Annotated in this window: 46 protein-coding genes and 2 pseudogenes (1 of these 48 running past the window's edge); 21 read left to right on the plus strand and 27 right to left on the minus strand. The window is 69.4% G+C overall.

Features of this window, described 5'->3' with window-relative positions; translation table 11 throughout:
- The 3 genes in view from AB0P29_RS03290 to AB0P29_RS03300 are tightly spaced (at most 20 nt apart) and all read right to left on the minus strand, a layout consistent with a single transcriptional unit that may run on beyond the window.
- Window positions 1-80, minus strand: partial view of an SRPBCC family protein gene (locus tag AB0P29_RS03290; protein WP_253034093.1) — the 5' portion only. 436 nt of this gene lie to the left of the window's left edge; only the first 80 of its 516 coding nucleotides appear in the window; it begins with the start codon at window positions 78-80; its stop codon lies off the left edge, out of view.
- 20 nt (window positions 81-100) lie between these two features.
- Entirely contained in the window at window positions 101-763 is a 663-nt protein-coding gene (locus tag AB0P29_RS03295) for a response regulator (protein WP_363378442.1), read from the minus strand.
- Entirely contained in the window at window positions 760-2,331 is a 1,572-nt protein-coding gene (locus tag AB0P29_RS03300) for an ATP-binding protein (RefSeq protein ID WP_363378444.1), read from the minus strand. Before AB0P29_RS03300 ends, AB0P29_RS03295 begins: the two co-directional genes overlap by 4 nt.
- A gap of 172 nt (window positions 2,332-2,503) precedes the next feature.
- Between AB0P29_RS03300 and AB0P29_RS03305 the strand changes: the two genes are divergently transcribed.
- The 4 genes from AB0P29_RS03305 to AB0P29_RS03320 all read left to right on the plus strand — a co-directional run bounded on the left by AB0P29_RS03305 (window position 2,504) and on the right by AB0P29_RS03320 (window position 7,215).
- Complete coding sequence (locus tag AB0P29_RS03305) at window positions 2,504-3,523, plus strand: tripartite tricarboxylate transporter substrate binding protein (RefSeq protein ID WP_363378447.1); 1,020 nt, start codon at window positions 2,504-2,506, stop codon at window positions 3,521-3,523.
- Window positions 3,520-4,077: a tripartite tricarboxylate transporter TctB family protein gene (locus tag AB0P29_RS03310; RefSeq protein WP_253034097.1), complete on the plus strand. Its 558-nt coding sequence runs from the start codon at window positions 3,520-3,522 to the stop codon at window positions 4,075-4,077. Before AB0P29_RS03305 ends, AB0P29_RS03310 begins: the two co-directional genes overlap by 4 nt.
- A 12-nt stretch (window positions 4,078-4,089) precedes the next feature.
- Window positions 4,090-5,784, plus strand: coding sequence for a tripartite tricarboxylate transporter permease (locus AB0P29_RS03315; protein ID WP_363378450.1), 1,695 nt, complete (start codon window positions 4,090-4,092; stop codon window positions 5,782-5,784).
- 87 nt (window positions 5,785-5,871) lie between these two features.
- Window positions 5,872-7,215 (plus strand): hypothetical protein, encoded by a 1,344-nt coding sequence (locus AB0P29_RS03320; protein ID WP_363378542.1) that lies wholly within the window; start codon window positions 5,872-5,874, stop codon window positions 7,213-7,215.
- Between the two features lie 398 nt (window positions 7,216-7,613).
- On the opposite strand, the gene AB0P29_RS03325 is transcribed toward AB0P29_RS03320, so the two are convergent.
- Both AB0P29_RS03325 and AB0P29_RS03330 read right to left on the minus strand, forming a co-directional pair.
- Entirely contained in the window at window positions 7,614-8,165 is a 552-nt protein-coding gene (locus tag AB0P29_RS03325) for a hypothetical protein (RefSeq protein WP_363378452.1), read from the minus strand.
- Complete coding sequence (locus AB0P29_RS03330) at window positions 8,162-8,845, minus strand: hypothetical protein (RefSeq protein ID WP_363378454.1); 684 nt, start codon at window positions 8,843-8,845, stop codon at window positions 8,162-8,164. The genes AB0P29_RS03325 and AB0P29_RS03330 overlap by 4 nt, the downstream gene beginning before the upstream one ends.
- A 148-nt stretch (window positions 8,846-8,993) precedes the next feature.
- Between AB0P29_RS03330 and AB0P29_RS03335 the strand changes: the two genes are divergently transcribed.
- From AB0P29_RS03335 to AB0P29_RS03350, 4 genes are all read left to right on the plus strand, one after another.
- Window positions 8,994-9,365, plus strand: coding sequence for a response regulator transcription factor (locus AB0P29_RS03335; protein ID WP_363378456.1), 372 nt, complete (start codon window positions 8,994-8,996; stop codon window positions 9,363-9,365).
- Window positions 9,366-9,439: 74 nt separating this feature from the next.
- Entirely contained in the window at window positions 9,440-11,167 is a 1,728-nt protein-coding gene (locus AB0P29_RS03340; RefSeq protein WP_363378458.1) for an ABC transporter ATP-binding protein, read from the plus strand.
- Window positions 11,164-13,218 (plus strand): ABC transporter ATP-binding protein, encoded by a 2,055-nt coding sequence (locus AB0P29_RS03345; RefSeq protein WP_363378460.1) that lies wholly within the window; start codon window positions 11,164-11,166, stop codon window positions 13,216-13,218. The genes AB0P29_RS03340 and AB0P29_RS03345 overlap by 4 nt, the downstream gene beginning before the upstream one ends.
- A 28-nt stretch (window positions 13,219-13,246) precedes the next feature.
- A complete protein-coding gene (locus tag AB0P29_RS03350; RefSeq protein WP_363378462.1) occupies window positions 13,247-14,335 on the plus strand; it encodes an alkene reductase in 1,089 nt (362 codons plus the stop codon).
- 16 nt (window positions 14,336-14,351) lie between these two features.
- Here AB0P29_RS03350 and AB0P29_RS03355 read toward each other — a convergent pair whose 3' ends face one another.
- Complete coding sequence (locus tag AB0P29_RS03355) at window positions 14,352-14,651, minus strand: Dabb family protein (protein ID WP_363378464.1); 300 nt, start codon at window positions 14,649-14,651, stop codon at window positions 14,352-14,354.
- Between the two features lie 25 nt (window positions 14,652-14,676).
- Window positions 14,677-15,693 carry a Gfo/Idh/MocA family oxidoreductase gene (locus AB0P29_RS03360; protein WP_363378466.1) on the minus strand — a complete coding sequence of 339 codons (1,017 nt, stop codon included), beginning with the start codon at window positions 15,691-15,693 and terminating at the stop codon, window positions 14,677-14,679.
- 120 nt (window positions 15,694-15,813) lie between these two features.
- Between AB0P29_RS03360 and AB0P29_RS03365 the strand changes: the two genes are divergently transcribed.
- Window positions 15,814-17,538, plus strand: coding sequence for a hypothetical protein (locus AB0P29_RS03365; protein WP_363378468.1), 1,725 nt, complete (start codon window positions 15,814-15,816; stop codon window positions 17,536-17,538).
- Between the two features lie 27 nt (window positions 17,539-17,565).
- Here AB0P29_RS03365 and AB0P29_RS03370 read toward each other — a convergent pair whose 3' ends face one another.
- The 4 genes from AB0P29_RS03370 to AB0P29_RS03385 all read right to left on the minus strand — a co-directional run bounded on the left by AB0P29_RS03370 (window position 17,566) and on the right by AB0P29_RS03385 (window position 19,560).
- Window positions 17,566-18,549 (minus strand): NAD(P)-dependent alcohol dehydrogenase, encoded by a 984-nt coding sequence (locus AB0P29_RS03370; protein ID WP_363378470.1) that lies wholly within the window; start codon window positions 18,547-18,549, stop codon window positions 17,566-17,568.
- Between the two features lie 3 nt (window positions 18,550-18,552).
- Window positions 18,553-18,768 (minus strand): helix-turn-helix transcriptional regulator, encoded by a 216-nt coding sequence (locus AB0P29_RS03375; protein ID WP_184216259.1) that lies wholly within the window; start codon window positions 18,766-18,768, stop codon window positions 18,553-18,555.
- On the minus strand, window positions 18,768-19,202 hold the full coding sequence (locus AB0P29_RS03380) for a hypothetical protein (RefSeq protein WP_363378472.1): 435 nt from the start codon (window positions 19,200-19,202) through the stop codon (window positions 18,768-18,770). Before AB0P29_RS03380 ends, AB0P29_RS03375 begins: the two co-directional genes overlap by 1 nt.
- A gap of 73 nt (window positions 19,203-19,275) precedes the next feature.
- On the minus strand, window positions 19,276-19,560 hold the full coding sequence (locus tag AB0P29_RS03385; RefSeq protein WP_254632365.1) for a hypothetical protein: 285 nt from the start codon (window positions 19,558-19,560) through the stop codon (window positions 19,276-19,278).
- A 140-nt stretch (window positions 19,561-19,700) separates the two neighbouring features.
- On the opposite strand from AB0P29_RS03385, the gene AB0P29_RS03390 reads away from it, so the two are divergent.
- The gene (locus AB0P29_RS03390) at window positions 19,701-20,204 is read left to right on the plus strand and encodes a hypothetical protein (protein WP_363378474.1); all 504 of its coding nucleotides are present in this window, start codon (window positions 19,701-19,703) and stop codon (window positions 20,202-20,204) included.
- Here the strand turns inward: AB0P29_RS03390 and AB0P29_RS03395 are convergent.
- From AB0P29_RS03395 to AB0P29_RS03425, 7 genes are all read right to left on the minus strand, one after another.
- Window positions 20,142-20,561: an MOSC domain-containing protein gene (locus AB0P29_RS03395; protein WP_363378476.1), complete on the minus strand. Its 420-nt coding sequence runs from the start codon at window positions 20,559-20,561 to the stop codon at window positions 20,142-20,144. The genes AB0P29_RS03390 and AB0P29_RS03395 overlap by 63 nt on opposite strands.
- Window positions 20,562-20,679: 118 nt before the next feature.
- Window positions 20,680-20,940 (minus strand): hypothetical protein, encoded by a 261-nt coding sequence (locus tag AB0P29_RS03400; RefSeq protein WP_363378478.1) that lies wholly within the window; start codon window positions 20,938-20,940, stop codon window positions 20,680-20,682.
- 37 nt (window positions 20,941-20,977) lie between these two features.
- The gene (locus AB0P29_RS03405) at window positions 20,978-21,142 is read right to left on the minus strand and encodes a hypothetical protein (protein WP_217532526.1); all 165 of its coding nucleotides are present in this window, start codon (window positions 21,140-21,142) and stop codon (window positions 20,978-20,980) included.
- Window positions 21,143-21,182: 40 nt separating this feature from the next.
- Complete coding sequence (locus tag AB0P29_RS03410; protein WP_363378480.1) at window positions 21,183-21,503, minus strand: hypothetical protein; 321 nt, start codon at window positions 21,501-21,503, stop codon at window positions 21,183-21,185.
- 40 nt (window positions 21,504-21,543) lie between these two features.
- Window positions 21,544-22,413 carry an aldo/keto reductase gene (locus AB0P29_RS03415; RefSeq protein WP_217532528.1) on the minus strand — a complete coding sequence of 290 codons (870 nt, stop codon included), beginning with the start codon at window positions 22,411-22,413 and terminating at the stop codon, window positions 21,544-21,546.
- A gap of 40 nt (window positions 22,414-22,453) precedes the next feature.
- On the minus strand, window positions 22,454-23,086 hold the full coding sequence (locus AB0P29_RS03420; RefSeq protein ID WP_363378482.1) for a LysE family translocator: 633 nt from the start codon (window positions 23,084-23,086) through the stop codon (window positions 22,454-22,456).
- The gene (locus tag AB0P29_RS03425; protein ID WP_363378485.1) at window positions 23,083-24,015 is read right to left on the minus strand and encodes a hypothetical protein; all 933 of its coding nucleotides are present in this window, start codon (window positions 24,013-24,015) and stop codon (window positions 23,083-23,085) included. Before AB0P29_RS03425 ends, AB0P29_RS03420 begins: the two co-directional genes overlap by 4 nt.
- Before the next feature lie 65 nt (window positions 24,016-24,080).
- On the opposite strand from AB0P29_RS03425, the gene AB0P29_RS03430 reads away from it, so the two are divergent.
- From AB0P29_RS03430 to AB0P29_RS03445, 4 genes are read left to right on the plus strand one after another with little or no spacing between them, the layout of a single operon-like run.
- Window positions 24,081-24,377: a rhodanese-like domain-containing protein gene (locus tag AB0P29_RS03430; protein WP_217532533.1), complete on the plus strand. Its 297-nt coding sequence runs from the start codon at window positions 24,081-24,083 to the stop codon at window positions 24,375-24,377.
- A gap of 51 nt (window positions 24,378-24,428) precedes the next feature.
- Window positions 24,429-25,568, plus strand: coding sequence for a 3-oxoacyl-[acyl-carrier-protein] synthase III C-terminal domain-containing protein (locus AB0P29_RS03435; RefSeq protein WP_363378487.1), 1,140 nt, complete (start codon window positions 24,429-24,431; stop codon window positions 25,566-25,568).
- Window positions 25,565-26,245 (plus strand): iron-containing redox enzyme family protein, encoded by a 681-nt coding sequence (locus AB0P29_RS03440; RefSeq protein WP_363378489.1) that lies wholly within the window; start codon window positions 25,565-25,567, stop codon window positions 26,243-26,245. Before AB0P29_RS03435 ends, AB0P29_RS03440 begins: the two co-directional genes overlap by 4 nt.
- A 1-nt stretch (window position 26,246) precedes the next feature.
- Window positions 26,247-27,125 (plus strand): hypothetical protein, encoded by an 879-nt coding sequence (locus AB0P29_RS03445; protein WP_363378491.1) that lies wholly within the window; start codon window positions 26,247-26,249, stop codon window positions 27,123-27,125.
- A gap of 3 nt (window positions 27,126-27,128) precedes the next feature.
- Here AB0P29_RS03445 and AB0P29_RS03450 read toward each other — a convergent pair whose 3' ends face one another.
- Complete coding sequence (locus AB0P29_RS03450) at window positions 27,129-27,386, minus strand: hypothetical protein (protein WP_363378493.1); 258 nt, start codon at window positions 27,384-27,386, stop codon at window positions 27,129-27,131.
- 86 nt (window positions 27,387-27,472) lie between these two features.
- Here AB0P29_RS03450 and AB0P29_RS03455 point away from each other — a divergent pair, with 86 nt between their 5' ends.
- Window positions 27,473-27,742 (plus strand): hypothetical protein, encoded by a 270-nt coding sequence (locus AB0P29_RS03455; protein ID WP_253034117.1) that lies wholly within the window; start codon window positions 27,473-27,475, stop codon window positions 27,740-27,742.
- Between the two features lie 39 nt (window positions 27,743-27,781).
- Complete coding sequence (locus tag AB0P29_RS03460; RefSeq protein WP_253034118.1) at window positions 27,782-28,171, plus strand: DUF2510 domain-containing protein; 390 nt, start codon at window positions 27,782-27,784, stop codon at window positions 28,169-28,171.
- Between the two features lie 8 nt (window positions 28,172-28,179).
- Here the strand turns inward: AB0P29_RS03460 and AB0P29_RS03465 are convergent, their stop codons facing one another.
- Window positions 28,180-29,079, minus strand: coding sequence for an oxygenase MpaB family protein (locus tag AB0P29_RS03465; protein ID WP_363378495.1), 900 nt, complete (start codon window positions 29,077-29,079; stop codon window positions 28,180-28,182).
- Between the two features lie 81 nt (window positions 29,080-29,160).
- Here AB0P29_RS03465 and AB0P29_RS03470 point away from each other — a divergent pair, with 81 nt between their 5' ends.
- Window positions 29,161-29,364, plus strand: coding sequence for an SDR family NAD(P)-dependent oxidoreductase (locus AB0P29_RS03470; RefSeq protein ID WP_363378497.1), 204 nt, complete (start codon window positions 29,161-29,163; stop codon window positions 29,362-29,364).
- Here AB0P29_RS03470 and AB0P29_RS03475 read toward each other — a convergent pair whose 3' ends face one another.
- From AB0P29_RS03475 to AB0P29_RS03495, 5 genes are all read right to left on the minus strand, one after another.
- Window positions 29,365-30,678, minus strand: a complete 1,314-nt coding sequence (locus AB0P29_RS03475; RefSeq protein WP_363378499.1) for a DUF222 domain-containing protein — start codon at window positions 30,676-30,678, stop codon at window positions 29,365-29,367.
- 83 nt (window positions 30,679-30,761) lie between these two features.
- Window positions 30,762-33,122, minus strand: coding sequence for a glycosyl hydrolase family 65 protein (locus AB0P29_RS03480; RefSeq protein WP_363378501.1), 2,361 nt, complete (start codon window positions 33,120-33,122; stop codon window positions 30,762-30,764).
- Between the two features lie 91 nt (window positions 33,123-33,213).
- On the minus strand, window positions 33,214-33,927 hold the full coding sequence (gene yidC, locus AB0P29_RS03485) for a membrane protein insertase YidC (RefSeq protein WP_363378503.1): 714 nt from the start codon (window positions 33,925-33,927) through the stop codon (window positions 33,214-33,216).
- Between the two features lie 85 nt (window positions 33,928-34,012).
- On the minus strand, window positions 34,013-34,288 hold the full coding sequence (locus tag AB0P29_RS03490; RefSeq protein WP_363378505.1) for a DUF6412 domain-containing protein: 276 nt from the start codon (window positions 34,286-34,288) through the stop codon (window positions 34,013-34,015).
- A gap of 42 nt (window positions 34,289-34,330) precedes the next feature.
- Entirely contained in the window at window positions 34,331-35,152 is an 822-nt protein-coding gene (locus AB0P29_RS03495; RefSeq protein WP_363378507.1) for an SDR family NAD(P)-dependent oxidoreductase, read from the minus strand.
- Window positions 35,153-35,285: 133 nt separating this feature from the next.
- Between AB0P29_RS03495 and AB0P29_RS03500 the strand changes: the two are divergent.
- The 4 genes and pseudogenes from AB0P29_RS03500 to AB0P29_RS03515 form a co-directional block, all read left to right on the plus strand.
- A pseudogene (locus tag AB0P29_RS03500) lies at window positions 35,286-35,882 on the plus strand (SDR family oxidoreductase); the annotation flags it as partial.
- A 400-nt stretch (window positions 35,883-36,282) separates the two neighbouring features.
- The gene (locus tag AB0P29_RS03505) at window positions 36,283-37,749 is read left to right on the plus strand and encodes a class I SAM-dependent DNA methyltransferase (protein ID WP_363378510.1); all 1,467 of its coding nucleotides are present in this window, start codon (window positions 36,283-36,285) and stop codon (window positions 37,747-37,749) included.
- Window positions 37,746-39,011, plus strand: coding sequence for a restriction endonuclease subunit S (locus AB0P29_RS03510; protein ID WP_363378512.1), 1,266 nt, complete (start codon window positions 37,746-37,748; stop codon window positions 39,009-39,011). Before AB0P29_RS03505 ends, AB0P29_RS03510 begins: the two co-directional genes overlap by 4 nt.
- A gap of 23 nt (window positions 39,012-39,034) precedes the next feature.
- Window positions 39,035-42,352, plus strand: coding sequence for a type I restriction endonuclease subunit R (locus AB0P29_RS03515; protein WP_363378514.1), 3,318 nt, complete (start codon window positions 39,035-39,037; stop codon window positions 42,350-42,352).
- A 151-nt stretch (window positions 42,353-42,503) separates the two neighbouring features.
- Here AB0P29_RS03515 and AB0P29_RS03520 read toward each other — a convergent pair whose 3' ends face one another.
- Both AB0P29_RS03520 and AB0P29_RS03525 read right to left on the minus strand, forming a co-directional pair.
- Entirely contained in the window at window positions 42,504-43,517 is a 1,014-nt protein-coding gene (locus AB0P29_RS03520) for an ImmA/IrrE family metallo-endopeptidase (protein ID WP_363378516.1), read from the minus strand.
- Window positions 43,487-43,582 (minus strand): annotated as a pseudogene (locus tag AB0P29_RS03525) (IS5/IS1182 family transposase); the annotation flags it as partial. The pseudogene AB0P29_RS03525 and the gene AB0P29_RS03520, both read right to left, overlap by 31 nt.

Below are 43,582 nucleotides of genomic sequence, written 5' to 3' on the forward strand. Positions count from 1 at the left end.
GCGTCGATCGACAGCGAGAGGTCGAACAGCACCTCCGGCGCGCAGCGCACACGCGTGACCTCGGTGAAGGTGGTCGTCATCCCGTCAGGCTATCCACCGCTCACACGACGTATCGCGTGCTCGGCCGCCCGGCGGTCGCGTAGTCCATCGTGCGGCGGGCGGCGCCCTCGTCGGCGAGGTGCTCGAGGTAGCGCCGGCAGCTCACCCGCGAGAGGCCGAGCTCCGCGGCGAGGTCGGCGGCAGTCCCGCCGCCGAGGCGGCGCAGCGCGTCGTGCACGAGCTCGAGCGTCTCGCGTGTGAGCCCCTTCGGCAGCGAGCGCCGGGCAGAGGGCCGCATGACGGCATCGATCCGGGTCTGGTCGAGGGTGCCGCCGGATGCCGCGGCTCCCCGCTCGGCGATGACGTCGTCGATCCGCTGGTGCAGGTCGTGGGCGGTGAACGGCTTCACGATGTAGTGCCGCACGCCCATGAGCCGCGCGTCGCGGACGGTCTCGACGTCGCGGGCCGCGGTGACGGCGACGACTTCGGGCTGGCGGACGGCGGCATCCGCTCTTACCGCGCGGAGCGCCTCGATACCCGAGAAGCCGGGCAGGTGCACGTCGAGCAGCACGAGGTCGGGTTCGAGGGAGCGGATGGCGGCGACGGCATCGGGGCCGGATGCCGCCGTGCCGACGAGTTCGCACTGCGGATGGGCGTCGACGAAGCGGCCGTGCAGCTGGGCGACGGCGGGGGCGTCGTCGACGACCAGCACGCGGAGGCTCACGAGACCCTCGCGGGGACGGGGAGGACGACGGCGAAGCGCGCCCCGCCGAGGGCGGACCGGCTGAGGACGACGTCGCCCGAGTGGCGGCGGGCGATGCGGCGGACGAGGGCGAGGCCGACGCCGCGGGTGCGGGCGCTCGGATCCTTCGTGCTGACGCCCTCGTCGAAGACCCGGTCGGCGAGCGCGGGATCGACTCCGGGACCGCTGTCCTCGACGATGACGCTGACGCCCTCGGCGCCGGCGTGCACGGCGAGCGCGAGCGTGTCGCCGGCGCGGCACGCGTCGAACGCGTTGTCGACGAGGTTGCCGACCACCGTGACGAGGTCCCCGGTCACAGCAGCGGGGACCATGCCCTCGGCGTCGATGGAGAAGGTGATGCCGAGTTCGCGCGAGCGCGCGAGCTTCGCCGAGAGGAGAGCCGCGAGCTCGGGCCCCAGCTGCTCGCTGGCGGCGCCGATGTCGAGCGAGCCGCCCGGCTGCATCCGCGCGATGAAGTCGCGTGCGTCGTCCCAGGCGCCGAGTTCGAGGAGCCCCGACACGACGTGCATCGAATTGGCGAACTCGTGCGCCTGCGCGCGCAGTCCGTCGGTGAGCGACTGCTGGCCATCCATCTCGCGGACCGCCTGGTGCAGTTCGGTGTGGTCGCGCAGCAGCAGGGTGCCGCCGACCGGCTTGCCGTCGTCGTCGTACAGACCCGTCGCCCGGGCGATGAGCGGACGCTCCCCGGCGAGGACGAGGCGCCCCTCGCGCTCCCCGTTGACGAGGACCTCGTGGATCGGTCCCTCGAGCACGTCCGAGGCTCGCTCGCCGATGAGCGGTCCCGCCCCGAGCAGGCGCACGGCGGCGTCGTTCGCGCTCGCGACGACCCCGTCGCGGTCCACGCGGACCACCCCCTCCGACAGACGGTGCAGCATCGTCTCGCGCTCGGCCACGAGCTCGGCGATCTGCTCCGGCTCGAGGCCCAGGATGCGACGACGGATGAGGGTAGCGACCCCGGCTGCACCGAACACGCCGACGACGGCCGAGCCGCCGAGCGCGAGGAGCAGCCACGGCAGCCGCGACTGCACGTCGGCGGCGAGCTCCGATTCGAGCACGCCGACCGAGACGGATCCGATGACCTCGCCCGAGACGGCGCCGCCGGCGTACAGCGGCACCTTCACGCGATACGACTCGCCGAGGGTCCCGGTCTCGGTACCCGACCACACCTGGCCCGACAGCGGCGCGGACGGGTCGGTCGACACAGCCTCGCCGATGCGGTCCTCGTTCGGATGCGAGTAGCGGATGCCGGCGGCATCCGTCACGACGACGTAGGTGAGATCGGATGCCTCGCGGATGACCTCGGCGAGCGGCTGGATCGTGGCGCTCGGGTCGGGGTCGTCGAACGCCTCGGCGATGGAGGGGAGCCTGCTGATCGAGAGGGCCACCCCCACCATCCGCTCCCGGTAGGACTCTCGGATGGAGCGCTCCTGCAGGGAGATCGCGACGACCCCGGCGATCACGATGACGACGCAGACGATGAAGGCTTGCAGCAGCAGCAGCTGCCATCTCAGCGACATCGCTCGGGGCACGCGCTCATTCTCCCCCGGAGCGCCCCGTCGCGCCCACCCCGGACGGGACCAATACTTTCCGAACTCGCTCTTAGTTGCGCAAGCGCGACACCGACGACGCCGCTGCCTAGCGTCTGTGCGAACGGACGTCGGGGCGAGGATGCCTCGACGGAACTCGAAGAGGAGTCCCCCCATGCGCAAGTCCCTCGCGATCATCGCCCTCGCGGGCGTCGCCGCCCTCACCCTGTCCGGCTGCAACCCCCGCGGCGCTGCCGTCGGCGGCGGCGGCGCGGAGTCCGAGGAGGCGGCTGCCCAGGTCGACGACGTCAGCATCATCGTCCCCGCCGACCCCGGCGGCGGCTGGGACCAGACCGGCCGCGCCGTCTCGGCGGTGCTCACCGACGAGGACCTCGTCGGCACGGCCGCGGTCACCAACATCGGCGGCGCCGGCGGCACCGTCGGCCTCGCGAGCCTCGCGAACGAGAAGGACCCGTACACCCTCATGGTGACCGGCCTTGTGATGGTCGGCGCGGTCGAGACGAACGCCGCTGAGAACCGCATCGAGGACACCACCCCGATCGCGCGCCTCACCGAGGAGCCCCTCGTCGTCGTCGTTCCGGCCGACAGCGAGTACCAGACCCTGCAGGACCTCGTCGATGCGGTCGTCGCGGACGGTCAGTCGGTCACGATCACCGGCGGCTCCGCCGGTGGCGCCGACCACATCCTCGCGGGCCTCCTGCTCGAGGAGGCCGGCCTCGACGGCGCCGGCATCACCGAGAAGCTCAATTACATCCCGAACGCCGGTGGCGGCGAGGCGGTCTCGCTGCTGCTCGGCAACAACGCGGCGGCGGGCATCTCGGGTGTCGGCGAGTTCGCCGAGTACGTCGAGTCCGGCGACCTGCGCGCCCTCGCCGTCTCGAGCGACGAGCCGGCCCGGCTGCTGCCCGACACCCCGACGATGATCGACGAGGGCTTCGACATCACGTACACGAACTGGCGCGGCCTGCTGGCCCCCGGCGGCATCAGCGACGCGGATGCCGAGGGCCTTGTGAACCTCGTCACCGAGATGCACGAGTCGGCCGCCTGGCAGGAGGCGCTCGAGACCAACGGCTGGACCGACGCCTTCCTCACCGGCGACGAGTTCTCGACCTTCGTCGACGAGAACGTCACCGACGTGACGAGCACCCTGAAGAACATCGGTCTCGTGTCATGAGCGAGAGCACTCTGGACCGGGGTGCGCAGGAGACTGCGCGCCCCGGCTGGGGGGCGGACCGCATCGGCAACCTGATCTTCGCCGGCGTGATCGTCGCCCTGGGCGTGTTCGCCCTGGTCGGCGCGTTCTCGATCCGCGTTCCCGCCGGCGGGGTGATCGGCCCGCAGGTGTTCCCGTTCCTCGTCTCGGCGATCCTCCTCGCCTCGGGTGCCTTCCTGGTCGTCGCCGCCGTGCGCGGCAAGGTCGCCGCCCCCGAGGACGGCGAGGACATCGACCCGAACGCGGCGACCGACTGGTGGACGATCCTCAAGCTCGTGGGACTCGTCGTCGGCGTCATCGTCCTGCTCGAGATCCTCGGCTGGTGGATGGTCGCCGCGCTCCTGTTCGGCGGAGCGGCCTGGACCCTCGGCGCCAAGCGCCCGTGGGTCGCCTTCCTCGCCGGGCTCGTGCTCGGCGTCGGCACCCAACTGCTGTTCGGCGAGGGCCTCGGCCTGTCGCTTCCCCGCGGCATGGCCTTCGACTGGTGGTACGGCCCCGGTCCCCTGTTCGGCTGATCGGAAGAGATCATGGACGCACTGAACTCCCTCATGGAGGGCTTCGCGACGGCGCTGCAGCCCGAGTACCTCCTCTTCGCCTTCATCGGCGTGATCGTCGGCACCGCTGTCGGCGTCCTCCCCGGCATCGGTCCCGCGATGACCGTGGCGCTGCTGCTGCCGCTGACCTACTCGCTCTCCCCCACGGCGGCGATCATCACGTTCGCCGGCATCTACTACGGCGGCATGTACGGCGGCTCGACCACCAGCATCCTGCTCAACACCCCGGGCGAATCGGCGTCGGTCATCACCGCCATCGAAGGCAACAAGATGGCCAAGCTCGGCCGGGGCGCCGCGGCGCTCGCGACCGCAGCGATCGGCTCGTTCGTCGCCGGGACGATCGCGACGGCGCTGCTGACGCTGTTCGCCCCGATCATCGCGCGCTTCGCGGTGAACCTCGCGCCGGCGGACTTCGTCGCGCTCATCGTCGTCGCCTTCATCACCGTCGGCGCGCTGCTCGGCTCGTCGCCGGCGCGCGGTCTCGCCTCGCTCGGCATCGGCCTGCTCATCGGGCTCATCGGCACCGAGGTGACCACGGGGCAGGCGCGCTACACCCTCGGTGTCCTCGCGCTGTCGGACGGCATCAGCGTCGTGCTCGTCGCGGTCGGCCTGTTCGCGATCGGCGAGGCGTTCTACGTCGCCGCCCGTCTGCGGCACGGACCGATCCCGGTGATCCCCGTCACCCGCGGCTGGCGCAACTGGATGACCCGCGAGGACTGGAAGCGCTCGTGGAAACCGTGGCTGCGCGGCACGTTCATCGGCTTCCCCGTCGGGACGATCCCCGCCGGCGGCGCGGACGTCGCGACCTTCCTCTCGTACGCGAGCGAGAAGGGCCTGTCGAAGAACAAGAGCCAGTTCGGTCGCGGTGCGATCGAGGGCGTCGCCGGTCCGGAGGCCGCGAACAACGCCGCTGCGGCCGGTGTGCTCGTGCCGCTGCTGACGCTCGGACTGCCGACGACGGCGACCGCGGCGATCATCATCACGGCGTTCCAGTCGTACGGCATCCAGCCCGGTCCGCAGCTGTTCCAGAACCAGGGCGACCTGGTGTGGGCGCTCATCGCGAGCCTCTACATCGGCAACGTGCTGCTCATCATCCTGAACCTGCCGCTGGCGGGCATCTGGGTGAAGCTGCTGCAGATCCCGCGGCCCTACCTGTACGCGGGCATCATCACGTTCGCCGTTCTCGGGGCGTACGCCGTCAGCTTCTCGACGCTCGACATCGCGATCCTGCTGGTCGTCGGCGCGCTCGGGTACTTCATGCGCCGGTTCGGATTCCCGATCGCGCCGCTCATCGTCGGACTCATCCTGGGCCCGATGGGCGAGCAGCAGCTGCGCAAGGCGCTGCAGCTGAGCCAGGGCGACCTCGCCGACCTCGTGCTGCACCCGTTCGCCGCCGTCGCGTACTCGGTGCTGGCGGTCATGCTCGTCGCGGGTCTGTGGCTCAAGCGCCGGCAGAGCCGGTACGAACGCGCGCTCGAGGCGTCGCTCGCCGCCGAAGAGGGACACCCGCAGGCGGCCGTGGACCGGATGTGGGATGCCGGTGACCGCCCGACCGACGTCCGCACCGACACGATCCGGGCCGAGCTCGCCGCGGCCGCCGCGACGCGCGAGGCGCGCGAGCGTCGGGGCCGCCGGGGCACCGGCGACTCGGGCGGCGGCGCGGGCTGAGCCGCGGCATCCGCCGACGCCCGTCCGATCCCCGTGGTCGGGCGGGCGTCGCCGCGTCGGTGCCACTACGGTGAGACCGTGCGAACCATGCTCGGCCTCACGTGGCGCCTCCTCGTGCGCCACTGGCCGGCGCTGCTCGCGTGGTACCTGGCCGGGACGCTCGGCCGGTACGTCGGCCTCGAGGTCGCCGGGTACGTCGGCGGGTACACCGCGCTCGGCGGCATCCTGCTGCTGCCGTTGGCGATCCTCGCGAAGCTCATCAGCCTCGTCGCGATGTTCCTCGTGCTCCGCGACGGGATGGTGCGGCTCGGTGCGATCGCACCGCCGCCGACGGAGCGGCGCGCCCGACGGGCGGCATTCCGCGACGCGATGCTCTCCTCGACTCTGCCCTTCATGGCGATCTACGCGGCCCTCGGCTTCCTGAAGGAGGACTTCGCCGTCTACGTCGACACGGCCATCCAGGTGAAGCTCGGGCGCGGCTTGACCGGAGTGGTCTCGGGCGTGGAGGTCGACACCTCGGGAACCGTGACGGCGCTCACCTGGGAGCCGTGGACGATCGCCGTCGTCGTGGCCGCGTTCGTCGGCCGGTGGGCCTGGGGACGGTGGAACGGACGTCTGCCCCGCTGGACGGGGCTCGCCGCGACATACCTCGAGGGCCTCTGGGTCTTCCTGACGGTCCTGTTCGTCAGCGACCTGTTCGGTCATGTCACGTCCTGGGTGCAGTCCCGCCGCGCGATCGAATGGCTCGGCGACCTGCGCGAGACGGTCGGAACGTGGTTCGATCCGCTGGGATGGGCGTGGGATGGTGTGGCCCTCGTCGTCGGCGAGGCGGTGGGGCTGATCGCCGTGCCGCTGGCGTGGCTGACCGTCGCCGGTGTCGTCTACGGCCAGGCCGTCGCTCCGCAGGGCGTCCAGTGGCGCGGCGACCTCGTGCGCCGCGCCAGGGAACGCTACGGCAGCCTCCCCCAGCGCCTGCGCCGCCGGCTGGGCGACATCGGGGCGAGGGTCGGGGCGAGGTTCCAACCCATCTGGCGTGCGATCGTGCTGATGTGGCGCGGCGGCCCGATCCTCGTGGGCGGCTACGTCCTCGCCTACGTCGTGATCCAGCTCCTCGACCCGCTGCTGACGTTCGGGGTGACGCGAGCGGTCGGGCCGCACGGCGTCGACGACTTCTGGCGCGGAGCCGGAGGGCTGCTCCTCGGCATCCCGGCCCTCGTCATCGAGCCGCTGCGGGTGTCTCTCATCGCCGGTGCGTACGACGCCACGGTCGGCGCGCTGATCGGTGCAGCCGTCGTCGCGTCAGGGCACGACGACGAGTCGAACGTAGCGCGGCAGCTCGTCGACGAGCGTGAACTCGACGCCGAGCTCTCCCGTGACGTCGTCGGGGACGATGAAGGGCACGTCGATCGTGAAAGGCCCGTCCGGGAATGAGTCGGCCTCCGGGTCGGCCGGACAGAACGTGTGGAGCCGCCAATCCCAGCGGAGGATCTGGTGGTCGGCCTCCCACAGCCGCCCCTGTCCCCCGAGTTCACGCAGCACCGGGATCGAGCACGCCGTCGACGCCCCGTGCCGGTCGACGGGCACGCTGACGGCGACCACCTTTGTGCCGGGCGGCAACTCGACGTCCGGGACGGTGATCTCCTCCGCCGTCGCGGGACCGAACGTGATCCCGTCGAAGTCGATCGTGGTGCCCGCGTCGGCCGTCACGGCGAACGTCGGGCGCCCCTGCACCTGCTTCCAGAACTCCCACCCGCCGGCGACTCCGACCGTCAGCGGGACAAGGACGACGACCGCGAGCAGCGCGCGCCGGTTGCGGCGCCACCACGCGCTCACAGCCCGCCTCCCACGGTCGGGCGGAGCTCGCGCGCGTCCTCACGCGGAAGCTCGGCGAGGTCGAGCGTCATCTCGATGACCGAGTCCAGCCTCACGTCTCCCGCCTTGGACGCGAAGCGGATGGTCGCCTCCGACCCGGTGACCTCCTCCGGCAGTTCGAAGGCGAGGCTCCCCGTCGTCGTGATCCCCGCCCCGAGGGGCTCGCTCAGCACGGACTCCGGGCGCTCGCTGGCCCGGTAGGTGCGACCGTCCACCTCGAGCGTCGCCGTTCCGAGGAGCGCGCGCTCCTCACTCGTCTTGGCGGAGAGCGCGAGATCGACGACCAGCCAGTCCCCCTCCGCGGTCCACCCCCGGCGATCCGAAGCGGTGGTTGCGAGGACGACGTCGTCGACCGTGACGATCAGTTCCGATCCGACGGCTCGCTCCCCGATCCGGGCCTCCGTCACGAACGAGGCTTCGGTGAACTCGGGGCCGGGCGTGACCTTGGTCACACCCCACGCGGCGACGAGCAGCGTGATCCCGATGGCCCACACCGCCCACGGCCTCACTGCTCGACCTCCGTCTGCTCTGCGTCGGCCCCGGCACCCACGTCGGTGACCGGGATCGCGATGCGCGCCGTCACGACCGGATCGGACCAGACGTCGCCCGACAACACGACCTGCCCCTCTTGGAGGGTGAAGTCTCGGAGTTCGAGCTCGAGCTCGTCGCCCGCAGCCAGTTCATCTGCGTCGATGATCCAGGTCACGACGAGCTCGACGGGCATCTGCGGCTGCAGCCATGGCTCCTTCGTCCCGTCATCGAACCGGGCCGCTGCCACGGGTACCGGATCCGCGAGCGAGGGCGCGCGGAGCATCCCCGTCAGGGACGCGTCGTTCTCCGCCGGCACCGCGCGATCCCACGTGTTCTCGGCGGTCACGACGACGGCGAGGACCCGCTCACCCTCCTCGGCGTTCGCAGACGCGCCCGCCTCGGGGAACGAGTCGATGAGCACCGCCCGCTCCACCGTGAACGCGAGCATGTCGTTGCGGTGCTCGTCGCCGGGCTGGAGGGTCGCGATGGGGGGCGCGGCGACGGCTTCGAGCCCGCCGAACGCGGCCGCCGCGCCGAGGAACACGGCGGTGACGATGCCGGGGAGCCACGCGGTGGGGACCCGGTCGGTGACATCGCGCAGCCACCGGGCATTCCGCAGGGAACGGATGCCCCGGGGCTCATCTCCGGAGGCTGTCACGGCGTCATCCTAGCGACGCGGGCACCGGCATCCGTCCCTCTCATGCCGACAGCGCGAACTCCTCGGCCGGGGGCGCGGTCGAACGCCGGCACGCCCCCGCCCGCGGCCGGGGTTCGTCCATACCCCGGGATCGTGTCAGAGTACGGGGGTGGAGATTTCCGTGCTCGTGGTTGACGACGACGACGACATCGCTATGCTCCTCGTCTCCAGCCTCGACCGCGCGGGGATCGTGGCCGGCCGCGCCGGCAACGGCCGGGAGGCGGTCGAACGGGTCGTCGCCGACCATCCGCACGTCGTGCTGATGGACTGGATGATGCCCGGCACCGACGGCATTCAGGCAGCGCGTGAGATCCGGGCCGCCGGCATCCCGCAGCCCCACATCATCATGCTCACCGCGCGCGTCCACAGTTCGGACCGGGAGGAGGCGCTCCGCGCCGGGGTCGACGAGGTCGTCGCCAAACCCTTCCGTCCGCGCGAGATCGTCGCGCACGTGAAGGAACTGCTCGCCGCGGTGGCCTGACGGCGCTACGCCGTCAGCGGACATCCCCCCGCAGGGGGACGCGCATGTCGGCGGGTGGTGGCACTCTGAGACTCATGCTCGGAAGCCTCCTGGTGCGCTACCTGCGCACCTACCGCGGGCTGGTGGTCGGGGTGCTGGTCTTCCAGTTCGCCTCCGCCATGGCCGCGCTCTACCTCCCCCGCCTCAACGCCGACATCATCGACAACGGCGTCACCCGCGGCGACATCGGCTACATCTGGTCGCACGGTGTCCTCATGCTGACGATCGCCCTCGGGCAGATCGTCGCCTCGATCATCGCCACGTTCTTCGCCGCCCGCGCCGCGATGGCCGTCGGGCGCGACATCCGCCGCGACGTCTTCCAGCGCGTCAGCGGGTTCTCCGAGCGCGAGGTCACGCAGTTCGGCGCCGGTTCGCTCATCACCCGCAACACCAACGACGTCCAGCAGGTGCAGATGCTGGCGATGATGGGCGCGACGATGCTCGTCACCGCGCCGCTGCTGGCCATCGGCGGCATCATCATGGCGCTGCAGCAGGACGTCGGACTCAGCTGGCTGATCGGCGTGTCGGTGCCGACGCTGCTGGTCGTCGGCATCCTCATCATCAGTCGGATGGTGCCGCTGTTCCGCAGCTACCAGAAGAAGCTCGACGCGGTGAACCGCATCATGCGCGAGCAGCTCACCGGCGTCCGCGTCGTCCGCGCGTTCGTGCGCGAGCGTATCGAGGAGGAGCGCTTCCGGGGCGCGAACACCGACATCATGATCGTCGGCCGCAAGGTCGGGTCGCTTTTCGTCTTGATGTTCCCGCTCGCGATGCTCATCCTGAACGTCACCGTCGTCGGGGTCATCTGGTTCGGCGGCATCGAGGTGAACGAGGGGTCGGTGCAGATCGGCACACTGTTCGCCTTCATGCAGTACATCGGTCAGATCCTGATGGGTGTGCTGATGGCGACGTTCATCACGATCATGATCCCGCGCGCCGCGGTGTCGGCCGACCGCATCGGCGAGGTCCTCGCCGTCGAGGGCGGACTGGTGAAGCCCACCCAGCCCGTGTCGGTCTTCCCGACGCCCGGCACCGTCGAGTTCGACGACGTCACCTTCACCTACCCCGGAGCCGACGAGCCCGTGCTCTCGGGGGTGAGCTTCTCGGCCGCGCGCGGCGAGACGGTCGCGATCGTCGGATCCACCGGCGCCGGCAAGACGACGCTCGTGTCGCTCATCCCGCGGCTGTTCGACGTGACGAGCGGATCCGTCCGGGTCGCGGGCGTTGACGTGCGCGAGGCGGACCTCGACCGGCTGTGGCAGGGCATCGGCCTCGTCCCGCAGAAGGCGTTCCTGTTCACCGGCACCGTCGCCTCGAACCTGCGGTTCGGCCGCGAGGACGCCACCGACGACGAACTGTGGCACGCGCTCGAGATCGCGCAGGGTCGCGACTTCGTCGAGGAGATGGACGACCGCCTCGACGCGCGGATCGCGCAGGGCGGCACCAACGTGTCGGGAGGCCAGCGCCAACGCCTGTCGATCGCCCGCGCGATCGTGCACCAGCCCGACATCCTCGTCTTCGACGACTCGTTCTCGGCGCTCGACCTGTCGACCGACGCGGAACTGCGCCAGGCCCTCTGGCGAGAACTGCCGCAGGTGACCAAGATCGTCGTCGCGCAACGCGTCTCGACGATCACGGATGCCGACCGCATCGTCGTGCTCGACGGCGGCCGGATGGTCGGGGTCGGCACGCACGACGAGCTGCTGGCCACGAACGACACCTACCGCGAGATCGTCGAATCGCAGCTGGGGGTGGACGCATGAGCGCGCCCGAGAAGGAGATGACCGAGGAGGAGCGCCTCGAGACGGAACTCGCCGAACAGGCCCGTCTGAACAGCGGCGACTGGGACTCCGTCGCCCCCGGCAAGGCGTCGCAGTTCGGCCCGAGCTTCTTCCGCATGATCGGGCTGCTCTCGCCCTACAAGTGGTGGTTCGGTCTCGTCACGCTCGCCGGCGCCGTCGGTGTCGTGCTCGCCGTGATCGCGCCGAAGGTGCTGGGCGAGGCGACCAACATCGTCTTCGAGGGGTTCCTCTCGAACTTCCTCGGGCAGAATCCGGCGCTGGCGGGGCTCTCGCAGGACGAGGCCGTCGCGGCGCTGCGCGCGCAGGGGCAGGACGATTTCGCGAACATCGTGGGCGCGATGCAGAACTACGCCCCCGGTGCCGGGGTCGACTTCGACGCACTGAAGGTCGTCATCACCTGGGTGCTCGTGATCTACGTCGTCTCCGCGGTCCTCACCTGGATGCAGGGCTATGTCATCAACGTGATCATGGTCCGCACGATGTGGCGCCTGCGCGAGCAGGTCGAGGCCAAACTCAACCGTTTGCCGCTGTCGCACTTCGACCGGGTGCAGCGCGGTGAGCTGATCTCGCGCGTCACCAACGACATCGACAACATCACCCAGACGATGCAGCAGTCGCTCTCGGGCGCGCTGACCGCGATCCTCACGGTCGTGGGTGTGCTCGTCATGATGTTCTCGATCTCGTGGCAGCTCGCCATCGTCGCGCTCGTGGCGCTGCCGCTCATGGCGATCATCTTCGGCATCATCGGGCCGAAGTCGCAGAAGGCGTTCGGGGTGCAGTGGCGCAAGGTCGGCCGCCTCAACGCCCGCGTCGAGGAGTCGTTCTCGGGGCACTCGCTCGTGCGGGTCTTCGGTCGTGAGGCCGACGCGCAGGCGAAGTTCCAGGAGGAGAACGAGGAGCTCTTCCAGGCGGCGTTCAAGGCGCAGTTCTTGTCGGGCATGATCATGCCCGGCATGACGTTCATCGGCAGCCTGACCTACGTCGGGATCGCCGTGCTCGGCGGTCTGCAGGTCGCGAGCGGCCAGCTGCGTCTCGGCGACGTGCAGGCGTTCATCCAGTACTCGCAGCAGTTCACCCAGCCGCTGTCCGAGCTCGGCGGTATGGCGGCGGTCGTGCAGTCGGGCACCGCCTCGGCCGAGCGGGTGTTCGAGCTGCTCGACGCCGAGGAGCAGGAACCGGATGCCGCCGACGCCCCCGCCCGGGCCGACGGGCGCGGTGTCATCGAGTTCGAGAACGTGAAGTTCTCGTACACGCCCGAGCACCCGCTGATCACCGACCTGTCGTTCCGTGTCGAGCCCGGGCAGACGGTCGCGATCGTGGGCCCGACGGGTGCGGGCAAGACGACGCTCGTCAACCTGCTGATGCGGTTCTACGAACTGGACGGCGGACGCATCCTGCTCGACGGCCAGGACATCGCCGGGCTCTCCCGTGACGACGTGCGCTCGCGCACCGGTATGGTGCTGCAGGATCCGTGGCTGTTCGCCGGGTCGATCCGCGAGAACATCCGGTACGGCCGCGAGTCGGCGACGGATGACGAGATCGTGGATGCCGCCGTCGCGACGCGTGTCGACCGTTTCGTTCGCTCGCTCCCCGACGGCTACGACACGATGCTCGACGAGGACGCCTCCAACGTCTCCGCCGGCGAGAAGCAGCTGATCACGATCGCCCGGGCATTCGTGGCGCAGCCGGCCGTGCTGATCCTCGACGAGGCGACCTCGTCGGTCGACACACGGACCGAACTGCTGCTGCAGCACGCCATGGCGGCGCTGCGCGAAGGACGCACGTCGTTCGTGATCGCGCACCGGCTCTCGACGATCCGGGACGCCGACCTCATCCTGGTGATGGAGCACGGGGACATCGTCGAGAAGGGCACGCACGAGGAGCTCATCGCGGCGCAGGGCGCCTACTACCGGCTGTACCGCTCGCAGTTCGAGCAGGCGCACGACGACCTCGTCGGAGCGCCGGCAGACGTGGACGCGGCACCGGCCGAAGGGAAGGCCGCGACGGAATAACGCGCTGTGTGCGTCGTTCCCCCTCAGCATGAGCCTGTACGAATCCGCTGTTTTCGGTGATCTGGATCTGTCCAACCGCGTCGTCATGGCGCCGCTGACCCGCACGCGTGCGGGCGACGACGGCGTGCCGACGGACGACATGGTGGAGTACTACCGCCAGCGCGCGGGCATGGGACTCATCGTGACGGAGGGCACGTGGCCGGTGCGCGAGGGGATGTCCTACCTCGGCCAGCCCGGCATCGAGACGCCCGAGCAGGTCGAGGGCTGGCGTCGCGTCGCCGAGGCCGTGCACGCCGAGGGGGGCACGATCGTCATGCAACTCATGCACGGCGGCCGCGTGTCGCACCCCGAGATCTCGGGCGTCGACCGTGTCGTCGGCCCGAGCGCGATCGCCTCGCCCGGCGAGGGGCGCACCCGGGACGGCAAGGTCGCGCTGCCGGTCCCCCATGAGCTGAGCACGGCGGAGGTCGCCGGCGTCGTCGAGCAGTTCGTGCAGGCGGCGCGCAACGCGATCGCCGCGGGGCTCGACGGTGTCGAGGTCCACGGCGCGAACAGCTACCTCGTGCACCAGTTCCTCTCCCCTGAGTCGAACGTCCGCGACGACGTCTACGGCGGGTCCCCGGAGAACCGCGCACGTTTCGCCGTCGAGGTGACCCGTGCGGTCGCCGACGCGGTCGGTGCGGGGCGCACCGGCATCCGTCTCTCCCCGCAGCATCAGATCCCCGGGGTCCTCGAGGCCGACGACGCCGACGCGCTCGCGACGTACACCGCGCTCGCGCAGGGGCTCGCTCCGCTCGGGCTCGCGTTCGTCGACCTACTGCACGCCGACCCGAAGAGCTCGATCGTCCAGCGGATCCGGCACGAGGCGGCCGCACCGACGATCGTGAACTCCGGCTTCGGCACGGTCACGACGCGTGAGGAGGCCGAGGAGCTCGTGCTCGAGGGCTGGGCCGACGCCGTGGCTGTGGGCCGACCTGCGATCGCGAACCCCGACCTCGCCCTCCGGTGGGAGCAGCGGGCCGAGCTCAACGAGCCGCGTCCGGAGTTCTTCTACACGGGTGGGGCCGTCGGCTACACCGACTACCCGTCGCTCGCCGAGGTGCGCGCGGAGCGCTGACACGCCTGCGGCCCGGTCAGTCGCCCGCGACGAAGTCGTACTCCTGGAAGTCGCGCACCTCGTGCTGCCAGCGGCTCTCGACGAACGCGACGTGGTCGGGGTGCTCGTTGTACGCGTCGAAGGCGGCCTGGTCGTCGAAGAGCATCGTGAACTGCCAGCGCAGGTCGCTCTTGTCGCTGACCTGACGGTTGATGCGGAACTGCTGCACGCCGGGGATCGCCGACAGCGACCGTTGGGCGTCCGTCAGGAACGTCGTCTCCTCCGAGGAGCCCTCGGCGTGGTGCAGCGCGAACACAACGGTGTGCTGAATGGTCATGGTGACCAAGGCTAACCCCGACCGGTCAATCGGCGGCGATCTGTCGGCGCACCTCGTCGATCGTCGCGAGCACCGAGACGACCTCGTCGTGAGGGTGCAGCGGCGATTCGACGAGCCCTTCACCGACGAACGAGGCGAAGGCCGTGGCCTGGTAACCGAGGCCGTCGTGGACGGTGGGGAGCGCGTCGTCGTGCCACACCTCCTCGTCGGCACCGTGCAGCTGCAGCCGCAGACCGGTGGGCCCGTAGAACGGGGCGAGGACGTCGAGCCGCCCCCGTGAGCCGAACACCGTCGCTTCGACGGGGGTGACCGCACCGAAGGTGGTCGTGAGCGCGGCCTGCGCCCCGGCATCCGTCTTCAGGGCGATCGTCGCGCTGTCGTCGACACCGGTGGGAGCGAGGGTGCCGACCGAGCGGATCGTGCTCGGCGGCCCGATGACGGACGACGCGAACGCGACGATGTAGACGCCGAGGTCGAGCATGGCGCCGCCGCCGAGGGCGGGATCGAACATGCGGCTGGTGGGGTCGAACGGGACGAGCGAGCCGAAGTCGGCGCGGACGAGGTCGATCTCGCCGAGGGTGCCGGCGGCGAGCACCTGCCGGATGACGTCAGCCTGCGGCAGGTAGCGCGTCCACATCGCCTCGGCGACGAGGACGCCGGCGGCACGCCCCGCGGCCAGGATCTCGGTCGCGTCGACGGCCGAGAGGGCGATCGGCTTCTCGATGAGGACGTGCTTGCGGGCCGCGATGGCCGCCAGCGCCTGCTCACGATGGAGCGGATGCGGGGTGGCGACGTAGACCACGTCGACCTCCGGGTCGCCGACCAGGTCCGCGACCGACCGGTGCACGCGACCGATGCCGTGGGCGTCGGCGAACGCGCGGGTCTTGTCGGCATCCCGCGCGGTGACGGCCACCGCGCGCTGCCCCGTGTGGGCGTGGAGGGCGTGCACGAACCGGTCGGCGATGCCGGTGCCGATCACGCCCCACCGCAGGGCGGGGACGGCGGCGGGGTCGATCAGGCGGGGTGCGGGGAGGAGAGGCATCCCGCCATCCTGCTGCATTGTGCGCGCGGCGCACCGTAGGCTCGCGATGTGCACGATTGGACTCTCGACGATGACGTCCCGTGTCTCGAGCGCCCCCACGAATATGCAGGACAGGATCGCGTGTCGATCATCATGTGGTCGAGCACCGGCACGCGCACGGAGCAGCTCGCTGTGCTCGAGGAATGGATAACCTTCCTCCGGACGCCACGCCCCATCGTGCAGCTGCACCTCGCGGGGTGGTCGAACGACCGCATGGTCAGGGCTCTGTCGGCCCAGACGAACGTTGTCGACCTGCGCGTCGAGCGGGGCCGCTACATGGATCTGTCCGTGATCGGGGCGTTGCGGCAGCTCGAGACGCTCTCCATCGGCTGGGCGACGTCGCTCACTGATCTTCGACCGCTGATGGCGCTCGGTCGTCTCCAGACGTTGCGAGTGGAGGGGGCCGCGGGGCTCCGGGACTACGCCCCGATCGGCACCCTGACGGGCTTGCGAGATCTGCAGGTCGGTGTAGCGACGGACGGCAGGACGAGCGCCGACTCCCTCGAGTTCGTTCGCCACCTGCGTGATCTGCGCTCCTTCGCGTGGGAACCGGGGGTCGTGAGCAACGATTTCACGCCGCTCCTGTCGATGGGCGACGTGGACGAGATCGAACTGCGCGAACACCGCGGGATGTTTCCGTCGATGGCTGACCTCGAAGAATCCCTGCCAGGACTCGCGCGCACGCGCGCCGCGGCCGCAGACGCGTACGACCCTGACCCGTGGCATTTGTCGGACTTCCGGGATTTTGTGTTCGACGAGACTGCGGAGCCCGACGAGTCGCTCCGTGGTCCCATCTCGGGCATGGCGTACCGGACGTTCACTCGCACGGCGCGCACGCGATCAGAGCACTTCTGGATCCGGGTGACCTCGCCCTCCCTCGACACGAAGACGCCACCACAGGTCGAGCGTCTCATCGACCAGTGCGCGTTCGCCGGCGATGCCGCCGGCCCCCTCCTCCTCTGGGACACTCCGATCCCGTGTGCAGCCCGGGACGACATCGACGGATGGTTCGCCGGCAACGCAGACAGGTGGGCGCCGAGAGCCCGTCCGAAGACCCTCGACGTCAGGGATATGGAGCCGCTGCCGGATGAGGAGTTCTGGCCTCGTCTCGAAGTTTTCGACCGGCGCTTCGACGGTGTCACGAAGCATCGCCGTTTCGAACGTGAACTGGCCGCGCGCGGCGAGGACTTCGTCCTGCGTTGGACGCAAACTCTGGGTCTGCTTGCGGCGCGGGCGCTGCCCGCTGCGCGAGCGATCATCGCGTCGGACCGGACACTTCACGGAGAGGAACTCGCCGTCGTGGGGTCCTTGATCGGACGAGGGCGCGACAACTTCGAGACCTGTCTTGCGGACCCGGCGTCGTGGACACGACCGGCCAATCTGGACATGGCCGCCGTCGTCGTCCACCTGGGTCAGGGCATACTCCGGCACAAGAGCGAATCGATCGAGATCATCACGGCGTTCTCTTCCGAGATCCGACGCTCACAGGACGAAGAAGAGATGTCGGAACTCTTCGACGAAAGCGATCGGCGGTACCCCATTCTCACCAGTGCACGCGCCGTGGTGAGAGTCGACGGTGCCGACCGTGAGCGGCTCGTCGCCTTCGACACCGCCGGGATCGAGGAGCACCTCTGGGAGGCCGCGGCCGAGTCGGCGGTTCTGTCCTTCGGTGGGTCGGTGATCGCCGGCCCTGAACTGTCGACGACGTGGATGGACTGGGACACCGGTTTCGGGCGAGCGTTCACGGTCCGACGCCGGTCATCGACCCCCGACGACGACTACATCGCGCGATACGCCGGGATCTGAGGCACGGCCTCGTCCCCGAACCCGGCGTCAGACGTCGAGCAGTCCGTCGCGGACGACGACGACCTTGCCCACGGTGCGGCCCGCCTCGACGTAGGCGAGGGCGGCGCCGGCCTGCGAGAGCGGGAAGGTGCGCTCGAGGTGCGGGGTGAGACGACCGGATGCCGCGAGTTCGACCAGCTGCGCCGTCGTCTCGGTACGGGTGACGGCGGTGATCGGGCGGAACCGCCCGCGGGTGACGGCGGAGCGGAGGATGCGTCCGAAGGGTCCGAAGAAGGGATGCCCGTCGCCGCCGACCAGGGCAGCGGTGCCGCCGGGGGCGAGCAGGTCGCGGAGGACCGTGAGGGGCGGCTCGCCGGCGATGTCGACGACGGCGTCGAACCTGCCGCGGGGCAGGTCGCTGAGTTCGAGCGCGCGGTAGTCGAACGTCCGAGCGGCTCCGAGCCGCTCGAGCACGGGTCGCGCGCGCTCCCCGCACGTCGCCCACACCTCGGCGCCGCGGTCGGCGGCGAGCTGCACGAGGAAGGTGCCGACGCCGCCGCCCGCTCCCGCGATGAGGACGCGCGCGCCGGAGCCGACGCGGCAGGCATCGAGGGTCTGCACGGCGGTGTTGCCGGCGATGGGCAGGGTCGCAGCGATCGCGGGCGCGACCGTTTCGGGCAGGCGGGTGAGTCGCTTCGCGGAGACGACGACGCGGTCGGCGAGGGTCTCGCGCCCCGACCCCACGACGGCGTCGCCGACGACGAACTCGGTGACGCCGTCGCCGACGGCGAGGACGGTGCCGGCGACGTCCATGCCGCGGCCGCGGATGCGCGGTCCGCGGAGGCCGAGCGCGACGCGGACGAGTCCCGGTTCACCGCGCATGAGGTGGATGTCGCCGGAGTTCAGGGCGACGGCATCCGTCTGCAGCAGGACCTCGCCGGCGCGCGGTGCGGGGACCGGGACGGTCTCGGGGCGGACGGCGTCGGCGGAACCGTAGCGGCGCTGGCGCCAGACGGTCATGGTGTCGGTCATGGGTCAGTCCTCCGGGTACTGGAAGGCCGCGTCGAAGGGGACGTCGAGGACGCGGACGATCTGGAAGGCCATCTCGAGCGAGGGCGAGTACTTGCCCTGTTCGATGGCGATGAGGGTCTGGCGGGTCACGCCGACGGCGCCGGCGAGGTCGGCCTGGGTGAGCCCGCGGTCGGTGCGCAGCTCGCGGATGGCGTTCGTGACGCGTGTCGGCTTGACCATCAGACGAGCCCGCGGCGGTAGGCGACGACGCGGGCGATGCCGCCGACGACCGACGAGAGAGCCAAGCCCGCGTAGAGCGTGTTCGCGATCCAGAACGGGGCGGCGTCGATCGCGCAGAGGGCGATGCCGACGACGCCGCCGATGACGAGGAACGCGACACCGACGCGGTCGCCCATCTGCGTGATCGCACGGTCGCGTTCGTCGGCGGCGTTCTCGCCGCGGAGCGACCCGCCCTCGGCGACGACACCCCAGATGATCGTGACGACGATCGAGACGACGATGCCGCCGATGATCGTCCAGAGCATGGGTCCGAGCCAGTCGACCTCCGGGAGGGGGGTGGATGCCGCCCGCCCCGCGACGACCGCGGCGTAGACCGCGATGGCGATGAGCGAGACGACGAGTCCGACCCACGCGGCGCGTTCCTCACGAGCCATGCTGCACCTCCGATGTCAGGAATGTTTGACATCAGGAGGATGACACGACGATCCGCAACGTGTCAAGAATTCTTTACTCGAGGAGCCCCATCGCGTCGAGTGCCTGCTGCAGGGCCGGGGCGATGTGCTCGGCGTAGGCGACGGTGAGGTGAGTCTGGTCGTACTTCGTCGGGATCGTTCCGGCGAAGGGCGGACAGACGTCGTCGGCGCAGGTGAACGGCAGCGACGACAGCGCGTGGTCGCCGGCGGTCGTCGCCAACGACTCCGACGCTTCCTCCATCGCGCGCCAGGCGCCGTCGACGGCGCTGTCGCACGCGCGGGGCGAGGACGTGGGCGTGTAGCACGCGGCGAGGCTCACTCCCCGGTGATGAGGTCGTCGGCGGACAGGTCCTGCCCGGCGACGGTGTGGCCGAGGGTGAAGGCGTTGGACATGACGACGAGGTCGGGCCGGTCGGCCCAACCTGTGAGGTGCACATCTGAGGGGCGTAACGTCCGAAGATGAGCACACACACGCAATCGGGACGCGGCACCGCCGACGTCCTCGGCCTTAGGTCGGTCCTCGTCGGGTCCCTTCCCGCCGGACTGATGACGCCGGCCGCACCCGAGCGGTACACCGTCGAGGCGGTGTTCGACCGCCGCCCCGAGAAGGCCGAACTCGACGAGATCGTGGGCGACGACACCGCGCGGCTGTTGGCGGGCGCCGGTTACGGATCGGTCACGTTGACGGTGGCCGACCGTCGCCTCGAGATCCACGGCACGACGCTCGAACAGCTCCACGACGGCCTCGCGGCCTTCCTCGCCGATCGACTCGCGGACATCAGCACCGATCTGCGCGCGCGACAAGCCGAGGTCGAGACCCAGACGATGGACCTCGCCGCGCGGGAGAATGACCGCGCCGCTGCGGTGGCCACGCTGGCCGCCACGGTCTCGTTCGAACGGTCAGCCCGCCTCGACGACGACCTCGTCGCCGACACGCACGACTCCGCCGCCGTCCGCGGGTAGCAGCAGGACCCCCAGGGTCGCTTCACTCTGGCCGAACTCGGTCGTCAAGATCCGCAGCAGACGGGCATCCCGCCGTCCGTCGTCGGGGTTCGCGGTGATCGCGGCGCACCGTCCGATGGGACGCTGCACATCGAACCGCACCCCGCCGATGCGGACGTGACCGGACCAGTCGAGCTCGGCCCAGGGCGCGATCCCCGAGACGACGATGTTCGAGCGGAAGCGGCGACTGTCGACGGGCGCGGGCGTCGCCGCATCCACGTCTGCGACGGTCTCCGCGCCGTGCAGTGACACGTAGCCGCGAGCGCGATCCTGGAACCGCGCGGTGCGACCGTCTCCCACGAGGTGCAGGGGCAGCACGCCCGGGCGCTGCAGCAGCCGCGCGTCCGCGGACCGTTCGACGAACGCGGTGACGGCCGCCGAGAGTTCGTGCCGTCCCGCCTCATCGAGGCCCGCCTCCGCCAGGACCCGCCCGTCCTCACTCAGTCGCAGCAGACCGGTCTGCGCGTCGAAGACCGCGCGCGCGCGCGATCGAGGGGAAGTCCATGAGCGACAGCCCTTTACTCTTCGGCCACGACTCGAGGCCACCGGCATCCTCGGGCTCGGTCGCATCCGCGAAGCGGAAGGCGAGCACACGGTCACCGGCGATGCGACCGTCGTCCTGCACGCGGAGTTCGGTGCGGGGCTCGGGCGTGAACCCTTTGACGGGATAGCGGTAGAGCTCGGAGACGACGGCCACGCCTCTACCCTGCCCCACCGACGCGGATGCCGCCCGCTCAGGCCTTCTTCTTCGCGGCGCTGCGCCGGATCAATCCGAAGAGGATGGTGCCGACGAAGAGCACGATTCCGATGAGGCCCAACCAGAAGAGGCCCTCGAACACGAATCCGACGATCGACAGCACCACCCAGATGACGAGCAAGATGATGAGTACTGTCCACATGGGCCCCACCGTACGCGCGATGGTGCCCAGAAGATACGGGTCACGTCTGGCGGTAGTGGCGGACCCGCTCGTCGCGTTCGAGGAGGAACTCGTCGTCCTCGGGATAGAAGACGGCGCGTTCGATGTCCTCCCCCGCGAAAGCCGCGATGACGGCGAAGTTCTCCCACCGCGACAGGGTGGTGATCTCGGTCCGGCCGTCGCCCAGGTCCCGGGTCAACAGCCACGCACCGAGGTTCCCGGGTGTCGCGCGATACGCGTCCATGCCGGTCCGTTCGACGTACTGGACGTAACGGCCTTCGTCCTCAGTGCGGACGACGCCCGTCCACATACGGACGACGGGCTGCCCACTGGAATGCGTCACCCGCCCACCCTTGCAGAGGCGGGCGGGTGACGCGAGGGGGTCAGCTGCCGAGCGCGGAGAGTTCCGCGAACTCCTCGTCGGTGAGCTCGATGACGGCACCCTGCAGGTTGTCCTCGAGGTGCGCGACGCTCGACGTGCCCGGGATCGGCAACATGACCGGCGAACGCTTCAGCAGCCAGGCGAGCGCGATCTGCGCCGGCGTCGCGTTCTTGCGCTCGGCGATGTCGGTGAGCGGCGAGTCGGCGCCGGTAAGCCCGCCGGTCGCGAGCGGGAACCACGGGATGAAGCCGATGCCCTGCTCCTCCGACCAGTCGAGGAGCGCCTCGGCGTCGCGGTGCTGCAGGTTGTAGAGGTTCTGGACCGTGACGATCTCGGCGATCTCCTGCGCGGCCTTCACCTCGTCGACGGATACCTCGGAGAGGCCGATGTAGCGGATCTTGCCCTCGTCCTGCAGCGCCTTCAGCTCGCCGACCTGGTCCTCGAGCGGGACCTTCGGGTCGATGCGGTGCAGCTGGAACAGGTCGATGCGCTCGAGGCCGAGGCGGCGCAGGCTCATCTCGGCACCCTGGCGCAGGAACTCGGGGCGCCCGAGCGGCGGCCAGACGTTGGGGCCGGTGCGCGTGAGACCGGACTTGGTCGCGATGACGACGTCGTCGGCGTAGGGGTGCAGCGCCTCCTTGAGGAGCTCCTCGGCGACGTACGGGCCGTAGGACTCGGCGGTGTCGAAGAAGTTGACGCCGAGCTCGACGCTGCGGCGGAGGACGCGGATGGCCTCGTCGTGATCCTTGGGCGGACCCCAGACGCCGGGTCCGGTGAGCTGCATCGTGCCGTACCCGAGGCGGTTCACCTCGAGCTCCCCGCCGATGCGGAACGTGCCGGATGACTGTGCAGGCTTCGTGGTGTTCGTCATGCCGGGTTGCAGCGCATCGGGGCGCCGGAACATTCCCGCGTCAGCTCTTCGCGCCGCTGAACGCGAGCGCGCCGCCGAGGCCGATCATGAGGATGCCGCCGGTGCCCGACAGCGCAGAGAGCCGCCGCGGCGACCGCCCGAACCACGTCCGGGCCGTGCCGGCGGCGAGCGCCCACATGCTGTCGCAGACGATCGCGAGCACCTGGAAGATCAGGCCGAGCATCAGCAGCTGCAGCCAGATCGGCCCGGCGTCGCGCGCGACGAACTGGGGCAGCACGGCGACGAAGAACGCGATGGTCTTCGGGTTCGTCATCCCCACGAAGAAGCCCTGGCGCAGCAGGGTGAGGACGGATGCCGGTGCCCGCCCGCCCTGCTCGATGCGGCCGCGCCGGTGCCGGATGGCCTGAACTCCGAGGTACACGAGGTACACGGCGCCGACGATCTTGATCGCGGTGAAGGCGACGACCGACGAGGCCACGATCGCGCCGACGCCGAAGGCGACGAGGAGGAGGGCGGGGATGTTGCCGAGGGAGTTCCCGAGCACGCTCAGCACCCCGGCGCGGCGCCCGAGGGCGATCGAGCGACCGACGACGAAGAGCACTCCCGGGCCGGGGATGACGATGAGCACGATCGACGCCAGGGTGAAGGCGACGAGGTGCTCGATCGGCATCATGAGCGAACGTTATCGCGGCCGGCATCCGGCTCCGACCCTGCCGTCCAGACGCCGATTGGGCGAAGCCCCTCGGGCGATTCGATGAGCATCTCCAGGTCGCCGAGCGCGGGCCAGCCGCCGAGCGCTCCGAGGTCGCCGCCAGACTCGTACCAGGCGTCGCGTTGCTCGGGCGTCCAGTCGCCGCCTTCATCGACGTAGAGGCTCGCGAGCACACCGTCCGTCACCACGAGCCGCACGTCGAAGGTGACATCGCCCAGGGCGCGGAACCGACCGACGACGGGGAACGTCGCGTCCGCCGGAACCGCCCGCGGCAGGTCGACGTCGACCTGGAGTTGCGCGACCGGCCAGAACCCACCGTCGCTGTCGTCGAAGACCAGACGCTGCGCATGCGCGAGCTGGGCGCGGAGCTCCGGTGCACCGAAGAGATCGGTGGCGGCGAGTAGATGCGCGGCGAGGGCGCGGACGTCCTCCGGCAGGTCGACGGCGGCTTCGTGCACCTCGGGGGTGTCCTCGTCCCCCGGAGCGTCGAGGGTTCGGCTCGCCCACCACGAGCCGAAGGCGAGGACGGTCCCGCCGGCTGCCAGCCAACGGCGCGGATGCCGGGCGCCGGTGCGCGCGATCGCGTCCTGCACGCGGGCGTCCACCGCTTCGCCCGCATCGGCGAAGCCGAGGGCCGCACCGGCGGCGCCCGCGACGAGCGCCGCCCGCCCGACCGGCGGCACGGCGCCGCTCGGATCGCTGCTGCGGAGTCCGACGCCGACGGTCCAGGCGGCGAGCCCCGCGTTCGCCAGCCGGTAGACGAGGCGCTGCCCGACGGTGAGATGGCGGGGGTCGATGAGGGTGAGGACACCGACGACGCACGACGACACGACGCCGTGGGTGATCGAGGTCGAATCGTTCAGGGCACGAAGAGCGGAGCGGATCGGCATGATCCGAGGGTAACGATCGCCGACGCCGCGGCCCGGCATCCGCTCTGATCTGCGAGCATCGAGGTATGCACTCCATCACGACGGCGCAGCTGGCCGAGGCCTCCCCCGCGAACATCATCGACGTCCGCGAACCCGACGAGTTCGCCGCCGGGCACGTGCCCGGCGCACGCAACATCCCGCTCGCGACGGTGCCCGACCACGTCGACGAGCTGCGCGAGCTCGACGACCTGCACCTCATCTGCCAGGCCGGTGGGCGCAGCGCCCGCGCGGCCGCGTTCCTCGAGCACCACGGACTCGAGACGACGAACGTCGAAGGCGGCACGGGCTCGTGGATCGCCGAGGGGCGCCCCGTCGAGAAGTGACCCGGGGATAACACCCCGGTCCGTCCACACCGACCCTCTAGGGTCGGACGCATGGCATCGACGGCGTCCGCATACCTGACCGGCTTCGGCCGGTACCTGCCGGGCGATCCGGTCGACAACGACGGCATCGTCAGCCGCCTCGGTGGAGACGACGCGGTGACCGCCCGCATCCGTCGTCGCGTGCTCGATGCGAACGGCATCCGGCAGCGGTACTACGCGCTCGACGAGCAGGGCGAGCCGACCGAGCTCAACGAGGAGCTCGCCGTCAAGGCGCTGACCGCCGCGCTCGACGACCGCGGCATCGCGGCGGGTGACCTGCGGATGCTCGCGACCGCGACGACGATGGGCGACGTGCTCGTCCCCGGCTTCGCGTCGATGGTGCACGGTCGGCTGGGCGGCGGGCCGATGCAGCTGCTCTCGGCGTCGGGCGTGTGCGCGTCGAGTCTCGCCGCGCTGGATGCCGCGGTGTCGAAGATCAAGCTCGGCGACCACCCGCGCGCCGCGGTCGTGGGGTCGGAGCTGTCGAGCCGTAGCCTGCGGCAGCGCCGGTACGACGGCATCCACGCGGGGATGGACTCGCACTTCCTGCGGTGGATGCTCTCGGACGGCGCGGGTGCGGTCGTCGTCGAGTTCCAGCCGCATCCGACCCGCCTGTCGCTACGGGTCGACTGGGTGCGGCACGTGTCGCTGGCGCACGAGTACGACGTCTGCATGCGCGCGGGCATGGAGGGGCCGGAGCCGGTCGTCGGGTCGACGTGGCAGGACGTGCCGGTCGACGATGCCGCCGCGGCCGGGATGTTCCTGCTGCGGCAGGACGTCAGCATGCTCGACGACCTCGCGGGCGCCGGGCTCGCCCAGTTCGAGGAGCTCGTCGACATCGGCCTGGTCGACATCAGCCACCTCGACCACGTCATCTGCCACTACAGCACCAACGCGTTCCGCGACCTGGCCTTCGACGGCCTGCGCACGCGCGTGGCGACGCTCGACACCGACCGCTGGTTCTCGAACCTCGAGACGTGCGGCAACACGGGAGCTGCCAGCATCTTCATCGCGCTGGAGGAGGCGTTCCGCAGCGGGCGCTTCTCCCCCGGCGAGACGATCCTGCTCGCCGTGCCCGAGTCGGGCCGGTTCTCGTTCGCGTTCGCCCACCTGACCGTCGTCGCCCCACCGCAGCAAGGAGCATCGTCATGACCACCGACACCGCCACCGCCACCGTCGACTCGCTCGCCGACCGCCTCGCCGCGGTGTGGGAGGAGCTCGAGGAGCACCTCTCGCGCGTCCCGATCCTGCAGCGGTTGGATGCCGGAACCGTCACCCTGCGCGACTACGAGCGACTGCTGTTCAACCTGCGGCAGCAGGTGGTGGACGGGTCGCCGTGGATCTCGCGGGCGGCATCCAATTTCGATATCGCGCACTTCGATCTGCGGGCCGCGGCGATAAAGCACGCCGAGGAGGAGCACCGCGACTACCTGATGCTCGAGCGCGATTACGTCGCGATCGGCGGGTCGCTGGCCGAGCTGCGCGCGGGGCGCAAGAACCTCGGGTCCGAGGCGCTGTCGGGGTACATGTTCACGTACGCCGACCGTCCGAACCCGACGGGGCTGCTCGGCGCGATGTTCATCATCGAAGGGCTCGGCGCGCAGCGGGCGGCGGGCTGGGCGGCGCGGTTCCAGGAGGTGCTGGGGCTCGCCGACAACCAGGTGAACTTCATGCATTACCACGAGGTCGCCGACGGCAACCACACGGGCGACCTCGAGGCGATCCTGACGTCGGGGATCATCACCGACGAGGACGCCGACGAGATCGTCCGGTGCGCGCAGGTCGTGGCGCGGCTGTACGCGCTGCAGCTCGAAGAGCTGGATCGCTGACGTGGCGAAGCGGCCGCCGCTGCCGGTCGTGCCGGAGTTCGCGAAGAGCGACCCGAGCATGTGGGAGGCGATCTACGCCGACCCGTCGGTGCCGCTGGACCGCGCCGTCATCCGGCAGATCATCAACGATCAGCGGCGGCTGTCGCGGCGGTGGCTGTACCCGATCGCGCGGGTGTTCTCGCGGGTCGTGGTGGGGGTCGTGTCGGTCGTCAAGCGGGTGCTGCCGTTCCGGTGGATGCCGCTGCGCGTCATGGACGCGCTGTGCGTGTGGTTCCTGCGGCACTTCGTGTCGCCGAGCGCGGTCGACTTGCTGATCCGGCACTTCGTCGTCGAGACGAACCTCGTGAACTTCATCATCCGGAACACGCCGGTCGACATGGCGCCGGTGACGCTGCGGCCGACGGCGCTGTCGGGGCTCGGCGACTCGGCGGTGGTCGAGCACGACGTCAACGTCTACGACGTGCTGATCGCGCTCGACACGGTGCGGGTGACCGAGCGGGCGGAGCTCGACTTCCAGCAGCTCGACATCCCGCGGTTGGATGCCGAACGGCACGTGCGCCGGCTGATCCGTCTCGACATCCAGACGGCGCTCTGCTTCATGAACATCCCGTTCTCGATGGCGCTGACGGTCGAGGAGTACCGCCGGGCGGTGCACTCGATGAAGTTCGACGATTCGTTCCTGGAGATCCTGACGACGATCACGGGCGACGACACGTTCCGGGCGTGGAAGGTCGGCGCGCTGAGCCTGTGGATGGACTCGAACGTCGACGTGCCGCAGATGGTCTACCGGCACGCGCTGGTGTGCGAGTACGCGCACGCGCACCTCGTGAAGCTCGCCGGGGGCGAGTACCCGCGCGACACCCCGGCGACGTTCGACTGAGCCTCAGGCGCCCGGCCAGGGGACGGATGCCGCCGGCCACCGCGACCCGCGCAGTTCGGCGAGCGCGTCGCGCTGACTCTGCACGGCCTGCAGCGAATCGGTGCGGAACGCGGTCGCGATGACGACCTCGCGCCAGTGCTCGCCCGAGTTACATTTTCCTGCGCTGCTACTTTTCCTGCGCTGCGCCCCGGCGTGGAGCCCGAGTTCGCGGCGCTGTCGACGCTGGCATTGTGGGATGCTCTGCAGGTGCAGTGGATGCACGACTCCGACGCGATCGACATCGTCGGGACGCTGCGCCGGCAGCTCGAGCTGCTGACGACGGTCGAGCTCGACGAGGAGGAGACACGATGACACAGCCGCAGGCGAAGCCGAAGAACGGGCTCGCGATCACGACGCTGATCGTCGGCATCTTCGCGTTCCTCACGGGGCTCGTCCCCTGGGTCGGGCTGCTGCTCGGCCTGTCGGCGTTCGCGCTGGGCGTGTTCGCGCTCACACGCGGTCAGTCGAAGCCGCTCGCGCTGACGGGCGGGTCGCTCGGTGCCGTCGCGGCGATCACGGGGCTGATCTCGACGATCGCGCTCATGGCCTGGCTCATCGGCGCGCCCGGCAGCGCTTGACTCTTCACCGCGGGCGCTCGCGGCCACTACGGTGACGACATGAGCGACACGGCAGCAGGGTGGTACGACGACGGTTCGGGCACGATGCGGTGGTGGGACGGCACGGCCTGGACCGAGCAGACCCAGCCCGCCTCTCCCCCGCAGGGTGGTCTCGGCGGCTTCATCGCGCAGGCGCAGGCCGACGCGGTCGCCGGTGCGCAGCCGCGGCAAGCCCCGGCCGGGATGAGCTACGTCGTGCTGCAGGTCGTGCTGAAGGAGAAGATGTGGGGCGCCGGGTCGAACAACCTCGTCGAGCTCGAGGCGGCGATCAACCGGCAGGCGGCCCTCGGGTATCGCCTGCACACGATCACGACGGCGTCGTCGGGCAGCACGGGCTTCGGCGGCGGTGACCGCATCCAGGCGACGATGGTGTTCGAGAAGCTGGTCTGAGCGGTCGGCTACCGGCCCAGCCGCCGCAACCGCAGGCGCGCCATGTCCTGCGCGCGGGGTCCCGACCCGAGCGCGCGCTCTGTCACGCGCAGGACGACCCGGGTCGCGGTCTTCACCGGGAGCCAGGAGCGGCGGAGGCCCAGCATCCGCCGGATGCGCGGCGGGAAGGTCGCGACCGCTGCGGCGAAGAGCACGCGGTAGGCGACGCCCATCATCCCGGTGAACGGCGGCTTCTTGAGGAAGCGGACGACGTCGTCGACGCGCTCGTCGCGGCGGAGTTCGCCGCGGTCGAGGTAGCCGTCGATCTCGGCGCGGAGGGCGGCGTCGGTGAGAGGCGGGTCGGTGACGCGCATGAGGCGTCCGGCGGTGGCCCAGTCGGCGACGTAGGCGTCGGGGCCGCCGGGGATGAGGCCGCCGTAGGCCTGATGGCTGCGCAGGAACGCGTCGGTGAAGGCGAGGTGCACCCAGCGCACGAGGTCGGTCTGCTCGGCGGTGTAGGTGCGGGCGGAGCCGTCGCCGGCGACGTACTCGCCCTGCACGCGGCGGTGGAAGCGGCCGACGCGGGCCGTCTCGGCATCCGCTTGTTCGGTCGAGCCGTAGGTGAGGGTGATGACCCAGCGGACGGTGCCGGTGAGACGGCCGATCGGGTCGTCGCGGTAGCGGGACCAGTCGTGGACACCGGCGAGGGCGCCCGGGTGGAGGGCCTGGAGGAGCAGGGCGCGGATGCCGGCGACGAGGGTTCCCATGCCGGCGTGGACCGTCCAGGCGGGGCCGTTCTCGGCGAAGTGTCCGGCGTCGTCGCCCTCCGCCAGGGCGCGGACGTACGGCGCCATCCCGGTCGGGTCGCCGGCGAGGGCGGTGAGCACGCGTCCGCGGATGCGGGTCAGGTAGGGCGGTGCGGACGTCACCCTTCCAGCGTGCCATCGCCGGACGGCGCCAGGGCCGTGTGGGTCTGCGAGCATCGAAGGACGGACGAGAGAGGACGACACATGACTGACGGAGTGACTCTGGATCTGAGCAGCAAGACCGCGGTGGTGACCGGCTCGACGCAGGGCATCGGGCTCGCCATCGCGCGGCGGCTCGCCGAGGCGGGCGCGGACGTCGTTATCAACGGGCGCAACGAGGAGCGCGTGGCGCAGGCGGTCGCGGCGCTGGGCGGGATTGCGGTCCGGGGCGTCGCCGGGCTGCCCTGATCAGAACGGCGCGGGTTCGTGGCTATGCGGAGGTCGCACGGCAGGGGTGAACGCGACGGCCGGGGTGGGTGCGTCTTCGCGATAGATCCTGCCGAGGGGTGAGGTCCATTCGAGGACGCCACCCCCGAGTTGTCGGACTCTCCAGGCGGTGAATTGCTTCATTGAATGGTGCCGTTGACACAGGTGGGCGAGGTTCGCCCGTTCGGTGCGGCCGCCTAGGGCGTGGTCGTGCGTGTGGTCGATCTCGGAGCGGATGGCGGGGACGCGGCATCCGGGGAATCGGCAGTGTTGGTCGCGGGCGCGCAGGTGGCGGCGCAGCGGATGCGGCACCCGGTAGGTGTCGACGGCGAGCACGGTGTGAGTGACCGGGTCGGTGACGAGGCGTTCCCACGAGGGAGTGTCGCCGGCGAGGCGCCGGGCGGTGGCCGCGTCGATGGGGGTGCGTCCGACGAGGTCGCACGGCACCTCGGTGCCGGACAGCGCGAGTGCGGGGATGACGACCTGAACGTGGGCGCGGATGGCTCCGAGCGGGCCGGCGGTCGTGTCGCGTGTGTCGTCGAGGGCCGGGGTGCCGGCGAGGAGGAGGTCGGCGAAAACGTCGGCTCGAACCTGGTCGATGGTTCGGCCATCGGTGTCGACGACGTCGCTGGAGCGTTCGGTACGTGTGTCGATGATCGCGCGGGCCTGGCGGGTGACCCGGTCGTGGATGCCTTCGGCGATCACGGTCGGCACCGTGGCGACGACGTCGCTCATGCCGTTGCGGCCGGGGACGAGGCGCACGGCGCGGCGGGCAGCGGCATCCTGGTGTCGCTCGGTGAAGGTGCGCGGGTGCATCTGCAGGGCGAGCATCTCGATCTCGGCACGTACCCGGTTGGGGGTGTCGCGCCGGCAGCGCTGGATCGCGACCGCTTCGAACGGCAGACGGATGTCGGCGGGAAGTTCGGCGCCGGCGTCGACGATGATGTCGACGTGCGCGCGGGTGATGGAGCCTGCGCGCCACGCCGCGAGCGAGGCGGCGTAGTCCTCGACGATCGTGCGGGCGCGGGTGATGCGGCGCTGCACGGCGCGGTCGGTGAGGTGCATGAGCCCACCGAGCTCGGCGGCGATCGCCCGCAGCGCCATGTCGTGCGCCTGCACGCGGGCGGGCGAATCGGCGGCTTGCTGCTCGGCGAGCTGACCCGCCCGGGCGAGCACCTGCAGCTGGACGATCTGCGCCCGGGTGAGCAGCTTCTCGGCCATGACCGCCTCGTGCGCGATGTCGGCGAGGGGCGCGAGGCGTTCCCGCGTGCCGATCGTGCCGTGCCAGGTGGTCATACCCCCATTGTGGTGAGGGCCTCCGACATCGGTTTCGGATGCCGGGGCGACAGCGACGGAGCGAGATCCGGCCCCGCCGCGCGTCACTCCGCGAACGCCTCCGCGAACGGCCGCGGCGCGCACCCCTTCGGCTGGGTCGGGCGCTCCCCCGGGTCCGGCAGCGGCGGTGTCGGCATCGTCACGTCCACGCGGGACGTCAGTTCCACCGGCTCGCCGAAGTGCCGGATCGTCAGCGGCGCGCCGGCACTGACGCGGTAGGTCGTGGCATCCGGCGCGATCTCCAAATGCAGGGTGCGGCCCTGCCAGCGGATGCCGAACGCGAGACCCGTCAGCTGTTCCGGCAGCCGAGGGGCGAACCGCAGCCCGTCGGCCGTGTCGCGCATGCCGCCGAAGCCGGCGACGAGCGCCGTCCAGATGCCGCCGAGCGACGCGATGTGCAGGCCGTCCTCGGCGTTGCCGTGCAAGTCGTCGAGGTCGATCGTCGCGGCTTCGGCGAGGTAGTCGGCCGCGAGCCCGAGGTGCCCGACCTCGGCGGCGACGACCGCCTGGATCGCCGCCGACAGCGAGGAGTCGCGCACGGTCAGCGCCTCGTAGTAGCGGAACGCCCGCGCCTTCTCGTCCGCCGTGAACGCGTCGGTGCAGAAGAACAGTGCGAGCACGAGGTCAGCCTGCTTCAGCACCTGCTTGCGGTAGAGCTGCACGTACGGGTAGCGCTCCTGCAGCAGCTCGTCGCCGGGGGTGTCGGTCTCGAAGTCCCACCGCTCCAGCTCGGTGAACCGCGCCGCCTGCGGGTGCACGCCGCGTTCCTCGTCGTACGGCACGTGCATCGCGCCCGCGGTGCGCACCCACTCGCCGATCTCGCCGTCGTCGACCCCGAAGGTGCGGGCGAGATCCGGATGCCGACGCGCGGCATCCGCGGCGGCTTTGAGGTTCGCCCGGGCCATGAGGTTGGTGAAGACGTTGTCGTCGTAGAGGGCGGTGTACTCGTCGGGGCCGGTGACGCCGTCGATGTGGAAGCGACCGTCGGCGTCGGTGCGGCCGAGGGACTGCCAGAGGCGGGCGGTCTCGATCAGGATCTCGAGCCCGGCGTCGCGTTCGAAGTCGACGTCGCCGGTCGCGCGGACGTAGTGGACGACGGCGGCGGCGATGTCGGCGTTGATGTGGAACGCTGCGGTGCTGGCGGGCCAGTATCCCGACGACTCGCGTCCGTCGATGGTGCGCCACGCGAACGCCGCGCCGCGCAGGTGCAGCTGGCGCGCGCGGTCGCGGGCGTGGTCGAGGGTGGCGTGGCGCCAGCGGAGCGCTTCCCTCGCGGCATCCGGTGCGGTCGCCGTGAGGACGGGCAGGACGTAGGCCTCGACGTCCCAGAACGTGTGGCCCGCGTAGCCTGCGCCGGTCAGCCCCTTGCCGGGGACGGAGCGCTGCTCGGCACGCGCGGCCGCCTGGAACACCGAGAACAGCGCGAACCGCACCGCCTGCTGCAGGCGGGGCTGGCCGTCGACGCGGACGTCGGCGCAGGTCCAGAAATCGTCGAGGCGTTCGCGCTGCGCGGTGGCGAGGCCGCTCCAGCCGTCGCGCATCGCGTCGGCGACGGCGGCTTCGGCCCGGTCGCGCAGTGCGGGCGCCGACAGTCCGGTAGCCCATGCGTGCCCGACGATCTTGACGACCTCGAGCCGTTCGCCGGGCGCGAGGCGGGCGCGGATGGTGGTGCGCGCGAGGTCGTCGGATGCCGCGGTGCGCACCTCGGCGGTCGCGCCCGACACGAGGTGGTCCATGCTGACGGCAACGCCGATCCCACTGTTGCGGGTCTCGTGGACGAGGGTCGCGGCGCTGCCGAAGACGAAGCTGCCCGCGCTGCGCAGCGGAGTCTCGAGGATGTCCTGCACGCGCGGATCGGGGTGCGGCTCGGGCAGCGGTTCATTCGCGACCAGCTCGGACTGGATGGCGATCGCGACCGGGCCGTCGACGGCTTCGACCTCGTAGCGGACCGCGGCGACGGAGCGGTGAGCGAGCGACACGAGGCGCGTCGAGCGGATATGGACGGTGCTGCCGGCGGGCGAGGTCCAAGTGAGCGTGCGTTCCAGGGTGCCGGCTCGGAAATCGAGGTGCTGCTCGTGGTCGTGGAGGGTGCCTTCGCGAATGTCGAGGGGTTCGTCATCGACGGTGAGGCGGATGACCTGGCCGTTGGGCACGTTGATGACGCTCTGCCCGGACTCGGGGTAGCCGTAGCCGTCCTCGGCGTAGGGCATCGGATGCTCCTCGAACACGCCGTTGAGGTAGCTGCCCGGAACGCCGTGGGGCTCCCCCTCGTCGAGCAGCCCTCGCCAGCCGATGTGCCCGTTCGAGAGGGCGAAGACGGACTCGCGGTGCGGCAGGCGGTCGACGTCGACGCCAATGAGGCCGATGCTCCACGGCGCGACGTCGAAGGGCAGGGGGCGGGTCATGGTGTCACGGTAGGGCACGGCATCCGATCGACTGAAAGGCTTGCGGCGGACGTCCCTCGCCGTCGACCGTTCGCCGCCTCGCCCGCGCACGTCACTCAAACACCCGCCGCAGCACCACCCGCTGCCCCAGCGTCCACGTCACCGTCGTCAGCAGGTACACCCCCGCCGCGACCGGCACGAACACGGCGACGACCGCCGTCGCGAACTGCAGCGCTCCCAGCACACCCACCGGCATCCCCTCCACCGGTTCGAGCCGGAACGCCCGGCGCGTGATCTCCCCCACCGCTGCGATCGCGAGCACCAGGCATCCGATCACCAGCCAGGTCACCACGTCCGCCGTCCCTGTCGACACGGCGTGGAGCAGGCTCGTGCCGAGCGGAACGCCGAGCAGCGTCTGCGACAGCAGCTCGTTGGCGTGCCCGGCGATGCTCGCGTGGATGAACACGGAGTACAGCAGCCCGACGATCGGCGCCTGGATGAGGATCGGCAGGCAGCTCGCGAACGGCGACACGTTCTCGGAGCGGTAGAGCTGCATCGTCTCGCGTTGCAGGCGTTCCCGGTCGCCGCGATACCGGGCCTGGATCTCGCGCAGCCGCGGCGCGACCCGCATCCGTGCCTGGTCGGCTTTGGCTTGCGCGATGCCGGCGGGGATCAGCGCTGCCCGCACCACAAGGGTGACGAGCACGATGGCGAGCGCGCCGGCGAACGCTCCCGTCCAGGGGGTGAGCAGCGAGGTCAGGGCGAGCAGGCCGCGCGAGGTGAGGTCGAGCAGGGTGGAGATGACAGGCAGGGTGGTGATGTCCACGAGGGTTCCGTTCGTCGGAGCGATCAGGGTCGGCTGATCGGCCGCGAACGGATGCCGGGGCACGAGGTGCCCGGGCGGTTCGACGCTACGCGGCCGCAGTCACCTGACCGGGCCCGCGACGGCGGACGTGTCCGGCCGCGTCGGGATCGCTCTGCGCGAGCGGTGCCGTGAGTTCGATGCGACGGGTGGGATGCGGCGCCGCTCCGCGCGTGCCCGCGTGCACGGCGGTCGCGAGGAGCGCGAGCGTGAGGACGGCGAGCGCGAGCAGCGCGACGGTGAGCGCGGATCCGCTCAGCGACGGATCGACGGCGACGAGGAACCCGAAGACCTCGAGGACGACGCGCAAGAGATCGTGGATCATGCTCGCCTCCCGTCGCGTCGTGTGGACCTCAGGCTAACGGCCTCACCCGAGCTGCACCATCTCGGCGCTGCGCTCCCACAGTTCCTGCGCGAGGCGCGGGTCGGTCGCGAGTCGGTGGGTCTTCGTGACGCGGTCGTTCTCGTAGTAGGCGCCGGGCAGCCAGTCCTCGCGCGGGATGCCATCGGCGAGGAACACGAGGCGCTTGCCGCCCTCGTCGGTCGTCGTCAGCACGCGGCGCGCGAGGGGGCTGTGGTACATCCACCGCAGCGCGCCGCCCGTGTTGCCCGCGAAGTTCGTCGCGACGACGCCGGGGTGGAACGCGACCGCCGAGACGCCGTCGCTCCCCCACCGCCGCTGCAGCTCGCGGGTGAACAGGATGTTCGCGAGCTTCGCGTTGCCGTACGCCCGCCACCCCGAGTACCGGCGCGCAGCGTTCAGGTCGGTGACGTCGAAGCGCGAGAACAGTCGCGCCGCCGCGCTCGCGGTCTGGATGACGGATGCCTCGCTCTCGACCAACCGCTCGCGCAGCAGGTTCGTGAGCAGGAACGGCCCGAGGTGATTCACCTGGAACGTCTGCTCGAACCCGTCGCCGGTCAGCTGTCGCTTGCCGAAGACCCCGCCCGCGTTGTTCGCGAGCACATCGATGCGCGAGTACGCCTCGAGCAGCTCCCCCGCCAGCCGGCGCACCTGCGCCAGGTCGGAGAAGTCGGCGAGGTGGTACGGCGTGCCGAGCTCAGCCGCGACGGCCCGCGTCTTCTTCGGCGAACGGCCGACGAGGACGACACGGTGACCACGGGCGACGAGCTGACGGGATGCCGCGGCCCCGATCCCGTCGCTGGCCCCGGTGATGACGATGGTGCGCATCAGGCGAGTGTCACACTCGCGGCGGATGTCGGCGAAGCCATTGACGGATGAGCATAGGCGGTGGACACCAGCTTGAGCGCGTTGTCGGTCGTCATCCGGACATCAAGTGGCTTTAGTCGGTGCGGACTCCGTGATGAATGGCTGCAGCAAGGAGCGTGTGACGCAGGCGGTCGAGTCGTTGCGCGGGCTTGCGGTGCGGGGCGTCGCCGCGGATCTGACGACCGCCGAGGGTGCGCAGGCGCTGGTGGATGCCGCGGGTGCCGTCGACGTGCTCGTCAACAACCTCGGTGCCTTCGGTTCGACGCCGGCGCTCGAGATCGCCGACGACGAGTGGCGGCGGTTCTTCGAGGTGAACGTGCTGAGCGCGGCGCGACTGACGCGGCTGGTGCTGCCCGGGATGACGGATCGCGGCTGGGGTCGCGTGCTAAATATCGCGAGCGACTCGGCGGTCGTGATCCCCGAGGAGATGATCCACTACGGCGCGTCGAAGAGCGCGCTGCTCGCGGTGTCTCGCGGGTTCGCGAAGGCGGCGGCGGGGACGGGCGTGACGGTGAACTCCGTGATCGCCGGCCCGACGCACACCGAGGGCGTCGAGGACTTCGTGTACGAGATGGTCGACCGGTCGCCCGACTGGAAGGCCGCGCAGCGCGAGTTCATGCGCACCGCGCGTCCGCAGTCGCTGATCGGCCGACTGATCGAGCCCGAGGAGATCGCGAACATGATCGCGTACCTCGCGTCGCCGCTGGCGTCGGCGACGACCGGTGGGGCGCTGCGGCTCGATGGGGGTATGTGGACAGCATCTTGCCGTGACCACGGTGAGGATGCCCGGCTTCGTCAGCGGTTTCCTCGCCGCGATTCACCGCGAACATTTTTCAGCTCGTGCGATCCGACCACCAAGATAGTGCCTGGCAGTGTGCTCTGTGCGGATCCTGAAACGAGCATTGCTCGGAAGCGGGACCGCTGCGTGCGGCGCGGTGTGCGAATGCGATCGACTCGCCGGTGTCGTCCGCTCGTCGTGCGTCGGCGACGGTCGGTAGCCTTCAGAGGTGAGAACCACCGACTTGGGGACAGTGCGGGCCACACTCTGGGCCGCTGCCGACGAATTGCGTGCGAACTCGAAGCTGACGCCGGTGCAGTATCGCGACCCGGTACTGGGGTTGGTGTTCCTCGCGTACGCCGAGAACCGCTTCGAGGAGGTGCGCGGCGAGGTCGAGGCGAATCGGAGCGCGCGCAACCCCGCCCAACCCGCCGACTACAAAGCGAAGTCGGTGCTCTACGTTCCAGACCGGTCGCGGCTATCGCACATCGTCAACCTGCCCGAAGGCGATGACATCGGTAAGGCGGTCGATGAGGCGATCAAGGCGATCGAGGCGGCGAATCCCGAGCTGAAAGACATCCTTCCGCGGGGCTACCAAAAGCTCGAGCGTGCGACCCTCATCGAGCTGCTGCGCCTGTTCGCACCGCTGCCGTCCCAGCTGTCGGGTGACGCGTTCGGTTTCATCTACGAGGACTTCCTGTCGAACTTCGCGGCACAGGAGGGCAAGGGCGGCGGCGAGTATTTCACTCCGTACTCGATCGTCCGGCTCATCGTCGAGATCCTCGAGCCGTTCCAGGGCCGGGTGTTCGACCCGGCGTGCGGGTCGGGCGGCATGTTCGTGCAGTGCGCGAAGTTCGTCGAGCGCCACCACGAGTCCGCCACCCGCAAGCTGTCGATCTACGGCGCGGAGAAGACGGATGACACCGTGCCGCTGGCGAAGATGAACCTCGCCCTGCATGGCCTGTCCGGTGAGATCCGTCAGGCCAACAGCTATTACGAAGACCCGCATAAGGCGGTGGGCGCGTTCGACTACGTGATGGCCAACCCGCCGTTTAACGTCGACAAGGTCAAGAAGAACCAGCTCGCCGGCGACAAGCGGTTCCCGTTCGGCATGCCGAAGGCCGACAACGCGAACTACCTGTGGATCCAGCAGTTTTATGCCGCCCTCACGAACACGGGCCGGGCCGGGTTTGTCATGGCCAACTCTGCGGGGGATGCTGGGCACTCCGAGAAGGAAATTCGGAAGCAGCTCGTCGAGAGCGGCGCCGTCGACGTCATGGTCGCGATTAGCTCGAACTTCTTCTACACCGTCACGCTGCCGGTCACGCTCTGGTTCCTCGACAAGGCCAAGTCGGCCACGCCCCGCGAGGACACGGTGCTGTTCATCGACGCCCGACACATGTTCCGCCAGATCGACCGCGCCCACCGAGACTTCCTGCCCGAGCAGATCGAGTTCATCGCCAACGTCGTGCGCCTCTACCGCGGTGAGGACGTGGAGACTGAGGCAGGTAGCAGTGCGCTGCTTGCCGAGAACTTCCCCGATGGGCAGTACGTGGATGTCGCAGGCCTGTGCAAGGTCGTGACGCGCGCCGACATCGCGGCGCAGGGCTGGAGCCTGAACCCCGGTCGCTACACCGGCACTGCCGCCACGGGCGACGAGGAGGACGACTTCACGATCAAGCTGGAGGAACTCTTCGAAGAGTTCACGCGCCTGAGCGATGAGGCTGTCGGTCTGCGGGCCAAGGTGGATGTCGCAGTTCAGGGGATTCTCGGCGCATGAGCGGGTGGCCGACGACGACTTTGGGCGAGTTGATCCACGTGAAGCATGGGTTTGCGTTCAAGGGTGAGTACTTCGCGGACACCGGGGACAAGCTTGTGCTGAAGCCCGGCAACTTCCCCGTTGGCGGCGGTATCAAGCTTCGCCCCGGCAAGGACGGTTACTACATAGGCCCGTATCCTCCGGAGTTCGAGCTGGCGCCTGGGGACATGCTCGTAGTGATGACAGATCTCACGCAGGCTGCCCCGATCCTGGGGTCGCCCGCCATTGTTCCGGGGGCGCCGATCATGCTCCATAATCAGCGACTCGGTCTCGTCCAAATCAAGCCCGACGCGAACATTGACGAACGCTTCCTTTACTACTCGATGCTGTCCGAGTCGGCACGAAGTCAGATTCGAGCAACAGCGACTGGTGCAACCGTTCGCCACACTGCGCCGGAGCGCATCTACCGCGTGAGGATCGGGTTCCCGGACTTCCCCGTGCAACAAGTCGTGGGAGAGATTCTTGGCGCGATCGACGAACTGATCGACAACAACCGGCGGCGGGTGCAGGTGCTGGAGGAGATGGCGCGGGCAATCTACCGAGAGTGGTTCGTGAGATTCCGTTATCCCGGCCACGATGCCGTCCCCGTCGTCGATTCCGCTCTTGGACCCATCCCCGAGGGATGGTCAGTGGGCACCCTCGACGACATAGTCAGCGTCAGCAAAGCGAGCGTCGATCCTGCCAGGCTCGACCCCGACACACCGGCGGTCGGCCTGGAACATATCCCGCGGCAGCAGTTGACGCTGGACGATTGGGGCACGGCCGGAACCCAGGGCAGTCGCAAGGCTGTGTTCGAGCGCGGCGATGTGCTCTTTGGCAAGATCAGACCGTACTTCCACAAGGTGAGCGTCGCGCCGGTCGACGGCATCTGCTCGACCGACGCCATCGTGATCCGCCCCAATGCCGCGCACTGGGGACAAGCGGTGTTCACCGCATCGAGCGTCGAGTTCGTGGCTCACGCAACACAGACATCGAATGGCACCAAGATGCCGCGGGCCGATTGGAAAGTACTCGGCAAGTGGCCGATCCCCGTTCCGCCTGCCCATATCTCTGAATCGTTCAACGATGTCGCTCGCTACCACCTCAGCCTTTCGGAGACGCTCATGTTCGAGAACCGCCGGCTCACGGCGTTGCGCGACCTACTGCTGCCGAAGTTGGTGACAGGTCAGATTGACGTGTCGGCGCTGGACCTCAATGAAGTGCGCGAAAAGTCGGTGGCGTGATGGTTCCCGTGGGAGGGGAGTATTTGTACGTCGAGAAGCCGAGCCTGGAGTTGCTCGGACAGCTCGGCTGGATTGCGGTTGATGCGTTCCAAGAGACGCTCGGCCCGAGCGGCACGCTCGGCCGTGACTCGCAGCACGACGTCATCCTCACCCATCGTCTCTACGCTGCCGTCCGCCGCCTGAACCCTGCAGATGTACCGGACATGGCGGTGGCAGAGGCGGTCGCGGCGGTCACAAAGGATCGGTCGGTGATGGATCGGGTGCGGGCGAACCGTGAGGTGTACGACCTGCTTCGCGACGGGTACCGGGCTGAATGGGTCGATGAGAACGGGGACAAGCGCATCGACCTGCTGCGCTACCTCGACGTGGTGAACCCAACGGCGAATGACTTGCTGGCAGTGCAGCAGATGTGGGTAAAGGGGACTATGCACAGCCGACGCCTGGACGTCGCGCTGTTCGTTAACGGTGTCCCGCTGGTACTGATGGAGTTCAAGGAGCCGAACGAGGACGTCAAGAAGGGCTTCGACGACAACATCACCGACTATCGCGACACGATTCCGCAGTTGTTCGTGCCGAACCTTTTCGTGTTGGTCTCCAATGGCAGCCAAGCGAAGGTCGGGTCGACGTACTCGCCGTGGGAGTTCTTCGGTGACTGGATGGTCATCGACGCAATGGGCACGCGTGGGCTAATTGCGCTTGAGACCGCGCTGCGGGGCACATGCGACCCGGGCATCCTGCTGGACCTGTTCGAGAATTTTGTCGCCTACCTGGAGCGTCCGGGCGGTCTGATCAAGGTGACGGCGCGCTCGCACCAGTACTTCGGGGTGAACGCGGCGATTGAGAACCTGAACCGGGCGCGATCGGCGCAGGACAGACGACTCGGGGTGTTCTGGCACACGCAAGGATCGGGCAAGAGCCTGTCGATGCTGTGGTTCACGCAAAAGGTGCTGCGGCAGGTGCCGGGCAAGTGGACGTTCGTGATGGTCACTGACCGGAAGGAACTCGACACCCAGTTGCACGGCGAGTTCGCCGACGCCGGGGCTATCCCCGCCGGGGCGCAGGTGCACGCCGAGTCGATCGTTGGCCTGCGCGCGCTGCTCGCTGCCGATCACCGTTACGTGTTCACCCTGATCCAGAAGTTCCAGCCCGCGAAGGGCGAGCGGGAGATGCCGGTGCTGTCGACCCGGTCGGACATCATCGTCATCACTGACGAGGCCCACCGTTCCCAGTACGACACCCTCGCGTTGAACATGCGACGGGCGTTGCCCGCAGCATCCATGATGGGGTTCACCGGCACTCCATTGATCGCGGGTGAGGAGCAGGCGACCCGTGAGCAATTTGGCGCCTACGTGTCGATCTACAACTTCCGCGATGCGATCAAAGACGGCGCGACCGTGCCGCTCTACTATGAGAACCGCATCCCCGAGCTCCAGCTCATCAACCCGGACTTCTCCGACGAGCTCGAGCAGATCCTCGACGATGCCGAGATCGACGACGAAGCCGAGGGTGCCCTCGTACGGGCACTGGGCAATCAGTACACGCTGCTAACCCGGCCCGAGCGACTCAAAACCATTGCAAGCGACCTCGTGCGTCACTTCGTCGGACGCGGCTTCACTGGCAAGGCGATGTACGTCGGCATAGACAAGGCCGCCGCGGTCCGCATGTACGGCCTCGTGCAGGATGCGTGGGCCGCCCACCTGGACGCACTGAGGGCCGAGCACGACGCGTTGCCCGAACTCGAGCGGCCCTGGCTCGCCTCCCGGATCGCACTGATGGAGTCGACCGATATGGCGGTTGTCGTCTCGCAGAGTCAGAACGAGTTGAAGATGCTCGACGACCAGGGGCTCGACATCCGCCCCCACCGAAAGCGGATGAACGACGAAGACCTTGCCGAGAAGTTCAAGGACTCCAAGGATCCGCTGCGGATCGTGTTCGTGTGCGCGATGTGGATGACCGGATTCGACGCCCCGAGCGTCTCCACCGTGTACCTTGACCGGCCGATGCGCAACCACACCCTCATGCAGACCATAGCCCGCGCCAACCGGGTGTTCCCCGATAAGGACAACGGCCTCATCGTCGACTATGTCGGCGTGTTCCGGAACCTCGAGAATGCCCTCGCGATCTATGGGGCAGCCTCCGAGGGCCAGACGCCTATCGAGATCATCGACGCCCTAGCCGGTGAACTCGACACCGCCGTCGCCGCACTGATCGCGTTCTGCACCGGCGCCGGCGTCGACCTCATCGCCATGCGCGACGCCTCCGGCTTCGATCACATCGCCATGCGCGACGCGGCCGTCGAGGCGCTGCTCTCAGACGAGGAGACGTGGAACGACTTCCTCGTGCGGGCGCGACTCATTCGGCGGATCTTCAAAGCGCTGCTCCCGAACCCGAAGGCTACGGCTCAACAGCGCACCGTCGCCGCGATCCGGGTGCTCGCGGAGCGCATCACTGATGTCACCAAGCCTCCGCAGCCCGACATCAGCGGCGTGACCGACGCCGTGGACGCTCTCTTGGACCGCTCGGTCGGGGCGGAAGAATACGTCATCCGGGCCGCCGCCGAAGGGATCACCCCAGACCCGTTACTCGATCTATCTCAGATCGACTTCGAAGGGCTTGCCCGCAAACTCGCGGGACGCAAGCGTGCCGAGACCGACCGACTCGCTCAGCTCCTTCTCTCGCGCGCTGTCAGCGCAGCGATACGCAACCCGACTCGCTACGAGCTTGTCGAGCGGATCGAGCAGCTCATCGCCGACTACAACGCTGGCAGCGTCAACATCGACGAATACCTCAAACGGCTCATCGAGATGACCCACACACTCACCGACGAGGAAGAGCGCGCCGTCCGAGAGGGTATGACCGAGGAGGAACTGGCGATCTTCGACCTGCTGACCCAGCCCGACCCGGTCCTCACCCAGGAGGAACAGCAGCGGGTCAAGGCCAGCGCGAAGTCGCTGCTGGAGCACCTTCACGACAAGCTCGTCCAGGACTGGCGGCTCAAGGTCGACGTCATGAGCGACGTCGACAGCACGATCCGATCCGTGCTCGACGCGAGCCTCCCTGACCCGTACACCGTTGAAATCTTCAAGACTAAGGTGCAGCTCGTCTACGACCACGTACTCTCGGCCTACGGCGACAACGGCGAGAGCGCGTACGCAACGAAGGTCGACATAATCGGCCCAAGCGACATGGCAGTCGAATACAACGGCGTCATCGATGTCCACCAGATCGCGGAAGACGTTGTGCGGCGCATCCTGGCCGATTCGACCTTCGCCGCGAAGGTGGCCCAACAACTGCAGCCCGCCACGGGACTCGCATCTGAGGCGCGACCACCTGGTCGTTGACGCAAGATGAATCGCCGGGAGCGATCTCGTCGAAGTTATGAGCCGGATTCCCATACAGCGGTGAGCGTTGGACGAGAGCGTCGTGCGGTCTGGACGCTGCGGAGCCAAACGCTTCGTTGGTCAAGCTTGGTCAGATGGTGAGCCGCTCCGCCTAAATGCACTCGTGAAGTGTCGGATTGGCCTGCTCCGCTGGTGTGAACTCGAGGAAGCACGTCGTGCAGACCGGGCTGGCCTTACGCTCGCATGCACACCGCGCGCACTCAGGGCACTTCGGTGCTCCGCACGCCGAACAGATCGTGACAGTCTGATCGACCGCGAACACCGCCCCGCATGCCTCGTTGGCACACTCGACCTCGTCGACGCGACCCCAGACCGGCTTCCGACCGAACCGCTGAGCGGGCCGGACCACCGCAAAGGCGTACGCCCACGAGTCGTCGAGGGCAACCTCAACCTCCAGTTCCTGTTGCGCCCACCCGGACGCCGCTACGAGGCCACCGTCCAGCATCCCATTGACGGATCCCCCGTGCTCGAGCGCGGTTTCGATCATCTTCGCGATGCCCGGCTGAACCCGGCCACGCGCCGGTGCAAAGACCTCGTCTCCCGAGGCTCGCGCGAAGGTCACCATGCCGCGGTAGTCCGCGACGACGGCGGTCGCCTGCTCGCCTTCCGGGGAGATCTCGATCGCGCGCATAGCGACGGCCGCTCGCGACGCGCGGACCTTCGCGTAAACCTCGGCCAACGTCCTGGCCGACAGCCAGGTGCTGTCCGACGAGACCGTGCTCGCCGGGATGAGAACCTCGGCGGCGAACGCGTCCGCGACACGCTCCTCAAGTCGCGCCCCGACCTCGGTCGGAAGCGAATACCTGACGTTGGCCCAGGCGCGGTGCTGCCGCTGCACGTGGTGGCCGAGTTCGTGCAGGATCGTGAACCGGTCACGTTCGCTCGTGAGTGACGGGTGTACCAGAATCATCGACTGACCGGCCGCGACGTGTCGGTAGTACCCGAAGACGGAGCAGCCATCGCGAGGGCTCATGTCGTACTCGACGGCTATCTCGTCGTTGCCCGAGAGCGCGCTCTCCGGGTCGTCCCGCAGCGCGTCGATGTCGAAAACGCCGCGCCCGGCCTCGAGGGCGATTAGGGCGTGTCTGATAATTGCTGGACCCATGCGATGACGGAGTTCAGGACGACGGCGGCGCGGTAGGTGACGGCGTGTTTGTCGTATCGAGTGGC

Source organism: Microbacterium sp. NPDC080220 (genome assembly GCF_040686395.1).
Lineage (GTDB): Bacteria > Actinomycetota > Actinomycetes > Actinomycetales > Microbacteriaceae > Microbacterium > Microbacterium gawkjiense.

Excerpts from the sequence above, each read along its gene's own strand:
- AB0P29_RS03305 (WP_363378447.1), top strand. The coding sequence starts at position 2,504 with ATGCGCAAGTCCCTCGCGATCATCGCCCTCGCGGGCGTCGCCGCCCTC.
- AB0P29_RS03310 (WP_253034097.1), top strand. The coding sequence starts at position 3,520 with ATGAGCGAGAGCACTCTGGACCGGGGTGCGCAGGAGACTGCGCGCCCC.
- AB0P29_RS03315 (WP_363378450.1), top strand. The coding sequence starts at position 4,090 with ATGGACGCACTGAACTCCCTCATGGAGGGCTTCGCGACGGCGCTGCAG.
- AB0P29_RS03320 (WP_363378542.1), top strand. The coding sequence starts at position 5,872 with ATGCTCGGCCTCACGTGGCGCCTCCTCGTGCGCCACTGGCCGGCGCTG.
- AB0P29_RS03340 (WP_363378458.1), top strand. The coding sequence starts at position 9,440 with ATGCTCGGAAGCCTCCTGGTGCGCTACCTGCGCACCTACCGCGGGCTG.
- AB0P29_RS03345 (WP_363378460.1), top strand. The coding sequence starts at position 11,164 with ATGAGCGCGCCCGAGAAGGAGATGACCGAGGAGGAGCGCCTCGAGACG.
- AB0P29_RS03350 (WP_363378462.1), top strand. The coding sequence starts at position 13,247 with ATGAGCCTGTACGAATCCGCTGTTTTCGGTGATCTGGATCTGTCCAAC.
- AB0P29_RS03355 (WP_363378464.1), bottom strand. The coding sequence starts at position 14,651 with ATGACCATTCAGCACACCGTTGTGTTCGCGCTGCACCACGCCGAGGGC.
- AB0P29_RS03360 (WP_363378466.1), bottom strand. The coding sequence starts at position 15,693 with ATGCCTCTCCTCCCCGCACCCCGCCTGATCGACCCCGCCGCCGTCCCC.
- AB0P29_RS03370 (WP_363378470.1), bottom strand. The coding sequence starts at position 18,549 with ATGACCGACACCATGACCGTCTGGCGCCAGCGCCGCTACGGTTCCGCC.
- AB0P29_RS03375 (WP_184216259.1), bottom strand. The coding sequence starts at position 18,768 with ATGGTCAAGCCGACACGCGTCACGAACGCCATCCGCGAGCTGCGCACC.
- AB0P29_RS03380 (WP_363378472.1), bottom strand. The coding sequence starts at position 19,202 with ATGGCTCGTGAGGAACGCGCCGCGTGGGTCGGACTCGTCGTCTCGCTC.
- AB0P29_RS03390 (WP_363378474.1), top strand. The coding sequence starts at position 19,701 with ATGAGCACACACACGCAATCGGGACGCGGCACCGCCGACGTCCTCGGC.
- AB0P29_RS03405 (WP_217532526.1), bottom strand. The coding sequence starts at position 21,142 with ATGTGGACAGTACTCATCATCTTGCTCGTCATCTGGGTGGTGCTGTCG.
- AB0P29_RS03415 (WP_217532528.1), bottom strand. The coding sequence starts at position 22,413 with ATGACGAACACCACGAAGCCTGCACAGTCATCCGGCACGTTCCGCATC.
- AB0P29_RS03420 (WP_363378482.1), bottom strand. The coding sequence starts at position 23,086 with ATGATGCCGATCGAGCACCTCGTCGCCTTCACCCTGGCGTCGATCGTG.
- AB0P29_RS03425 (WP_363378485.1), bottom strand. The coding sequence starts at position 24,015 with ATGCCGATCCGCTCCGCTCTTCGTGCCCTGAACGATTCGACCTCGATC.
- AB0P29_RS03430 (WP_217532533.1), top strand. The coding sequence starts at position 24,081 with ATGCACTCCATCACGACGGCGCAGCTGGCCGAGGCCTCCCCCGCGAAC.
- AB0P29_RS03435 (WP_363378487.1), top strand. The coding sequence starts at position 24,429 with ATGGCATCGACGGCGTCCGCATACCTGACCGGCTTCGGCCGGTACCTG.
- AB0P29_RS03440 (WP_363378489.1), top strand. The coding sequence starts at position 25,565 with ATGACCACCGACACCGCCACCGCCACCGTCGACTCGCTCGCCGACCGC.
- AB0P29_RS03455 (WP_253034117.1), top strand. The coding sequence starts at position 27,473 with ATGACACAGCCGCAGGCGAAGCCGAAGAACGGGCTCGCGATCACGACG.
- AB0P29_RS03460 (WP_253034118.1), top strand. The coding sequence starts at position 27,782 with ATGAGCGACACGGCAGCAGGGTGGTACGACGACGGTTCGGGCACGATG.
- AB0P29_RS03470 (WP_363378497.1), top strand. The coding sequence starts at position 29,161 with ATGACTGACGGAGTGACTCTGGATCTGAGCAGCAAGACCGCGGTGGTG.
- AB0P29_RS03475 (WP_363378499.1), bottom strand. The coding sequence starts at position 30,678 with ATGACCACCTGGCACGGCACGATCGGCACGCGGGAACGCCTCGCGCCC.
- AB0P29_RS03480 (WP_363378501.1), bottom strand. The coding sequence starts at position 33,122 with ATGACCCGCCCCCTGCCCTTCGACGTCGCGCCGTGGAGCATCGGCCTC.
- AB0P29_RS03490 (WP_363378505.1), bottom strand. The coding sequence starts at position 34,288 with ATGATCCACGATCTCTTGCGCGTCGTCCTCGAGGTCTTCGGGTTCCTC.
- AB0P29_RS03495 (WP_363378507.1), bottom strand. The coding sequence starts at position 35,152 with ATGCGCACCATCGTCATCACCGGGGCCAGCGACGGGATCGGGGCCGCG.
- AB0P29_RS03510 (WP_363378512.1), top strand. The coding sequence starts at position 37,746 with ATGAGCGGGTGGCCGACGACGACTTTGGGCGAGTTGATCCACGTGAAG.
- AB0P29_RS03520 (WP_363378516.1), bottom strand. The coding sequence starts at position 43,517 with ATGGGTCCAGCAATTATCAGACACGCCCTAATCGCCCTCGAGGCCGGG.